Here is a 56924-nt window from a genome sequence, read left to right as displayed (position 1 = left end):
GTTCAGCATTCTCGATTTCGGCTGCGGTCCCGGCCGGGATCTACAGACCTTCACGCGCATGGGGCACATCGCTGTCGGGCTTGATGGCTCGGAGAAATTTGCGCAGATGGCCCGGGAGGACAGTGGTTGCGAGGTGTGGCAGCAGGATTTTCTGAAGCTGGATTTGCCAGCGGAACGCTTCGACGGGATCTTTGCCAACGCGGTGCTGTTTCACATCCCGCGCCAGGAATTGCCTCGGGTGTTGAAGGAGCTGTACGCCGGGTTGAAACCGGGCGGAGTGTTGTTCAGCTCCAATCCGCGCGGGGAGAATCAGGAAGGCTGGAACGGGCCGCGTTATGGCGCGTATCACGATTTGCAGGCGTGGCAGGCGTTGCTGACCGAGGCCGGGTTTGTGGAGCTGGAGCATTACTACCGGCCGGCGGGGTTGCCGCGCGAGCAACAGCCTTGGTTGGCCAGCGTTTGGCGCCGCGCCGACTGATCGTTCCCACGCTCTGCGTGGGAATGCAGCCCGTGACGCTCTGCGTCACCGCCGTAGGGACGCGGAGCGTCCCGGGCTGCATTCCCAAGCGGAGCGTGGGAACGATCATTAGGCGGACTCTTTTTTCGGCTCGCGGATTTTGTACCAGGCCACATACAGCGCCGGCAAAAACAGCAGCGTCAGCAAGGTCGCGATGATGATCCCGCCAATCATCGCGTAAGCCATCGGCCCCCAGAACACTTCCCTCGCAATCGGGATCATCCCCAGGCTCGCCGCCGCTGCCGTCAGCAGAATCGGCCGGCGACGATGTTCCGTCGCCTGCGCCACCGCGTCCCACGGTTCAAGGCCTTCCTTCTCCAACGACTCAATTTGCGTCACCAGAATCACCGAGTTGCGGATGATGATGCCGATCAGCGCCAGGATGCCGAGGATCGCCACGAAGCCCATCGGCGTGCCGGTGGGGATCAGCGCCAGCACCACGCCGATCAGCCCGAGCGGCGCGACGCTGGCCACCAGGAACAGCTTCTGCACGCTGTGCAGCTGGATCATCAGGAACGTCGCCATCAAAAACAGCATCAGCGGCACAACCTTGGCAATCGGCCCCTGGGCCTTGCCGCTTTCCTCGACGGTGCCGCCGGTGGCGACTTTGTAGCCCACCGGCAAACCGGCGGCGAAGTGGTCGATGGTCGGTTGCAGTTGTTTCACCAAATCGGTCGGCTGGATCTCGTCGCGCACCGCAGCCTTGATGGTGATCGTCGGTTTTCGATCCCGGCGCCAGACCAGCGGCTGCTCCAGCTCATACCGCACCGTGGCAAACGCCAGCAGCGGAATCGACGTACCGCTCGGCGTGACGATTTGCAGGTTTTGCAGGGTTTCCGGCGTACCGCGTTCGGCGTCTTCAGCACGACCAACCACGTTGATCAGGTAGATGTCATCGTCCACCTGAGTGATCGGCGACCCCACCACAATGCTGTTCATCAGGTTGGCCACGTCTTCCGAGGACAGCCCCAGTTGCCGCGCCTTGTCCTGGGCGATGTCGATGCGCAGGACCTTGCCCGGCTCGTTCCAGTCGTAAATGATCTCGCCGATGTGCGAGTTTTTATCCAGTTCGGTGGCCAGTTCGATCGCGTGTTTGCGCACCTGATCGATGTCCTTGCCGCTGACCCGGTACTGGATCGGCCGCCCCACCGGCGGGCCCATTTCCAGGGCCTGGACGTAGCTGCCGATGCCGACAAAGTCCTTGCGCAGCCGCTCGCGCAAGCGCTGGCTGAGCGCGGTGCGCGATTCCAGGCCTTTGCTGACGATGATCAATTGCGCGTAATACGGGTTCTGTAATTGCTGGTCGAGGGGCAGGTAGAAACGGATCGCGCCTTCGCCGATGTAGGTGCTCCAGCGCACGATGTCCGGGTCGTCCTTGAACGTCGCTTCGAGCTTGTCCACCGCCTTGCGCGTCTCGTCGATCGAGGCGTTTTGCGGCAGGTTGAGGTCGACGAGGATTTCCGGCCGGTCCGAGGACGGGAAGAACTGGTTCTGCACGAACTGCATGGAAAACACCGAGGCCACGAACAGCGCGACAGTGATGCCGATGGCCCACCAGCGGTTGCGCATGGCCCAGAACATACCGCCATTGAACGCCCGACCGATGCGACCCGGCTCGGCGGAATGCGGTTTCACATTGGTGCTGAGAATGTGCACGGCGATCACCGGGGCGAACAGCACCGCGACCACCCATGACACCAGCATCGCCACAGCGATCACCGCGAACAGGGTGAAGGTGTACTCACCGGCAGAACTCGCGTTCAAGCCAATCGGCACAAAACCGGCCACTGTCACCAACGTACCGGTGAGCATCGGGAATGCAGTCGAGGTGTAGGCGAACGTCGCCGCCTGCTCCTTGGTCTCGCCCATTTCCAGGCGCGTGACCATCATTTCCACGGTGATCATCGCGTCGTCCACCAGCAGGCCGAGGGCGATGATCAGCGCGCCGAGGGAAATCCGCTGCATGGTGATGCCGCTGTACTCCATGAAGACGAAGACCATCGCCAGCACCAGCGGTATCGAGCACGCCACCACCAGCCCGGCGCGCACGCCAAGGCTGATGAAGCTGACGATCAGCACGATCACCACCGCTTCGAACAACGCACTGGTGAAGCCGCCAACGGCTTTTTCCACCACCGCGGCCTGATCGGACACGTTGTGCACGCCGACGCCCACCGGCAAATCGGCGGTCAGGTCAGTCATGCGCTGGTGCAGGGCCTTGCCGAATTCCTGGATGTTGCCGCCCTTCTTCATCGCGATCGCCAGGCCAATGGCCGAGTGACCGTTGAAACGGAATTGCGGGGTGGCCGGGTCGACATAGCCACGGCTGATTTCAGCGATGTCGGCCAGACGATAGAAGCGGTCGTTGAGCCGCAGGTTGACGTTGGCCAGGTCTTTCTCGGACTCAAACTGGCCCGAGGTGCGCACGGAAATCCGCTCGGGACCTGCCTCGATCACACCCGCCGGGGTCACGGCGTTCTGCGATTGCAGGCTCTGCACCACCTGGCGCTGATCGATGCCGAGCGCGGCGAGTTTGCGCGTGGAGAAGTTCAGGTACAGGACTTCATCCTGCTCGCCGATCATCTCGACCTTGCCCAGCCCCGGCACATCGCGAATCGCCGCCCGCACTTGTTCCACATAGTCGCGCAACTGACGCATCGACAAGCCGTCAGCGGTAAAGGCGTACACCGAGCCGAACACATCGCCGAATTCGTCGTTGAACCCCGGCCCTTGCAGGCCCTTGGGGAAGTCGCCGCGAATGTCGTTGATCTTCTTGCGCACCTGGTACCAGATTTCCGGGATGTCCTTGGCGCTGGTGGTGTCGCGCAGGTACACGAACACGGTTGATTCACCGGGTCGGGTGTAGCTTTTCACGTAGTCGAGGGAGTCGAGTTCCTCGAGTTTTTTCTCGATGCGATCCGTGACCTGCTTGAGGGTTTCTTCCTGGGTCGCGCCGGGCCAGCGGGTCTGGATGACCATGGTTTTGATGGTGAACGAGGGGTCTTCCTCGCGGCCCAGGTTCATGTAGGAGAACACGCCCATCAGCAGCGCGACGAACATCAAATACCAGACAAACGACTGATGTTTGAGGGCCCATTCGGATAAGTTGAAACTCCCTTTCATTGCGGGCTGCCCTCATCGACTTTGACTTTCTGCCCGGGTTTCAGGCTGTTTACACCGGCAGTGACCACGCGCTCGCCGGACTTCACGCCGTCGGCCAGCACCACCGTTGAATCGGTGCGGCTGATCAGGCTCACATCCCGAGGGGAAACGGTTTGAGTCTGCGGGTCGACCACCCAGATCCGGGTTTTGCCATCGACCTCTTGCAGGGCGTTGAGCGGCAATTCAAGACGCGGTTTGATCGCGGAACTGAGGGTCACGCTGATCGCGGTGCCGAGGCGAAAGCCCGGTGGCGTGTCGGTCAGGGTCAGGCGTGCGCGACGGGTGCGGGTCGCGCTTTGGGCCTGGGGCTCGATTTCACGGATCGTCGCGGTGCTGGTGATGCTCGGGTCCAGTTGCGCGGCCACCTGAAACACCACGTCCGCCGGCAACTGATCGACCAGGGTATCGGGCAGGTCGATCACCGCTTCCTTGATGTCCGGTTGCGCCAGGGTCACGACTTGCTGGCCGGCGGTGACGACTTGCCCGGCTTCGGCATTCCACGCGGTGACGATGGCTTTGTGATCGGTGCGCAATTGCACGTAGTTGAGTTGGTCCTTGGCCTGATCCACCGAAGCCTTGGCCTGATCGAGGGACGCCTGGGTGGTTTTCAGGTCGGTCTGGGCGATGTCGAGTTGCGCCTGGGCGCCGACCCCACGATCAAACAATTCCTGCTGCCGGCGAGCGCTGGCCTGGGCGTTGATGAGCTGCGCCTGGATCCGCGCCAGATCGCCCTGGGCCGAGCGCAATTGGTTCTGCTGATCGGTGGGGTCGAGGGTCGCGAGCAAGGCGCCCTTCTCGACTTCGGCGCCGACATCGACGTTACGGCTGGCAATCCGACCCGGCACCCGAAAGCCGATATTGCTTTCGTAACGCGCCTGGATGCTGCCGGCGAAACGGCCGAGGTCTTCCTGACTCAACGCTTTGACTTCGATGGACAGCACCGGGCGCACCGGCTCCGGCGGCGGTTCTTTTTTCGAGCAGGCGACCAGTAGCAAACCGGTGGTCAACAGCATCAGGCGCTTCATTGTTCAGCTCCCGGCGCCAGATCCTTGTAGGTGTTCTCGGCGATTTCCACTTTCATTCCCGGGTGCAATAACTGGCCGCCAGCGATGATGACTTTTTCACCACCGTCCAGGCCGTCGCTGATGATGACGTTGCCCGTCAGGTAACGGCCGACGGTGACGTTGTGCAGTTGCGCCTTGCCGTCGGCGTCCACCAGCCACACGGCGGGTTCGTTGAGGTTTTTCGTTAGCGCTGACCAGGGCAATTCCACGGCGGATTTGCCCGGTGCCTTAGCCGTGGCGCTGACCACCGAGCCGAGTTGCATGCCTTCGGGCAGGCCGTTGAGGGTGACTTTGACCTGCACGGTGCCGGTCTGCGCGGACACCGCTGGCGTAATTTCCCGGACGGTGCCGGTGGTTTTGATCGCCGGGTTGTCGAGCAGGCTGACTACCACGGATTTGTCCGAGGGCGGCTCGGCCAGCAGTGATTCGTAGACGTTGAACACGGCGTCGCGTTCGCCGTCCCGGGCCAGGCTGAAGATCGGCACGGTGGCCTGCACGACCTGGCCGACTTCGGCCTGGCGCGCGGTAATCACCCCCGGCGCTTCGGAGATCAGCGAGGTGTAGCTCAGTTGTTCCCGGGCGTTGGCCAATTGCGCCTGGGCGGCGGTCAGGGCGCTTTGACTACTGCGTAGTGCAGCCTGGGCCGCATCGTATTCGCTTTGGCTGGTGTAGCCCTTGGGCAGGAGTTTTTGCTGGCGCACGAACGCGGCGGCGGTCTGCTTGACCCGGGCCTGTTCGGCGGTGACCTGGGCCTGGGCGGAATCGACGTTGGTCTGCAGGTCCTTCGGGTCAAGTTTGGCCAGTACCTGCTTGGCCGAAACCCGGTCACCTACATCGACCATGCGCTGGATGATCTTGCCGCCGACGCGGAACGACAACTCGGTCTGCACCCGGGCCTGGACGTCGCCGGTAAGGGTCACGGAAGCGGCGTAATCCGCAGGCTTGACCGCTTGCACGAAGACGCGCGGCAGGTCTTTCTCGACCGGTTTTTTATCGCCGCAGGCGGTCAGCAGGGCGAACACGCCCAGCCCCACTATTATTCTCAATCCGGTACCCGCCATGCAGACTCCTTTTCCTTGTACGAACGTGCAAGTGACGATACGACTGTGAGCTTAGAACAGGGTTCAACGGGCGTGCAGGTTTGCGCAAACCCTGGGGCCCAGTGAATAACCTGTGGCGAGGGGGCTTGCCCCCGTTCGACTGCGCAGCAGTCGCAATAGCTGCAGATGCGGTGTATCTGAGAAAACAGCGGGGCCGCTTCGCAGCCCAACGGGGGCAAGCCCCCTCGCCACAGGCAAGCCCCCTCGCCACAAAAGCTCGCTCCCACAGGGGATCTCCATGTGGCCGACAATAAGGCAAACTGGCCGCCTACACAGCAGGAAGCTCCCCATGCTCAAAACCCTCGCGGTGGCCAATTACCGCTCGATCAATAAATTGGTGATCCCGCTGGGTCGGTTGAACCTGATCACCGGCCCCAACGGCAGCGGCAAGTCCAACCTCTATCGCGCCTTGCGCCTGCTGGCGGAGACGGCCCAGGGCGGCGTGGTCAATGCGCTGGCCCGTGAGGGCGGGCTGGATTCGACGTTCTGGGCCGGGCCGGAGAACATCAGCCGGCGCATGCGTAACGGCGAAGTGCCGATCGAAGCCACCGTGCGCCAGGGCGTCAAACGCCTGCGCCTGGGGTTTGCCGGCGAAGACTTCAGCTATTCGATTGCCCTGGGTTTGCCGGCGCCGACCGAGTCTTACTTTGCCCTCGACCCGGAAATCAAAAAAGAATGCATCTGGGCCGGCGCCCTCTACCGCCCGGCGAGCCTGCTGGTGGATCGCGAAGGCCCGATGATCCGCGCCCGCGAGGGCCGCAACTGGGATGTGCTGGCCCAGCACACGCCGAATTTCGACAGCCTGTTCGATCAGGTCGGCAGTTTTCGCACCTCCCCGGAAGTCATGCACCTGCGCGAGTTCATCCGCCGTTGGCGCTTCTACGATCACTTTCGCAGCGACGCCGACGCCCCGGTGCGTCAACCGCAGTTGGGTACGCGCACGCCGGTGCTGCACCACGACGGTCGCGACCTTGCGGCAGCGTTGCAGACCATCCGCGAAATCGGTGATCCCGAAGCGTTGCAAGCCGCCATCAGCGATGCGTTCCCCGGCGCGCGCCTGAACATCGCACCGTTGCAGGGTGGACGCTTCGCCATCGAGTTTTATCAGGAAGGGTTGTTGCGGCCGTTGTCGGCGGCGGAGTTGTCGGATGGCACGCTGCGTTATCTGCTGCTGGTCGCCGCCTTGCTGACGCCTCGACCGCCAACGCTGATGGTGCTGAACGAGCCGGAAACCAGCCTGCACCCGGACCTGTTGCCGGCGTTGGCGCGGTTGATCATCCGTGCGTCCGAGCAATGTCAGGTGTGGGTGGTGTCCCATGCCCGGCGCTTGATCTCGGCGTTGCAGGAAGACCTGGAGTGCAATTGCATTGTGCTGGAGAAGACCCTGGGCCAGACCGGGATCGTAGGGCAACGGGTGCTGGATGAGCCGGCGTGGAATTGGCCGGACTAAGACCCACAGATCGTTCCCACGCTTTGTGGCGAGGGAGCTTGCTCCCGCTCGGCTGCGCAGCAGCCGTAAAACCATCGATGCGTTAACTCAGACAAATCGCATACTCAGGTCTTGGGGGTGCGGCGCACCCCAGCGGGAGCAAGCTCCCTCGCCACAGGTGGGAACGATCAGGTCAGCGAATCACCCCTGCCACTTCCCACCTTCAACAATCACGCTCTCAGGCTTGGTGTCATCGCTCAGTTCTTTACGCACGTACTGGTCGTACAGCTTGAGCAGATATTTCTCTTCACCCAACTTCGCCAACTCGGTGTTCACCCAGTCCCGCAGTTCGAGGTTGCCCTTCTTCACCGCCGGTGCAATCGGTGCTTCGGCGCCCAGGGTCTGGGCCAGCACGCGGTAGCCAGGATTCTGCTTGGCCCAGCTGAACAGCACCAGGTTGTCTTGTGCATAAGCATCGCCACGCCCATTGGCCAGGGCTTGCAGGGACTCGGAGTTTTTCTCGAACTTGAGCAGTTTCCAGTCCGGGTGATTCTTGGTCAGCCAGATATCGGCGGTGGTGCCGGTGGTCACGATGGTGGTGCGGGTCGCGAGGTCATCGAGGTTTTTCACCGAGCTGCCCTGCGGGACAAGGGCCTGCACCGCGACCTTGAGGTTCGGGTTGGTGAATTCCACCGCTTCCTTGCGCTCCGGGGTGACGGTCATGTTGGCCAGGATCAGGTCAACCTTGTCGCTTTGCAGGAACGGAATCCGGCTCGCCGGTTCAACGGCGACGAATTCGACTTTGTTCTCATCGCCCAACAGATCCTTGGCGAATTGACGGCCGATGTCGGTATCAAAACCGACGTAGCGCCCGGCCTCATCGACAAAACCGAACGGTGGCTTATCGGTGAAGACGCCGACGATCAGCTTGTCCCGGGCCTTGATTTTGTCCAGGTAGCCGGCCGGCGCGGCGCTTTCGCTGGCGACTTTCGGCTTCGGCGGTTCTTCGGTTTTGTTGCAACCGGCCAGCAGTGCGAGGCCGAGCAGCGGCAGTAAAAAGAGTGAAGACTTGGCAGTTTTCATAGCGGTTCCAGTTCCTTTGTTTGAGTCTTTTTGGGCAGGGCTTCGACGTAGGAGAATTTCTCCAGGAACTGCTGCGCTCGTGCGGTTTGCGGGTTCGTAAAGAAAAGCTCGGGAGGGTTTTGTTCGAGGATGCGCCCGGCATCCATGAACACAATGCGGTCAGCCACGGCGCGGGCAAAGGCCATTTCGTGGGTGACGATGAGCAAGGTCATGCCTTCGCGGGCCAGGCACTGAATCACTTCCAGCACTTCCTTGACCATCTCCGGGTCGAGGGCGGCGGTGACTTCATCGAACAGCATCACTTTAGGGTTCATGCACAGCGAGCGGACGATGGCGATGCGTTGCTGCTGGCCGCCGGAGAGCTGACGCGGGAAGGCGTCGCGCTTGTCCAGCAGACCGACGCGTTCGAGCAGCGCTTCTGCCTGGGCGCGGGCGTCGCGGCGATCGCGTTTCTGTACTTTGACCGGGCCGAGCAGCACGTTGTCGAGCACGTTCATGTGCGGGAACAGGTGATAACTCTGGAACACCATGCCGATCTGCTGACGCACGTCGCGCCAGTCGGTGCCCTTGTCCAGCAACTCGCGGCCGTTGAAATTCAAGCTGCCGCTGTGGGCGACTTCGAGGCCGTTGAGGCAGCGCAGCAAGGTGCTTTTGCCGCAGCCGCTGGGGCCGAGGATCACGATGACTTCGCCTGGTTTTACTTGCAGGTCGATCTCTTTGAGCACCTGCTGCTCGCCGAAAAACTTGTTAAAACCCTTGAACTCGATCAATGCGCTCATGCTTGCGTCCAGCGCCGCTCCAGCACGCGCGAGGCGGCCGAGAGCGGGTAGCAGATGAAAAAGAAAAACAGGAACAGTGCGCCGTAGATCAGCACCGATTCGTAGGTACGTTCGATGATCTGCTGGCCGACCTTGATCACGTCCACCACACCGATCAGCACCGCCAGGGAACTGGTCTTGATGATTCGGGTGTAGACGTTGATGGTCGGCGGCGTCATGCGTTTCAGCGCCTGGGGCAGCAGCACGTAGCCGTAGAGTTGCGGGCCATCCAGGCCAATCGACAACCCCGCTTCGCGCTGGCCGCGAGGCAACGACAACAACGCGCCGCGCACCACTTCGCCCACCTCGCTGGCGCCCCACAGCGACAGCACCAGCACCGCGCACCAGAAGCTCGGAATGCTCAGGCCAAAGAAAATCGGCAGGCCGAAAAACATCAGGTACAGCCAGACCAGCACCGGGATCGCGCGGAACAGTTCCAGATAGACCCGCAGGAACGCGTTCAGCCATTTCGAATTCAGCGTGCGCAGCACGCCGTAAAGCACGCCGCCGACGGTGCTGATGGCGATGCTCAGAAAGGAAATCGATAAGGTTTGCGCGGCGCCCTTGCCCAGTTGCGGCAACGACACCCACAGCAATTCAAGACCCGAACTGGCCATGCTGGAGCCTCCTTTCCAGACGGCTGAGCAGCAGCGACAGCGGCAAGAACAGCAGCACGCAAATCAGCGTCAGCACGGCGAGCATTTCGTAGGTTTTGTAGTAGAGCGCGATGTAGCTCTTGGTGGTGTAGAGAATCTCCGGCACCGCCACCGCCGAAACCACGGTGGTTTCCTTGAGCAGGAAAATGAAATTGGCGAACAGCGACGGCAGGCTGAGGATCCCGGCTTGCGGCAGGATCACGTAGCGCAGCAATTGCCCGTGGGACAGGCCGATGGAGCGGCCCGATTCCAGTTGCGCGTGCGGCACCGCATCCACACCCGCGCGCAGCACTTCCGTGAGGTACGCGCCGCCAAGGAAGGTCATGGTGATGATCGCCGCGGTAAATCCGGAAACGCGGATGCCCAGCGTTGGCAGGGCGAAGTAGACGAAGAACAGCTGAATCAACAACGGGGTGTTGCGCGCCAGTTCCACATACAACCCGACCAGGCGCTGCAAGTAAGGCGTGCGAAACACCAGGATCGTCGCGTTGATCAGCGCCACCAGCAGCGAGGTGCCGATGGCAATGAAGCCGACCTGCAGCGTCACGCCCACGGCTTTGAGAAACGCCGGCAGGGTGCTGAGGATAAAAGCGTAATCGAAGTTCATTGAACATCCTGGACGTCGCTCGGTAAGCGACGGTGGTGCAGTCCATGAACGGTGGATAACCGTCCGGCAGGCACCGACTTTAAAGGTATAAAAAGAGGAATTTAAATACCGTTAAAGCATATTGATATCACACAAAAAACTATCTCGTGGATTTGCGGCAACAACAGATGACGGCTATTTTCCTTTTCGCTGTAGGAAGGATCTTTTTTTCAAAAAGCCCCTCCAAGGACGCACAGCTTTTGGCCAGACTCCGGCCAAACCCATCACAAGGAAGAGAAGAATATGGCTGACGTAAAAGCACCGCAGCGGCTGGACCCGCAGGACATCGTGAAGTTGTTGGTGGCGTTGCGCCGGGCGTTGAAGGCGCAGGCGGCCTGAAGAGCGCTTTGATCGTTCCCACGCTCCGCGTGGGAATGCAGCCCGTGACGCTCCGCGTCACTGGACGCGGAGCGTCCCTAGAGGCATTCCCACGCAGAGCGTGGGAACGATCACGCCGACGCTAGCATCAGCCGTCGGAGTTCGAAACCTTGAAGGGGTTTAAAGCGGCGTCAAATCAGAACGCTGGCAATACCGCGCCGTTGTACTTCTTGGCGATGAACGCTTTCACTTCCGGGCTGGTCAGGGCTTTGGCCAGTTTCTGGATGGCGTCGCTGTCCTTGTTGTCCGGACGAGCCACCAGGAAGTTCACGTACGGCGAATCGGCACCTTCAATCACCAGTGCGTCTTTAGCCGGGTTCAGGCCTGCTTCCAGCGCGTAGTTGGTGTTGATCATGTCCAGGTCGACCTGGTCCAGCACACGCGGGAGCATGGCCGATTCCAGTTCCTTGAACTTGAAGTTGTGCGGGTTCTTGGCGATGTCTTTCGGGGTAGCCAGGGCGTTTTTCGGGTCTTTCAACTCGATCAGGCCAGCCTTCTGCAACAGGATCAGGGCGCGGCCGCTGTTGCTGCCTTCGTTAGGGATGGCGATGGTGGCGCCGTCCTTGAGCTCAGCCAGGGTTTTGACTTTCTTCGAGTAGCCGCCGAACGGTTCGACGTGCACGCCGATCACGGTGACAAGGTTAGTGCCTTTGCCTTCGTTGAAGCTTTTCAGGTACGGCAGGGTCTGGAAGTAGTTGGCGTCCAGACGCTTCTGATCGACCTGGACGTTCGGCTGAACGTAGTCGGTGAAGACTTTGATTTCCAGATCCACGCCTTCTTTGGCGAGGGTCGGTTTGATCAGTTCCAGAATCTCGGCGTGTGGGACCGGGGTCGCCGCAACCACCAGTTTCTCGCCAGCCTGGGCCAGGCTTGCAGTCAGGGCAGCCGCCAATGCGGTGAACAACAGAACCTTTTTCATGCAGTGTCCTTATCGGAAATCACGGTCGCTTATGGCGACGGCTATTAGTACGAGTGCCAGTGAAGTGCTATCGCTGGCGTGAAGCGGACAATACCGGGATTTTTTATTCCCGAACAATATCTTTTATTCACTTTGATATTCCATTTTGTTCATACAGCTCTAGCTCGCACATTACCTGTAGGAGCGAGGCTTGCCCGCGAAGGCGTCCTTCATGACACACCGCGTCGTCTGGGTTCGCGAGCAAGCTTTGCTCCTACAGCGATAGCGTTCTTCCTGATACACCGTGTCGTCTGGTTCGCGAGCAAGCTTTGCTCCTACAGCGATAGCGTTCTTCCTGATACACCGTGTCGTCTGGTTCGCGAGCAAGCTTTGCTCCTACAGCGATAGCGTTCTTTCTGACACACCGTGTCGTCTGGTTCGCGAGCAAGCTTTGCTCCTACAGCGATAGCGTTCTTTCTGACACACCGTGTCGTCTGGTTCGCGAGCAAGCTTTGCTCCTACAGGAGTGCGGCGTTTTTTAGCAGTTGTTTCAAGGCTGTTTGTTCCGCCACAGATCCATTGCCGAGAATCTGTTTGATCTGACTCTCAATCTGCACCAATGAAATAGGCACCTCCGGCAAATTCAAATGCTCCGGCAAGATCTCATCCCCGGTGCTCACCAGCAGCGCGAAGTGAATGACGTTCTCCAGCTCCCGGGTGTTGCCCGGCCAGCTGTGAGCCTCCAGCACCTGTTGCGCGGCTTCGCTGATCAGCGGCACGGGCAGGTCCAGGCGTTGGCTGTAGATGCCGAGGAAATATTCCGCCAAGGACAGAATGTCGCCCACTCGCTCGCGCAACGCCGGCAATTCGAGCTGGCCTTCGCTGAGGTAGTGATAAAGCCGTTCGTGAAATTTTCCCGCTGCCACGGCTTGGGCCAGGTCGATGCTGGTGGCGGCGACCAGGCGCACGTCCACCGGGCTCGGCTGGGGCGCGCCGACGCGGGTGACTTCGTGGTTTTCCAGGGCCGACAGCAACTTGATCTGGATCGGCAACGGCAAGTCGCCGATCTCGTCCAGGTACAGCGTCCCGCCATTGGCCGAACCAAACCAGCCGGCGCGACTGCTGGCCGAGCCGGTGTAGCTGCCGGCGGCGTAGCCGAACAATTCGGCGTCGGCGTAAGTGGGACTGATCGCGCCGCAATTGACCGAGACGAACAACCCGCCGCGATCACTGGCGCGATGAATGTGGCGCGCGAGCAATTCCTTGCCGCTGCCGGTTTCGCCGCGAATCAATACGGAAATGGCGCGTGGGGCCAATTGCTCCAATTCCTGGCGCAACTGCCGCGAGCGTGGATCGACGAACACCAGCGCTTTGGCGCGAATGCTCAGGGGGCTTTTTTCGGCGTCGGGGAAGGTCAGCAGCGGCTGACCGAAGGCTTCAAAACTCATGGCAGACTCCCGCCCAAAACCGCCGGGAGACGGGGGCGTTGAAAAAATAGAAATCAGGCGCGGCGCAGGGCGTGATGCTCCATGCGGTTTTGCAGGCGATAGAGATAGGCAAAACCCTGCTCCCAACGCTGGTGACCGGACTTGACGTTGATGTGCCCGGCACCCGAGAGAATTCCCGCCTCGGCGCCCCAATTGCGGGCCAGCTCCATTGCACGGGGTGCACTGACGGCGCTGTCGTTGTCGGAGCTGACGACCTGGCTCGGGAACGGCAACAGGGTGGTCGGAATCGGTGCGAAATTACGCAACGCTGGCGAGCACGCCGGGCGTTCGACGTCCGCCGGCGCGACCAGCAAGGCGCCGCGCACTTGCCGCAAAAACTGCACCGGCGCGGTGGCAGCCCAATGGGCGACGGTGATGCAACCCAGGCTGTGGGCGATCAGGATCACCGGCGTGCTGTCGGCGGCAATCGCCTCGGCCAGCGCCGCGACCCAGTCTTCACGGCGTGGCGTCAGCCAATCGGCCTGCTCCACCCGTGCGCTGTTCGGCAGACTGTTCTGCCAATGGCTTTGCCAATGATCTTCCGGCGATCCTTGCCAGCCCGGCACAATCAGGTAGCGAATTGATTCGTTGCGCATGGGGGAGCTCTCCTGCTGCGTGTCTGTTCCTGATCGAGTATAGGGACGAGAGTTATATTCGTTAAGGAATAAGAAGCTATTTATTAAGACCTATAAAGAATATGAAGCCGGATACTGATCGTTCCCACGCTCTGCGTGGGAATGCATCCTGTGACGCTCCGCGTCACGACATTGGAAGGGACGCGGAGCGTCCCGGGCGGCATTCCTTTGCTGCGCGTGGGAACGATCGTTAGAGCGTGGGAACGATCTTTACGCCAAAAAAAAGGGCCGCACCCTGCCAAGGAGACGGCCCCGGAAAACTTGAAATCTGTTAACGCGCGGTAATCACCGACAACTTGGTAATCCCCGCCCGCTCGATCGACGCCATGGCCCGCGCCACTTCGCCGTAGTTCACCCCGTCATCGGCCTGCAACTGCACGCGCACTTCCGGGTCCTTGGCCTTCGCCGATTTCAGGTTGAATTCCAGCAAGTCCGGCTGGATTTCATCCTTGTTGATAAACAGCTTGCCGGCGCCGTCGATGCTGACCACCAGCGGGTCTTTCTGCTCCACCGGGGCCACAGCCTCGGTCTTGGGCAGGTTGATCGGGATCGCATTGGTCAGCAACGGCGCGGTGACGATAAACACCACCAGCAGCACCAGCATCACGTCCACCAGCGGTGTCACGTTGATCTCGCTCAGCACCTCATCGCTGTCTTGCGTGGAGAAGGCCATATCAGGACGCCTCCTTCACTTTCTGCGCGCCACCCTGGGCCACGACTTTGTGCGAGGTCGGATGAATCAACAGGCGGAACGAACTCTTCTGCGCCAGGCTGTAGAAGTCGTGGGCGAAGTCATCCAGGTCCGCCGCCGTCAGTTTCAGGCGACGCAAAAAGTAGTTGTAAACCAGCACCGCCGGCACCGCAACGGCGATCCCTACACCGGTGGCGACCAGCGCCGCACCAATCGGCCCGGCCACGGTTTCCAGGCTCGCCGAACCCGCCGCGCTGATACCTTTCAACGCTTCCATGATTCCCCACACCGTGCCGAACAAACCAATGAACGGCGAGGTGCTGCCAATACTCGCGACCACCGCCAGCCCGGTTTCCAGCGAACGACGTTCGCGGACGATCTGCTGACGCAAGGCGCGCTCCAGACGATCCTGATGATTGATCGCCTGGCTCAAATCATTGGCCTGCGGCGCTTCACCCACCTGGATCGCCGCATAACCGGCCTGGGCCACACGGGCCGCAGCACCCGGTTGGGTTTCGCTTAACTCGGCCGCCGAATCAAGACTCGACGCCGCCCAGAACTGTTTATGAAACTTGCGATCCTGGGCTTTCAGGCGACCGAACTGCACGCCCTTGAGCAACGCCAAACCCCAGGTGGCAACGGAAAAAACCACCAGCAGCCAGATCACCGCGCCTTCGATGGATTCAAGTGGAGAGGCCAGTAACGTCATGATGTATTCCCTCGTGTAAATTTTTTGCGCGAAATTGGTTTCGGTTTAATGAATCTTGAAATCGATGGGCACGCTGACCCAGCCATCCTGGGCGACATCACCTTGCTTGGCCGGCACGAAGCTCCAACGCTTCACCGCGTTGAGCGCGGCCTCGTCGAGCTGATCACGACCACTGCTTTTCTGAATCTGGATTTCGCCGGGCTTGCCGTTGGCCAGCACATGCACTCGCAACAACACCGTGCCTTCCCAACCGCGGCGCTGGGCCAGGGACGGGTATTCCGGCGCCGGGTTCTTCAGGTACGCGGCATTGGCCGAGGCCGGGGTCACTGGCGCGGGCGCCGGTGGTGCGGGCGGTGCCGGAGCGGCAACAGGCGCTGTCGGTTGTGGCGGCGCCGGTGGCTGTTCAACGGCTTTAGGTGCCGGTTTCGGTACAGGTTTGGCGACCGGTTTTGGTTTAGGAATCGGCTTCGGTGGCGGCGGCTTCACGGCCAACTCGTCTTCCACCGGCGGCGGAGGCTCGACCACCTGTTGAACCGGTGGAGGTGGTGGCGGTGGTGGCGGTGGCGTCTCGACCACGGGCGGCGCCGGGCGCGAGAACTCGATAGTCATCGGCGGAATTTCCGGCGGTACGATCGGCAGTTCCTTGATCGGCTGCTGGTTGACCCAATAGATCACCGCGCCATGCACCAGCAACGCCAGCACACCGAGCAGGATCGCTTCGCGCCGGCTCAGGATGCCCTTGGGCGCCCGCTGCAAACGCAACTGGCCCAACGGCACGCGATGCACCCGGCCGAGGTCGACCAACTCGCCACTCGGCGCCTGGCGCCAGAGCAGCTCATGTGCGCCGGCGGCGGTCTGGACATTGCCCATTGATTAACTCCCTGCGGTCTCTTTGCGAATAACCCGATGACACCCCGCACTGAATCCCCCGCGAGGTGTATCGATGGGCCAATCATTGGGCCTGACGCTTATCTCTTAAAGTAATCTTTGAAGTTATGGATAGACCCAGATCGTATATGTGAAACGGTCAATTTCGCCAAAGCCACGTCCTGTAAGGCTTGTAGCGGGACTCGAAAAAGACAATGCATTTCAAGCATTGAAAGTATTCGTGGAAGGTATGAACAAAAAAGTTTTGCAGACGAATAAGCGCAAAAAAAAGGCCAATACATATCAATGCATCAGCCTTATTGCCGAATTAGATTTGTTCACCAACACAAAAAATCTCTATATAGATCTTCACTCGGTTACCACGTCATGGCCTTCTGTGTACGGGTCCCTTGGTAAAGATAAATCGCTCCACACCCCCCTGGAGCGATCTTTCGGAAGCCGTGCCCCCTCAAATTCAGAAAAGCCCGGACTGCCATCTTTATAGGGAGCAATGAGCTCCCAATCATCCACGCCCGTGCTGAACCAGACAAATGTTCGCTGTCTGTCATTATAAAAATGAAAATTCCCGTTTATTTCTTCAGTGACACCCGTCGACTTAAGCCCCATGCGCCCAGAAAATTTTCCGGACGCCTCATCATGCTTTTCTATTGATAAAGAATAATCACCCGAACTATCGTAAGTACTACTTAAAGGATTAGACATGGGGCAACCTCTACGCATTAAAGTTAATAAAAATCCTCCATAAAAAATTAATTAACAAACGACTTTCCAGCAACTGTCATAAATGACAGCTACTTATATTCGTTTGCTATAACTTCGAAGTTAGAAGTCATAACGACCCGTCACACCCAGCGTCCGAGGCGTACCGAGCAACCCTTCATAACCACCATTGCCGCCCGTCCACAGCGTTGTGTAATAGGTTTTGTCGAAGGCGTTTTTCAGCCACAGCGACACATCCCACTGCCCCTGGTTGAAGTCGCCGCGCAGGCCTGTGGATAAGTTGACCACCGCGTAACTCGGGATCTGCCCGTAGTCGGAATCCTCCACCGTGCCCACCGCTTTGGAACGGAACGCGTAGCTGGCGGTGACGTATTCTTCGAAGCCGTTGCTCAGGTTCCATTTGTATTCGCCGTTGGCGTTGCCGATCCATTTCGAGGCGCCGACCACCTGGTGGCCGCTGAGGTCGCAAGAGGCCGGCGCGCCTGGACGCTGGCTGACTTCCGGCGGGCACGGGGCATCTTTGTAGGAGAGGTAGCTGACGTCGTTGAAGGAACCGTTGAGGTTCAGGGTCAGGCCGCGCAACGGGATGATCGTGCTTTCGACTTCCACACCGCGCGAACGCACCGAGCCGGCGTTGGTCAGGTATTGCACGCGGTTGACGTCGTCGTAGGCGTTGGTCTGGTAGGCGTTGACCTGGGTCCAGAACACATTGGCGTTGAGTTGCAAACGACGGTCCCACAGGGTGCTTTTGAAACCGAGTTCGGCGTTGTTCGCGCGCTCGGTGCCGATCAGCAGCGAGTCGGCGCCGGCGGTGGGTGCGGAGCCGACCGCGAGGTTCACGCCACCGGATTTTTCGCCGTGGGACAAGGTCGCATAACCGAGCAAATCATCGGTAAAGCGGTAGCTCAGGTTCAGCAGGCCGGAGGGGCTGGAGCTGTACTGATTCAGATCGCCGGAATCGTAGGCGCCAGTGCGACCACGTCTGGCCGTCGCCGCCGCACCGGTCACCGCCGCGCCACCCACCGGTGCATCGCGAGTGACCCAGGCGTTTTTCTCTTCGTAGGTGCCACGTACCCCGGCGGTGAAGTCCAGCCGTGGGGTGAGGTGCCAGGTGCCTTGGGCAAACAACGCAAAGCTGTTGGTTTCGATATGACCGTTGCCGACGCTGTCGACGTTGGCCAGTGCACCCCGTGGCGTGCCGTTCCAGATGTCGGCTTGCGGGCCGTAGTAGGCGAAGGATTTGTTGTCCAGGTCCGAGCCGAAGTAGTAGGCGCCGAGCACGTAGTCGAAGAATTCGCCCTTGGGCGACGCCAAACGAAACTCCTGGGAGTACTGCTTATCTTCCACCGAGACCCCGGCGTTGTAGCTCGCCGGTACGTTCAAGCCGTCGTCATTGCGCGGGGTGAAATTCCACCAGCGATAGGCGCTGACCGAGGTCAAGGTGAAGTCGCTCGGCAAGGTCCAGTTAGCCTCCACCGACGTACCGCCCTGATGCACCGTGACGTGTTGATCGTTATCCAGATTGACCTTGCGATGGGAGCCGTTGACCAGCGTCGCCCCCGCCGCAGCGGCCCGTGATTCGTAGAGATTGACGCCATTGATGGTCGGCCCGGTGCTGTACAGCACGCGGGTGCCGGCGCTGGAATCCTCTTCGTTGTAATCGCCGATCCAGCGCAGGTTGAACGACTCGTTGGGCTTGAACAGTAACTGGCCACGGAAGCCTTCGCGAGAACCACCGTTCAAGTCGTGGCCGTTGAATTCGTTCTTGATGTCGCCGTCGCTGCGGGTGCGATACGCGGAAAAGCGCCCGGCGAGTTCGTCGTTCAGCAGCCCGGAAATCGTGCCCTTGGTCTGGAAGTAACCGTCCTCGCCCACCGAAGTTTCGATGCTGCGTTCCGGGGTAAACGAGGGCGCGCGGGTGCTGATGTTGATCACCCCGGCGGTGGTGTTCTTGCCGAACAACGTGCCTTGCGGACCGCGCAGCACTTCGAGTTGTTCGATGTCCATCAGGTCGAACACCGCCATGCCCGGCCGCCCGAGGTAGACGTTGTCGATGTAGAGCCCGACGCTGCCTTCAAGTCCATCGCTGGCCGGGTTGTTACCGAGGCCACGAATCGACACGCTGGACTGACGCGCATGCATGTAGGCGACGTTGACGCTGGGCACCAGTTGCTGCAAATCCTGAATGCGATAGACCCGCTGGGTTTCCAGGGCCTGGCCGCTGACGACGCTCATCGGTGTTGGCACGTCTTGCGAGCTTTCTTCGCGGCGACGGGTGGTGACGGTCACGGTTTCCAGCTGCGAACTGTCGGCAGTGGGTTTGCTGGCAGGTGCCGCTTCGGGCGTTGTGCTGTCGGCCGCATAGGCCTGGGCACTGCCCGCCAGCAACAGGGCCAGGGGCAGGCGTTTGAGCCGTCGGGGCGATAAGGGCGAGGCAAGGTTCAACGGACTCATGGGGCGGCTCCTGGTCAAAAAACACGCAGTGACATTCAGCAGTGCATATTCTTTTAAGTTATTTATTTATGTTTTTACAAAGATTTACTGCATAAGAGATTGCCTTTATAAGGAGTCCACCCGATGCATATCCAATGCATTCGCCCGATATTTTTTATGTGAAAAATGCATATCGATTTGCGCCAACTCCGCCACTTCATCGCCCTCGCCGACCAGCGCAGTTTTGTCGCGGGCGCCTTGGCGGTGAACCTCTCGCAATCGGCGTTCAGCCGCAGCATCCAGGCCCTGGAACACAGCGTCGGTTGTCAGTTGGTGGATCGCGGCCGCAAGGACCTGGCGCCGACCAAACAGGGCCAGGTATTGCTCGAACATGCACGGCGCCTGGTCAGCGGCGCGCAGCAGATGGCCAACGAGATCAGCCAGTTCAATGGCCTGGAGGCCGGGGAGTTGCGCTTCGGTTGCGGCCCTGCACCGGCGGCGGGGTTGATCCCCCGAGCCATCGGCAGTTTTATCGGGCGCTATCCGAAAGCGCGGGTGCAGTTTCAGGTGGACGATTGGCAGAGCCTGAGCAAGCGATTGCTGAGTGAGGAGTTCGAATTCTTTGTCGCGGACACCCGCTATTTCGAAGCCGACCCGGACTACCTGACTCAACGCCTGCGCCCGCGCAAATGGCATTTCTGCTGCCGCGCCGGGCATCCTTTGGCGGCGCGTGAAAGCGTCAGCGCGGCGGAATTGATGAGCTACCCGATGGCCGTGACCATCCGCCCGCCAAACCTGCGCAAAGTCATCGTCGACTTGAGTGGCCGCCCGGATTTCACGCCGAATGTGGAATGTGAAAACAGCTCCAGCTTGCTGAGCGTGGTGATGCGTTCGGATGCCATCGGGATTGTCGGTGCTTATTCAGATGCGCTGCATTTGGCCAGAGGTGAATTGGTGTGTTTGAAGATCGATGGGCTGGCGGATGATCTGGAGGAGTTGTACACGCGGTACGGGATTGTCAGCCGCGCCGGGTATCGCTTGTCGCCGTTGGCCGAGGCGATGATTGCGCAGATCAAGGCGATTGATGCGGTGGATGAGGAGGTGTGTTCGCTGGAGAATCTCGCTGTCTGATCGGGCCTCTTCGCGGGCAAGCCTCGCTCCTACAGGATTGGGGTCGCGCCAATATCGGGATCAACCCGCCCCTGTAGGAGCGAGGCTTGCCCGCGAAGGCGTCTGTCCGGCCAACGATGCACCCGCTGCATAAAACCCATTCCTCAAATGCACTTGCCTCTACCCCGTCCAACCAGCGAAAACCCTCGCCTGTCTTCCGATCGGTGAACCCCATGCCCAACACCCAAAACCCCGTGCGCAACGTGCTGTACATCATGTGCGATCAACTGCGCCGCGATTACCTGTCGTGCTACGGCCACCCGCATTTACACACGCCGAATATCGATCGCCTGGCCGCCGCTGGCGTGCGTTTCAGCCGCGCCTACACCCAAGGCACAATCTGCGGGCCGTCGCGGATGTCGGCCTACACCGGGCGCTATGTCAGCAGCCATCAAGTGGCGTGGAACGCCGTGCCGTTGCCCCTGGAAGAACTGACCATCGGTGACTATCTGCGCCCGCATGGCATCCGTACCGCGCTGGTGGGCAAGACCCACGCCACGCCTAATCTGGATGCCTTGCAACGGCTGGCGATCGATCCTTCCAGCGAGCAGGCCGACGTGTTGAACGAGGTGGGTTTCGAAGCCTTTTTCCGCCACGACGGCATCTTCCCCGACGACCCACTGTTCGACGACAAACGCGAGTCCGCGCCCTACACCCATTACCTGCGTGACCACGGTTTCGACGGTCGTAATCCGTGGCACGACTGGGCCAACGCCGCCGAAGGCGCCAAGGGCGAAATCCTCAGCGGCTGGAAAATGCGCAACGCCCATCTCCCCGCACGCGTCCCCGAGCAGCATTCAGAAACCGTCTACACCACCGACCGCGCCATCGACTTCATCGCCGAGCAAGGCGAGCAGCCGTGGTGCCTGCACCTGTCGTACATCAAACCGCACTGGCCCTACATCGCCCCGGCGCCGTATCACGCGCTGTATGGCGCCACGCAGGTGATTGAACCGGTGCGCGCAGCGCTTGGCGAGGAGAGCGATCACCCGGTGTACAACGCGTTTCGCCAACACGAAGAGAGCCTGAATTTCTCCCGGGATGAGGTGCGGTTGAACGTGGTGCCAACCTACATGGGGCTGATCAAACAGGTCGATGATCAGCTCGGGCGATTGTTTGATGTTCTGCAGAGCAACGGGCGCTGGGACGACACGCTGATCGTGTTCACCAGCGATCACGGCGACTTCCTCGGCGATCATTACCTGGGGGAAAAAGAGTTTTTGCTGGACCCGGCCGTGGGGATTCCGTTGATCGTGCGCGACCCGCGAGCGGCGGCGGATGGCACCCGGGGATCGGTGGACGATCGGCTGGTGGAAACCATTGATGCGCTGCCGACCTTTCTTGAGGCACTGGGTTTGCCGAGCGCGGATCACCGGCTCGAAGGACGCTCGCTAATCCCGTTGCTGCATGGCGTGAAAACCGACTGGCGCCGCTATGCGATCAGCGAATACGACTACGCCTTCCAGGCCCCGGCGCGGGAGCGTCTGGCGCAACCCATCGACCGTTGCCGCATGACCATGGTGCGCAGCGAGCGCTGGAAATACCTGGCGTATGACGGGTTTCGGCCGCAGCTGTTTGATTTGCTGAATGACCCGCAGGAGTTGCGCGATCTGGGCGCGGACCCGGCGTTTGCCGCCGTTCGCGAAGAGCATGCGGGGTATCTGTTTGAGTGGGTGCGCGGGTTGAAACGGCGCACCACCATCAGTCATCAGGAGATTGATCTGCGCGGGCAGCGGTTTCGGTATGGCGAGCCGCAGATCGAGAAGTTGGTGCAGATCGGCGTGTGGTAACCCATATTGTGGCGAGGGAGCTTGCTCCCGCTGGACTGCGCAGCAGTCCCTTTTTTTGGGGCCGCTTCGCGGCCCAGCGGGAGCAAGCTCCCTCGCCACAGAGTAGGTGCTCGGCCTCAAATCCCTTTGATGGTCTGACTCCGCTGCCCCGCCACGCCCACCGGCACTTCACCCTTCAACGTCACCCGCCGCACGATCCGGTCCTGCGTCCCATAGTCATCCACCGCGTAATGCTGGGTCGAACGGTTATCCCAGATCGCCACATCACCCGCCTTCCAGCGCCAGCGCACGGTGTTTTCCAGGCGCGTGACATGGCTTTGCAACAGGCCAAACAAATGTGCCGAATCCGCTTGGGAGTAGCCCTTGATGCGCTTCACAAAGTGCCCCAGCAGCAAGCTCTTCTCGCCGCTGATCGGGTGCACGCGCACTACCGGATGCTCGGTTTCGTAGACGGTGGAGGTGAAGATCTTGCGGTAGCGCTCCAGCTTCTCCGCCGACACGTCGGGCTTGGCCCCGGCGTAGTCGTATTCGTTGCTGTGCACGGCGGTGAGTTTGTCCGCCAGTTCTCGCAGCTCCGGCGCCAGTTCGTTGTAGGCGGTGGCGGTATTGGCCCAGAAGGTGTCGCCACCGAACGCCGGGGCCACTACCGAGCGCAGGATCGAGGCTTTCGGGTAGGCGTCGACGAAGGTTACGTCGGTGTGCCAGGAGTTGGCGCGCTGGCCTTCCGCGCCGTCCAGTTCCAGCAGGTAACGGGTGCCGTCGCGCACCGGTACGGTCGGGTGCGCCACCGGTTCGCCGAGCAAGTGGGCGAAGGCTTCCTGGCTCTGATCGTCGAGTTGGGTCTGCTCGCGGAAGAACACGACTTTGTACTGCACCAGCGCTTGCTGGATCGCTTCGACGGTGCCGGCGTCCAGCTCACCGGAAAGTTGCACGCCGCGGATCTCGGCGCCGATCCGACCGGCCACCGGATGGATTTCAAGCGCGTGAACAGCGGGTTTTACAGCTAAAGCGGCATTGCTCATGGGTAGACCCTCGATCGGACTGCTAACGGTTGAACGGCAACTAAACATTGCTCTATCTATATTCAATTTAGGTCTAATAGATATTCACATGCTTCGTTGACGGAATAAGAGCTTGCATTTAAAACCTCAAACAACCCTCGTCGCAAATGCCTTCGAGCTATTTTTAGGATGCCGGAAAAGCATATGGATCTTCGCCAGTTGCGCTACTTCATCGCCCTTAACGAGCACCGTAGTTTTGTCCGCGCGGCCGACGCCATGGGCATTACTCAACCGGCGTTCAGCCGCAGTATCCAAGGGCTGGAGCAAGAATTCGGTTGCGTGCTGGTGGACCGAGGCAACAAGGATCTGCGCCCCACGCCCGAGGGTCAGGTGGTGCTGCAACATGCCCTGACCCTGGTGCAAGGCGCGGCGTTGCTCAACGCCGAAGTGACGCAGATGACCAAGCTCGACGCCGGCGAACTGCGCTTCGGCTGCGGCCCGGCACCGGCGGTGAAACTGGTGCCGGATGCGGTGGCGCAATTCATCAACGCCCACCCGAAAGTGCGCACCTGTTTTCAGGTGGATAACTGGGAAAAACTCAGCCGCGCATTGACCCGGGATGAGATCGAATTCTTCATCGCCGACATCCGTCATTTCGAGGCCGACCCGAACTTCCAGACCCAGGCCCTGACACCCAAGCGCGGGGTGTTTTTCTGCCGGCCGGGGCATCCACTGCTGGTCAAGGACAGCCTGTCCACCAATGACATGTTCGACTATCCGCTGGCGACCACATTGATCCCGCCGGGCATCCGCAAACTGCTGGCGAACCTCAGTGGGCGGATGGATTTTTCACCGACCATCGAGACCGAGCACTTTCCGGCGCTGGTGAAGATTGTGTTGCAGTCGAATGCGATTGGCATTGGCACCGAAGAGGCGTTTGTCGAGGACATTGCCCAGGGTTCGCTGGTGCTGCTGCACTGGCGCAATTTGCCGCAGAACGTCGAGAGCATGAATGCGCGATGCGGGATTGTCAGCCGCACCGGGTTCCGGTTGTCGCCGGCGGCGCGGGCGATGATCGAGACGTTGGTGGCGGTGGATAAACAGCAGATCGCTGTCGCGGTTTGAATGCATTTGTGGCGAGGGAGCTTGCTCCCGCTGGACCGCGAAGCGGTCCCAAACCAGCCAACGCGATGACCCGCAAAGCAAAGCGATCACCGGAATACGACTGCTACGCAGCCGAACGGGAGCAAGCTCCCTCGCCACAGGTGTTCATATCAAAGCTCGGCAGCCGCCAACTCCGGCACCACCCAATCCGTCACCTTGAACGGCTTGCGAATCAGCTTCTGCTGCGAAGCCAGATCCACCGCATCCTGCAATTTCCCGAGGAATACCGGGTCCAGGGTCGAGGGGAATACTTCGCTCAATTTCTGATCCTGCAAATCCTGCTGAAGAATCAGCGGTGGATAACTCGCCAGCCCTGACACCAACTGGATGTACGCGTCCTTGTTGCTGTCCTGGGTCAGCCACTCCACTGCTTGCTGCTGCGCTTTCAACAGTTTTGCGACGACGTCGGGATGCTCGTCGACAAACTTTCCGGTGCCCACCAGCACACTCTGAATACTGCCGGCGCCGCCCAAATCTTTGGTGTTCAACGGCAACTCGGCCAAGCCCTTGGCCCGCAGCGCGGTCAACCCGGAGCTGCCCCACGACGCATCGATCTGCTTGGCCGCCAACGCCGCCACCGCACCGTTGAAGTCCAGGTTGATCACCTTCACGTCCTTCTCGCTCAAACCCTGGCTGGCCAGCGCCGCATCGAACGACAACTGCGTGGCGGTGCCACGGAAGATCGCCACGCGTTTGCCCTTGAGGTCTTGCAGGGTCTTGATCCCCGAACCGGGCACCACGCCCAGATACTGTTTCACCCCGCGCGCGGAGGCGCTGAGCAGCCGCGTGTCCAAACCGTTGGACTTGCCGATGATCGCCGCCAAATCGCCGAGGTAAGCCAGGTCCACCTGACCGTTGGCGAACGCTTCGTTGATCACCGGACCGGCGCCCTTGAAGAAGCTCCACTGAATCTTGATGCCCTGATCGGCGAAGGCTTTTTCGTAGATCTGCTGGTCGCGCAATACATCCGCTATGCCGCCGCCACTGTGTTGCGTACCGGCGCTGAGGTCGGGCACGGCGATCCTGATTTCCTTGAGTTCATCGGCGTGGGCGGTAAACGCCAGCAACCCCGCCAGGGCCGGGATGGCGAACAGACTGATGACACGTTTGAAGGGACGATTCATGGGTGCGGCTCCTGGTGGCGACGGCGTTGAGGAGCAGAACGTAGGCTGAATCGGGCCCAGCACTTAAATACTATAAATTCACATTTTTATAGCTTTTAGATCTATGCCAGGCAACGCGGGTGTCTTGGGCGGGTATGCATAAACAGCATCGAAAATATTCTTCGAATGCATTGGATGCGTGTGGGCTGGAGGCCTTAAATGGCTTGGCTTATCTCTCAATAGCATTGATTCAATTTTTTATAGATCGATTTCGCATACACCGAAGACCTGTAGGAGCGAGGCTTGCCCGCGAAAGCGTTAGTACATCCAACATTTATGGTGACTGACACTGCGCCTTCGCGGGCAAGCCTCGCTCCTACAAAGGTCAAAAACGGAGGTCATCCATGGCCCGTGTTTCCCTTCTCAGCCTGCCGCTGGCCGCCCCGCCGCTCAACGGTCGACGACTTTGGCCCAGCCTGAGCCAACGCCTGTTGCCCTGGTTGTTGCCCATCAGTCTGTTCGCCCTCTGGTGGCTGGCCAGCCGTAATCACTGGATGAGCGAGCAGATCCTGCCGGCGCCCTCGCTGGTGTGGAGCAGCGCGGTCGAACTGTCCCAGGGCGAGTTGTGGAGCCATCTGTGGATCAGCCTGCAACGCCTGTTCTGGGGCTTGCTCGCCGGAGTCAGCGCCGGCGCCATCCTCGGCGCGGCGCTGGGTTTCAGTCGGCGCCTGGAGCGTCTGGTATTCCCGACGTTCGCCGGGTTGGCGCAAGTGCCGACCCTGGCCTGGATTCCATTGTTCATGGTGTTTTTCGGCATCGGCGAAGTGCTGAAACTGGTGGTGCTGGTCAAAGCCATCGTGGTGCCGGTGACCCTGCACACCCTGGTTGGCGTGCGGGATGCCCAACCCAAATTGCGCGAAGCCGCCGCCGTGCTGCGCCTGCCCACTCGCTTGTTGATCCGTCGCCTCATCCTGCCCGCCGCCCTCCCTGCCTTCATGGCCGGCGTACGGTTGGCATTGGCCGCCGGTTGGACCTCGTTGCTGGCCGTCGAACTGCTGGCCTCCAGCGAAGGCATCGGCTACCTGATGGTCTGGGCGCGGCAGTTGTTCATGCTCGACATCGTGTTCGTGGTGATCGTGGTGATCGGTTTTATCGGTGTGGCGATGGATCGCGGCATCGGTCTGCTGGATAAAAAACTCGTGCACTGGCCGCATCCCGCCACTGCCGAAATTCGTCGCGGCCCGCGCTATGCCGGGTGGCAGCGGGTACAGCCGTGGCTGTTGCCGCTGGCGCTGCTGGCGTTGTGGCAAGTGACCACGGATCAGCAGTGGATCGACGCGAATATTCTGGTCAGCCCATTGGCCGTGTTGGCAACCACCTGGCACGGTTTGCTCGACGGCACGTTGCTCGGCGGTATGGCCCTGAGCCTGGGCCGCACCCTCGGAGGTCTGCTGTTGGGCGGCGGCCTCGGGTTTGCGCTAGGCTTGTTGCTGGGCCTGTCGCGCACCAGTGAACGGGTGCTCGGCCCGACCCTCGCGGCGATCCGCCAGATCGCGATTTTCGCCTGGGTGCCACTGCTCACCGCGTGGTTTGGCCTGGGGGAATTGGCCAAGTGGGTGTTCGTCGCCCTCGCCGCGTTTTTCCCGCTGTTCATCGCCACCCAACGCAGCGTCGCCAACCTCTCGCCGCAGCTCAATGAAGCGGCGCAGGTGCTGCGCCTCAATCTCGGCCAGCGCCTGCGCCGTCTGGTCTTGCCCGGTGCTGCGCCAGGGATTTTCGCCGGCCTGCGCCTGAGCCTGATCTACGCCTGGCTCGGCACCATCGGCGCCGAATATTTCATGCCGTCCAACGGCGGCATCGGCAGCCAGATGATCGGCGCGCAACAACTGCTGCGCATGGACCTGATCATGGCCGGCATGCTCCTGGTGGGCCTGACCGGCGCCCTGCTCAACCTTATCGGCCAACGCCTGGAAATCCGCGCGACCCGCTGGAGACACGCATGAACGCACCGATTGTCAGCTTCAACCACGTGGGCAAATCCTTCGATGTCGATGGCTTTGAACTGGAGGCGATTCGCGAATTCAATCTGGAGATTGCCGAGGGCGAATTCGTCGCCATTGTCGGCTCCAGCGGCTGCGGCAAATCGACGTTGCTGCGACTGCTGGTAGGCCTCGACACGCAGTTTCGCGGACAGATCACCGTGGACGGCAAAGCGGTCAGCGGCATCGGTGGCGAGCGCGGGATCGTGTTTCAGGAACATCGATTGTTCCCGTGGCTGACAGTGGCCGACAACATCGGCCTGGGCCTGGTCAACGAACCCTTGAGCGCCGAGCAAAAGCAAAAACGCGTCGACGATTTCATCGAGCTGGTGGGCCTCAAAGACTTCACCCGCGCCTACCCGCATCAACTCTCCGGCGGCATGGCGCAACGAGTCGCCATCGCGCGCGGCCTGGTGGCCAGCCCACGGATTCTGCTGCTGGACGAACCCTTCGGCGCCCTCGATGCTCTGACCCGACAGCAGATGCAGGACGAGCTTCTGGCGATTCGCAGTCGCGCAAAAATCACCACGATCCTCGTGACTCATGACGTCGAGGAAGCGATCTTCCTCGCCGACCGCGTGGTGGTGATGGAGCCGCGCCCCGGACGCATCAAGCAAGTGGTCGACATCGCCCTGCCCCATCCGCGCCAGCGCAGCAGTTTTGACTTCCACCAATTGCGCGAAGAGCTGCTGCACGAGCTCACCAGCGACGACCACTACCAACCCACCGTGCCGGTGCAGATCCGTGACCTGCCGCTGTCCTTCATTGCCTGCTGAACAGGAGATTTTTGATGCCGCAACGTCCCAACTTTCTGGTGATCCTGGCCGATGACCTGGGCTTTTCCGATATCGGCGCGTTCGGTGGTGAAATCGCCACGCCCAACCTCGATGCCCTGGCCAACAACGGCCTGCGCCTGACCGATTTCCACACCGCACCCACCTGTTCGCCGACCCGTTCGATGCTGCTGACTGGCACCGACCACCACATCGCCGGCATCGGCACCATGGCCGAAGCGCTGACTCCGGAGTTGATCGGCAAACCGGGTTACGAGGGTCACCTCAACGAGCGCGTGGTGGCGTTGCCTGAGTTGCTGCGCGAGGCCGGTTACCAGACGTTGATGAGCGGCAAATGGCACCTGGGCCTGACCGCTGAACTGGCGCCGCACGCACGGGGTTTCGAGCGTTCGTTCTCGCTGCTGCCCGGCGCCGCCAACCATTACGGGTTCGAGCCGACCTACGATGAACACACGCCTGGCCTGCTGAAATCCACCCCGGCGCTGTACATCGAAGACGACACCTTTGTCGAAGAACTGCCGAAGGATTTCTATTCCTCCGATGCCTTTGGCGACAAGCTTTTGCAGTACCTCAAGGAACGTGATCAGACCCGGCCGTTCTTCGCGTATTTGCCGTTTTCCGCGCCGCACTGGCCGTTGCAGGCTCCGGCCGATGTGGTTGAAAAATACCGTGGTCGTTATGACGCGGGTCCCGAAGTGCTGCGGTTGGAGCGACTGGAAAAACTCAAGGCCTTAGGCCTGATCGACGCCGATGTCGAACCTCATCCGCTGATCCAGCTCACCGCCCAATGGGATGCCTTGAGCGACGAACAACGCCAGGTGTCCGCCCGGGCCATGGAGGTTTACGCGGCGATGGTCGAGCGCATGGACTGGAACATCGGTCGCGTGGTCGATTACCTGCGCAAACAGGGGCAACTGGACAACACCTTCATCCTGTTCATGTCCGATAACGGCGCTGAAGGCGCGCTGCTGGAAGCCTTTCCGAAATTCGGTCCGGAGCTGCTGACCTATCTGAACCAGCACTACGACAACAGCCTGGAGAACATTGGCCGTGCCAACTCCTACGTCTGGTACGGACCGAGTTGGGCCCAGGTCGCGACCGCACCGTCACGGCTGTTCAAGGCCTTCACCACTGAAGGCGGGATTCGTGTGCCGGCGCTGGTGCACTACCCGCAACTGCCGCTCAAGGGACAGATCAGCCATGGGTTTGGCACGGTGATGGACATCACGCCGACGATTCTCGACCTGGCCGGCGTGCGCCATCCCGGCAAGCGTTGGCGTGGCAAGGACGTGGCGCCACTGCGAGGAAAATCGTGGCTGGGGTTTCTGTCCGGTGAAACGGCGCAAGTGCATGACGAACACACGGTGACCGGGTGGGAGTTGTTTGGACGCAGGGCGATTCGGCAGGGGCAGTGGAAAGCGGTGTACATCCCCGGGCCGGTGGGGCCGGCGACCTGGCAGCTTTATGATCTGGGGAGTGATCCGGGGGAGATTCATGATTTGGCGCTGTTGCAGCCGGACAAACTGGCTGCGCTGATTGAGCATTGGCAGCGGTATGTGGATGAAACCGGGGTGATCTTGAGTGAGTCGCCGTTTCAGCCCGACTAACCACCGATCGTTCCCACGCGCAGCAAAGGAATGCAGCCAGGGACGCTCCGCGTCCGGTGAGGCATTCCCACGCAGAGCGTGGGAACGATCATCACACCCGCACACCTTCTACCGGTTGCCCCTGAACTTCCTCCTTGCGCACAAACCGATTCGCCCGCCCAAACGTCCCGAAATCATTGAACCTCACCCCCATCTCGCGCATGACCTTATGCGCCACCGGCACGGTCATCTGGCGGATGTAGAACGGCTCCTTCACCACAAAATGATGAATCCCGTGGCTGCTGCCGAAGTTGAAGCAGAACGCCTGCATCGGCCACATCCACCACGGGTTCAGCACCTGGGTTTGCTGGATCACATTGCCCAGTTCCACATCACCGTAGTAATGCATGTTCGAGCTGACAAAGTGCAGGCAGAAAGTGCGCAACACGTTCGGCCCAATGATCACCACCGCTGCGATATCGATCACCTGCATCACCGACAACGTGGTCGCCGACCATTCAATCGACGTGCCCATCAGGGACGCGATGCCATTGGCGGCATGGAAGCCGAGAAACACATACCACGCGCCCCAATGCACCAGCGCCAGCGGCGCATAGACCTTCAACGTGCGCTTGATGATGCTGAACTTGTGCGCCCAGGTCTTGGCCCGCAGCATGCGGATAAACGCCGACATCACGTTATCGCCCACCATCAGCAACCGCGCGATGCCCCAGGGCTCGCCGTTGGTGATCGCCCGTTCTTCCATGTCGGTTTCGGTGCCGGAGACCTTGTGGTGGTTGAGGTGCAAATGCCGGCGAATCCACGGGTTGATCGTGCTCGGCCGCGCCAGCCAGACCAGGCCCATCATCAGGTTGTGCGGCACGCGTTGTTTGCGGAAGTACATGCTGTGGATCAGGTCGTGTTCCAGTTCGTGGGTCAACGAGGCGAAAAACGCATTGAGCAGCAGGCACACCCACCCGGCCATGTGCCCGGTGATGTAGAGCGCCGCCGAACCGATCATCCCGGCCAGGGCGAAGGCCAGGATACCGGCGCCCAAGGCGTCTTGATGGGTGAGAATCGGGTAGCGTTTTCGCAGTTCAACGCCTCTGGCCAGCACCACTTCGCGAATATGGGCTGATCGTTGGGCTGCATTCAGTCGCTGGGGACTTGCAGAAGTACCGTCCATGCTTCCATCCTCTGGTTATTGATGGTCACATCCTGCCTTGTGATGCCCCACAAGACGGTAGCCGTGAACGCCAACCTGTTGACCGGAAGCGCCAATCAGCATGACTGAACCGACCTCCCTCGCCAGCTGGACCCGCGCCCTGCGCAAGCAACTCGATGCGTTGGGCCTCGACAGCACCGCCCTGTGCCACCAGGCGGGGCTTGACCCGCAGTTGATGGACGACCCTAACGCCCGTTATCCGTTGTCCAGCACCACGCGCCTGTGGGAAATCGCCGTGCAAGTCAGCGGCGACCCGGCGATTGGCTTGCGGGTGTCGCGTTTCGTCAGCCCGACCACCTTCCATGCGCTCGGTTATGCGCTGGTGGCCAGCGGCAGTCTGCGGGAGGTGTTCGAGCGCATCGTGCGTTATCACCAAGTGGTCAGCGATGCCCTGGAACTGGAACTGACCCGCAGCGATGACCGCTACCGCTTTCGCCTGAAAGTCCCGCCCGGCAACCCGGCACCCGCCTTCGAAGCCATCGACGCCTTTGCTGCGATCTACGTGCGCACCTGCCGCAATCGCCTGGGCCGCGACTACGCCCCGCTGGCGGTGTACCTTCGCCGCCCGGAACCGGCGGACCCGCACCAATGGCACAAAGTGTTCCGCTCGCCGGTGTACTTTGCCGCCGCCGAAGATCGACTGGAATTCGCCCTGGTGGACTTCGAAAGTCACCTCGACGACGCCAACCCGGAACTGGCCGAACACAACGAAACCGTGCTCAAACGCACCCTCGCCCAGCTCAAACCCCTGACCTGGGAACGCAAGGTACGCGACGCCATCGAAGAACAACTGCCCGAAGGCGAACCCAGCGCCGAGCACATCGCCAAGACCCTGCACCTGAGCCTGCGCAGCCTGCAACGGCACCTGGCGGACGAGGGTTGCCGGTTCGACACGTTGCTCAACGAAAGCCGCGAGAACCTGGCGCTGCTGCACCTGCGTGATCCGCAGTGTTCGTTGAGTGAGATCAGTTATCTGCTGGGGTTTGCAGATACAAGCAGCTTCAGCCGCGCGTTCAAACGCTGGACGGGGATGACGCCGGGGCAGTTTCGGGATGGGTTGCGCTGACGGATTTTGGAAATGGGTTGCCAGGACAGGCCTCTTCGCGGGCAAGCCTCGCTCCTACAGGGGTAATGCGATCCAATGTAGGAGCGAGGCTTGCCCGCGAAGGCGATTTCCCAGACGCCACAGAAATCTTTCAGCGCCCCCGATCCCGCCGCAACAACTTGCGCACCCGCGCCACCAGTTCACTCACGGCGAACGGCTTGAGCAAGTAGTCATCCTCATGCAATTCCAACCCGCGCAGGCGATCTTCGATGCCGTCCTTGGTGGTGAGGAACAGCACCGGGGTTTCGCCGAGTTTGCGGATTTGTTGCTGTAGCTGCCAGCCGTTGAGGCCCGGGAGCATGACGTCGAGGATGATCAGGTCGTATTCGCCGGACTCGATGAAGCGCCGGCCGTCCATGCCGTTGAGCGCCACATCCACCGAATAGCTCGCTTCGTTCAGGCCGTTGGCCAGGAGTTTGGCGGTTTCGGGTTCGTCTTCCACTAAAAGGACACGCATGGCACACCTCGATTAATCAGGGGTACAGGCTAGGCGTGTTCGGGTCGATTGCCCACCACAAACTTCGAAGACTGCACAACCTGTAGGAGCAAAGCTTGCTCGCGAAGAGGCCCGGCCAGTCGACGAATGTTTGTTGACTGGCCGGGCCTCTTCGCGAGCAAGCTTTGCTCCTACGGGGGTTGTGTGTTGGAGGTTAGATTGTGGCTAATGCTCGGAGCCGCGCGGCATCGAGGATTTCGATCTCGCCGTAGCCCAGGCCAATAATCCCCTGCCCCTGCAATTCCTTGAGCATCTGGTTGGTGGTCTGGCGCGACAAGGACAGCATCGACGCCAATTGCTCCTGGGGCAGTTGCAACACCCGGCGCGGCGGATCGATTTCGCCGTAGCCTTCGGCGATCATCAGCAGGCGATGGGCCAGGCGCGCCGGGGCGGGCATCAGGCTCAGTTGTTCGAGGTTGATGAAGGTCAGGCGCAGTTTGTGGCTCATCAGCAGCGCCAGTTGCCGCCAGTACAGCGGTTGTTCGTCGAGCAACTTGAGCAGCGCGGTTTGCGGGATGTGCAGCAGGGTGCACTGCCCGGCGCCGAACGCATCGTGGGTGCGGGGCTGGCCATCGAACAGGCAGATTTCGCCAAACCAGTGCGGCGGTTCGACCAGGCTCAACAACGCTTCTTTGCCCTGCTCACTCACCGCGCCGATGCGCACCGAACCTTCAAGCACCGCGTATAACCCGCACGGCGGATCGCCACGCTTGAACAGCCGCTGCCCAGGCGCCAACCGCCTCAGCCGGGCCGCAGCCAGCAGACTATCCTGTAAAGGAACAGGTAAATGGCTGAACCACTGCCCGCTCATCAGGCGCGAACGCCAAACCTGCATGTCCATGAAGACTCCTGGAAATTGTCGCCTGGCTGACAGAGCGAACGCTGAACCCGGGGCATGATCCCTCACCCTACAGGAGGAATAACAATGAAAAGCCTCGTTGACCATCTCAGTCAATACGCCGCCTACCACCGTGACCCGCGCAATATCGTCAGCCACTTTATCGGTATTCCGCTGATTGTGGTGGCGGTGGCGGTGTTGCTGTCGCGGCCGCAGTGGCTGGGCGGCTGGGTGTCGCCGGCGGTGCTGGTGGCGCTGGCGTCGGCGTGGTTTTACTTGCGCCTGGAGCTGCGCCTCGGGGTGTTGATGACGGTGTTGCTCGGCCTGTGCGTCTGGACAGGGCAGGTGCTCGCGCAGCAAAGCACGATGCTCTGGCTGAGCAGCGGCGTGGCAATGTTTGTGATTGGCTGGGCGATCCAGTTTGTCGGGCATCATTACGAAGGGCGCAAACCGGCGTTTGTCGATGATGTGACGGGGCTGATCGTCGGGCCGTTGTTTGTGGTGGCGGAGTTGGCGTTTTTGTTGGGGTTGCGGCGCGACCTCAAGGAGCAGATTGAGGCGCGGGTCGGGGGTGTGAGAATCAATCCGAAGCGTGCTGCTGCGTAGTTCGCATTCGCGGGCAAGCCTCGCTCCTACAGGATTTTCGTCGGTCGTGATGACAACGTTGACCCTGTAGGAGCGAGGCTTGCCCGCGAAGCTTTTGCCTTAGATGTTGGCGACTTTCTGCCAAACCTTGGGCTTGAAGAACAACGTCTCACCCTTGGCCAACCCGACCAGGCTGTCGTGATCCTTCACCACTTCCGCCTCGATCAATTCGCTCTGCCCTTCCACTTTCAACGTCACCCGCGTGGTCGCGCCCAGCGGCCGGATATCCCGCACTTCAGCCGCGTGGTGGTCCTCCAGCTCATGCCGCGACAGCGACACTTCGTGGGGACGGAACAGCACGTGCTTGTCGTCACCCAGGTGCAAACGGTTCGAATCGCCGAGGAAGTGATAAACGAAATCACTGGCCGGGTTTTCGTAGACGTCGCCCGGTGAGCCGATCTGTTCGATCACACCCTTGTTCATCACCACAATGCGATCCGCGACCTCCATCGCTTCTTCCTGGTCGTGGGTCACGAACACGGAGGTCAGGTTGATGTCTTCGTGCAGCCGCGCCAGCCAGCGCCGCAGTTCCTTCCGGACCTTGGCATCGAGAGCGCCGAAGGGTTCATCGAGCAGCAGGACTTTCGGTTCCACCGCCAGGGCGCGGGCCAAGGCAATCCGCTGGCGCTGACCACCGGACAATTGCTCCGGGTAGCGATCCGACAACCAATCCAGTTGCACCATGTTCAGCAGTTCGTGGACTTTGACCGCGATCTGGCTTTCGCTCGGGCGCTGGTTTTTCGGTTTCATGCGCAGGCCGAACGCGACGTTGTCGAACACCGTCATGTGGCGGAACAAGGCGTAATGCTGAAACACGAAACCGACGTTGCGATCACGCACGTCGTGGCCGGAGACATCTTCACCGTGGAACACGATGTTGCCCTGGTCCGGGGTTTCCAGGCCGGCGATGATCCGCAGCAGCGTGGTCTTGCCGCAGCCCGATGGACCGAGCAGGGCCACGAGTTCGCCGCTGTGGATGTCCAGGCTGATGTCGTTCAGGGCCTTGAACGCGTTGAAATTCTTGCTGACGTTACGCACTTCGATCGACATGAATTATTCCTCCGCGGCGCTGGCGCGCAGGCGGTTAATACGGTTTTCGCTCCACTGCTTCAGCAGCAGGATGAAGAGCGCCATGATCAGCAACAGGCTCGCCACGGCGAACGCGGCCACGTGGTTGTATTCGTTGTAGAGGATCTCGACGTGCAGCGGCAAGGTGTTGGTCACCCCGCGAATGTGCCCGGAAACCACCGACACCGCACCGAACTCACCCATCGCCCGCGCGGTACACAGCACCACGCCGTAGATCAGGCCCCATTTGATATTGGGAACGGTGACGTGCCAGAACATCTGCCAGCCATTAGCGCCGAGCAGCCGCGCGGCTTCTTCTTCCTGGGTGCCTTGTTCCTGCATCAGCGGGATCAGTTCCCGGGCCACGAACGGCACGGTGACGAAAATCGTCGCCAGCACGATGCCCGGCAAGGCGAAGACGATCTGGATGTCGTGATCCTGCAACCACGGCCCGAACAGGCCCTGGGCGCCGAACATCAGCACATAGACCAGACCGGCGATCACCGGCGACACCGAAAACGGCAGGTCGATCAGCGTGACGAGCATGCTCTTGCCACGGAATGAGTACTTGCTCACGCACCACGCCGCACTGACGCCGAACACCACGTTCAGCGGCACCGAAATCAGCACCGCGATGACCGTGAGTTTCAGCGCCGACAAGGCGTCCGGTTCAAAGATCGCGGTGAAGAACGCGCCCAGGCCGTTTTTCAAGCCTTGGGACACCACGATAAACAGCGGCAACAACAGAAACAGGGTGAAGACCAGCCAGCACAAGCCGATCAGGATGCGTCGCGACGTAGCACTGCCACGGCGGGCGGCGTTGGCCGAAGAGGCGGCTGCAATAGACGATTGGGACATGGTTCGCGCCTCCTTATGGGGTTTCGATGCGCCGCTGCAGCAAGTTGATCAGCAGCAACAGGACGAAGGAAACCACCAGCATCAACACGCCAATGGAGGTAGCACCGGTGTAATCGTATTGGTCGAGCTTGACCATGATCAGCAGCGGCAGGATCTCGGTTTTCATCGGCATGTTGCCGGCGATGAAAATCACCGAGCCGTACTCACCGACGCCACGGGCAAACGCCAGGGCAAAACCGGTCAGCCAGGCGGGCAACAGCGCGGGCACCAGGATGTAGCGGAACACCTGCAACGGCTTGGCGCCCAGGCACGCGGCGGCTTCTTCCACTTCACGCGGGATGTCGGCCAACACCGGCTGCACCGTGCGCACCACAAACGGCAGCGTGACGAAGGTCAGCGCCAGAGTGATGCCGAGGGGGGTGTAGGCGATCTTGAAGCCCAGGTCCGCAGCGAACTGCCCGACCAGGCCGGTCGGCGTATACAGCGCGGTCAGCGCGATACCGGCCACGGCGGTGGGCAGGGCGAACGGCAGGTCGATCATCGCGTCGATGATCTTGCGCCCCGGGAAGGTGTAGCGCACCAGCACCCAGGCCAGCAACGTGCCGATGATGCCGTTGATGATCGCGGCATACAGCGCCGTGCCGAAGCTCAGCTTCAACGCCGCCAGCACCCGAGGTGCGGTGACGATGGCGTAGAACTGATCCCAGGTAAGTTGGGAGGCATGGATGAACATCGCCGCCAGTGGAATAAGCACAATCAGGCTGAGGTACACCAAGGTGTAGCCCAGCGTCAGCCCGAAGCCGGGTATGACGGGGGAGATACGACGCGACATAAAAGTCCTTGGTTGAGAACGCGCAAAGCCCCGACGGTTAAATCGGGGCTCGTTTTATGGCTGCTGCAGGTTACTGCGCCTGGTAAATCTGGTCGAACACGCCACCGTCATTGAAGAATTTCGGTTGGGCAGTTTTCCAGCCGCCGAAGTCTTTGTCGATGGTCACAAGGTCCAGTTTCGGGAACTGCTTGGCGTACTTCGCCGCTACATCTTTATCCCGTGGACGGTAGAAGTTTTTCGCGGCGATTTCCTGGCCGGCCGGGCTGTACAGGTGCTTAAGGTAGGCTTCGGCGATCTGCTCGTTGCCCTTTTTCTCGGCGTTCTTGTCGACCACGGCCACGGGCGGCTCGGCGAGGATCGACAGCGAAGGTACGACGATCTCGAACTTGTCGGCGCCGCCGTCTTCTTTCAGCGCCAGGAACGCTTCGTTTTCCCAGGCCAGCAACACGTCGCCCTGACCGTTGTTGACGAAGGTGATGGTCGAACCGCGCGCGCCGGTGTCCAGCACGGGCACGTGTTTGAACAGGGTCTGGATATATTCCTTGGCCTTGGCCTCGTCACCGCCGTTGGCTTTCAGGCCATAGGCCCACGCCGCGAGGAAGTTCCAGCGGGCGCCGCCGGAGGTTTTCGGGTTCGGGGTGATGACCGACACATCGTTCTTGACCAGGTCGCCCCAGTCCTTGATGCCTTTAGGGTTGCCCTTGCGCACCAGGAACACGATGGTCGAGGTGTAAGGCGTGCTCGCATCCGGCAGGCGTGTTTGCCAGTCGGCTGGCAGGGTTTTGCCGAGTTTGGCGATTTCGTCGATGTCGCCGGCCAGGGCCAGGGTCACCACGTCAGCACGCAGACCGTCGATCACCGCACGGCCCTGTTTGCCCGAGCCGCCGTGGGACTGCTGGATCTTCACGTTGTCGCCCGCGTGGTCTTTCTTCCAGAAGTTGATGAATTCGGCGTTGTAGTCCTGATACAGCTCGCGGGTCGGGTCGTACGACACGTTGAGCAGCTCGTAATCCTTGGCAACCGCGGAACCCGCAAAAAGGGCGCTGGCCAGCGCGGCCAAAGCAAAATGACGAATCGACGACATGGTGAAAGCTCCTGGAATTCTGGTGGTGTTGGCTTTTCTTATGGTTTGAAACCGGGTTGCCTGTTTAAAGATCGCCGCCTTCGGCAGCTCCCACATCAATCCCCCGCAGGCGCTGCCGAAGGCTGCGATCTTTTGATCTTTTCAGCTCGGCTTGTTGGTCGGGTTCTGCAAGCGGAATTTCTCTTTGCGCTCGATCTGGACCACCTGAGCGTTGTGCACGGTGATTTCCACTGCGCCAAAACGCAGATCGCGCAGGGCGCTCTGGATCTCACGCAAAATGGTTGCTTCGTCCTGGCCGTCAACGCTACGTAGGGATGCGCTCATGGTGCTGCTCCTTCGACTGAGAGGTTGCCTGGCAGTGGCGACACTGCTTGCGGCGTGAGGGCAATAGTAGATAGGCGCTGATATTCTTAAAAAGACTATTTAAGAATGTTTATATAACTAGAAAGTATTATTTGATGGGACAAGGGGTTGCGGGGGTTTTCACATTTTCGAAAGCCCCACAAAACCCCTGTGGGGAGGGGGCTTGCCCCCGTTCGGCTGCGAAGCAGTCGTAAATTCTGCTAGCGCGGTGTATCAGACATTTTGGGGCGGCTTCGCCACCCGACGGGGGCAAGCCCCCTAGCCACACAAGCTCCCTCGCCACAAAAGCAGGTCGTGAGCCTCAGCCAATCACCGGCGCCCGAGCCCAATCCAGCAACTCAGCCGGCACCGGACGGCCAAACCAATAACCCTGCCCCAGATCGCAATCGTGTTCGAGCAGGAACCCCGCCTGCTCTACCTGCTCGATCCCTTCGGCGTGCACCTGCATCCCCATACTTTTGGCCAACGCAATAATCACCCGCACAATCGCGCCATCGTCCTCATCCCACGGCAACCCGGCGACAAAGCCCTGATCGATCTTGAGTTTCTGCACCGGCAAGCGCTTGAGCCGCAGCAGCGACGAATACCCGGTGCCGAAATCATCGATAGCCAGGCGCACGCCCAACTCACGCAAGCGGTGCATCTGCTCCAGCGCCACTTCCGGATCGTCCATCACCGCGCTTTCGGTAACTTCCAGTTCCAGGTACGCCGGATCCAGCCCGGTTTCGTGCAGCACGTGCGCCACCTGCTGATACAACTCGCGGCGGGCAAACAGGCGCGAAGACACATTCACCGCGACAAACGACAACACCACTCCGGCCTGCTGCCATTGGCACATCTGCTGACACGCCTGCTGCATGACCCACGCGTCGATCTCGGCAATCAACCCGGTGCGTTCGGCGACGGGGATGAATTCTGCCGGAGATATCAATCCGCGCTGCGGGTGCTCCCAGCGCACCAGCGCTTCGACGCCGATCAGGCGACTGGTTTTGAGGTCATGCACCGGCTGGTAGTAAACCCGTAGTTCCTGCAGCTCCAGCGCGCGACGCAGTTCGAAGGCGATCTCGACCCGCTGTTGGGCATGGGCGGTCAATTCTTCGGTGTACAGCGCGTAACCATCGCGCCCGGTGCTCTTGGCCTTGAACAGCGCCGAATCGGCGTTGCGCAGCAATTGCTCGGCGCTCAAGGCGTCGCTGGGGAACAGGCTGATGCCGATGCTGGCGTTGATGAACAACTGATGCCCGTCGATCTCGAACGGCTGCTTCAGGCCATCGATGATCCGCTGCGCCAGTGCCGCCGCCTGCACCAGTTGCGGGCAGTTTTCGGCAAGCACCGCAAATTCGTCGCCACCCAGGCGCGCCAGGGTAACGCCCGGTGCGAACAGCCCCTGGAAACGTCCGGCCACCGCTTTAAGCAACTGGTCGCCGACGTTGTGCCCGAGGCTGTCGTTGATCATCTTGAAGTGATCGAGGTCGATCATCAGCAAGGCGCAGCCGCGCTTGTGCAGTTGCGCCGAGGTCAGCGCTTGCTCGACGCGATCGGTGAACAGCAGACGGTTGGGCAGGTCGGTCAGCGGGTCGTGGTGGGCCAGGTGCATCAGTTCGTGTTCGGAGTTCTTGATCGCGCTGATGTCGGAAAACACCGCCACGTAATGACTGACCCGACCCAGATCGTCATGAATGAGGCGGATGGTCTGCCATTGCGGGTAGATCTCGCCGCTTTTGCGCCGGTTCCAGATTTCCCCGCTCCACTCGCCGACGCTGCCGAGCATCGCGAACATCGCCTGATAGAACGCCGGCGGGTGGTGACCGGACTTGAACAGGCTCGGCTGCTGCCCCAGGACTTCTTCGCTCTGATAACCGGTGATTTCCATAAACGCCCGGTTCACATGCACGATCAGGCCTTGGCTGTCGGTGACCAGCACCCCTTCCCGGGTGCAATCGAATACGGCGGCGGCCTGGCGCAAGCGTTCGCGGTCGTCATTTTGCTCACGCAATTTGGCGCCGATGCCCAGGCAACGGAACAACTTGGCCCGGGCGAGGAAGATTAATCCGGCGCTCAGCAGCACCCAGGCATAACCGTTGATCAGTTGCCATCGCAGCAGTTCATGGGAGCTATCGAAGAAACTGTTCAATAAATAACCACTGAACTGGAGCCAGACTACTGAAATCACCAGGTAAAGCAGCGCTGCACGCAATGCATCGCGGTATGTGGCTGACATTCGGCCGTCCATGTCCCTACAAAAGGGTTGGAATTATAGGTCAAAGAAACATCCGGCCACTCTTATCTGAAAGGGCGACTGGTTTTATCTGTGGGCTTAGTGATAATGCATCGGCTGTTTATTTATTAATCGAGGGCCCTATAGCCTATGTGGTACGAAGGTTTTCTCGGCTTGTCGCCCTGGTCACTGGTGGCAGTCACCCTGCTGATGACCCATGTGACCATTGTGGGTGTCACGGTCTATCTGCATCGCTATTCAGCCCATCGCTCTTTGGAGCTCAATGCCGGCCTGAAACATTTCTTCCGCTTCTGGCTGTGGTTGACCACGGCGCAGAACACCCGCGAGTGGACCGCCATCCACCGCAAGCATCACGCCAAATGCGAAACCGTCGATGACCCGCACAGCCCGGTCATCAAGGGCCTTTCCACCGTTCTGCGCAAGGGCGCCGAGTTGTACCGCGAAGAAGCGGAAAACCCGGAAACCCTGCGCATCTACGGCAAGAACTGCCCCGAAGACTGGATCGAACGCAACCTCTACAGCCGTTTCCCGCTGTTGGGCGTGGCGATCATGGGCGTCATCGACCTGCTGCTGTTCGGCACCATCGGCATCACCATCTGGGCCATCCAGATGATGTGGATCCCGGTCTGGGCCGCCGGCGTGGTCAATGGCCTGGGCCATGCCATCGGCTACCGCAACTTCGAATGCCGCGATGCGGCGACCAATCTGGTGCCCTGGGGCATCCTGATCGGCGGCGAAGAACTGCATAACAACCATCACACCTACCCTAACTCGGCAAAACTGTCGGTGAAGAAGTGGGAATTCGACCTCGGCTGGGCCTGGATCCAAGTCTTCAGTTTCTTCCGCCTGGCCAAGGTCCAGCGTGTTGCGCCGATCGCCCACCGGGTCGAAGGCAAAGGCAGCCTGGACATGGACACCGCCATGGCCATCCTCAACAACCGCTTCCAGATCATGGCCCAGTACCGCAAATTGGTCATCGCGCCGCTGGTCAAGCAGGAGCTGGAAAAGGTCGATCACTCGGTCCGTCACCAATTCCACCGCGCCAAGCGTTTGCTCTCCCGGGAAACCAGCCTGCTGGACGACAAGCACCATGTCCGCATCCAGAACATGCTCGAGCACAGCCAGGCGCTGAAGGTAATTTACGAGAAACGCCTGGCCTTGCAGCAGATCTGGGTCAAGACCAGCTCAAATGGTCACGACATGCTCGCGGCCATCAAGGATTGGGTACACGAAGCCGAAGCCAGCGGGATTCAATCCCTGCGTGACTTCGCCGACCAGCTCAAAACCTACTCCCTGCGTCCTGCTGCCGCTGTCTGACCTGCAATCACAGGCTTGCCTCAGGATTGGGGCAAACCTGTGGCAAGGGCGCTGCCTGTGGCGAGGGGGCTTGTCGGATCGCCGCACCGCCCCGTTCGGCTGCGCAGCAGTCGCTTCCCCGGGCAATACGTTTCAACTGAAATGACAAATCGCCACTACCGCCCGGCGGGAGCCACCACCCTCGCCACCACAAGCGGGAACTAAGCTCCAAATCCCCTATCTCAAAGACACTTCGCCATCCAGGCGGGCCGAGACCTGTTATCAATTATTTCCCACCAAAGCGTGACAGCGCCTGCTGTGGCACAAGAAATAATCGATAAGGGGCCCACGTAGTGGCCGCTTTCGACACTCGAGCGGCGCACGCCCTTTGAGATCTGTGCCGATGGTCACCAAAAACCTACAAGACTCATCCCACCCGCAGTGGCCCGAGGCCGCGCAAACCCTGATGGCATTGATGCATGCCCAAGGTGAAGTCGCGCGCCTGAGCGAACGTGAACAACTCTTCAGCTCGCTGCTGGTCAGCGTCAATGCCGTGCTTTGGGCCTTCAACTGGGAAACCCGTCAGGTGCTGTACGTCAGCCCCGCCTATGAACGGATTTTCGGCCGATCCGCCGGCCTGTTGCTGGCCGACTACAACCAGTGGCGCGACAGCATCTACCCCGACGATCTGGAGTACGCGGAGCGCAGCCTGGCCGAAGTACTGGACAAAGGTGCCGTCGAAGACCGCGAATACCGCATCATCGCGGCCGACGGCCAAGTGCGCTGGCTTAGCGACAAATGCTTCATCAACCGCCAGGCCGAACCGGGGCAACCGGTGATCATCGTCGGCATTGCCGAGGACATCACCGAAAAGAAGCAGATGGAAGCCGAGCTGCAACGCCTGGCGACCACCGACGTATTGACCCAGAGCAGCAACCGCCGGCACTTCTTCGAATGCGCCCATCGCGAATTCGAACAGGCGCGGCTGCAAGGCGCGCCGATGGCCTTCCTGCTGCTGGACATCGATGACTTCAAAGTGGTCAACGACACCTACGGCCACCAGGGCGGCGACATCGTATTGCAGCGCATCGCCGAGAGCGGTCGCGCGGCCCTGCGTCGGGGTGATCTGTTCGGGCGAATTGGCGGGGAAGAGTTTGCCGCGGTGTTCCCCGGCTGTGCGCCGGACATGGCCATGCAAGTGGCCGAGCGCCTGCAACGGGAGATTCAGCGGTTGAGCTTCAGCCATGATGACCAGACCTTCGGCATCACCGTCAGCCAGGGCCTCACCAGCCTTACCGACGATGACGAAAGCCTCGACAGCCTGTTCGCCCGCGCCGATGCGGCGATGTACGAAGCCAAGCGCCAGGGCAAGAACCGCATCATCTCCGCCTGACAACGCACCTCTGTGGCGAGGGAGCTTGCTCCCGCTGGACTGCGCAGCAGTCCCCTTCAGCATTTGGGATAAAGGGGGCCGCTTCGCGCCCCAGCGGGAGCAAGCTCCCTCGCCACAGGGACCGTTATTTTTTGCGTAGGCGCATCAATTCCGGCAATCCAATCTTCAGCAAGCGCGCCGTGCGGCTTTTGGACAGTTCCTCAATGCCCTCATGCTCGGTCAGGCGCGCCAGTTGTGCAGCCATGTTCATCACCAGCGCTTCGCGGGAGTAAACCCCGCCACCGAGCTGGTAGACCGCTGCAATCAGTTCTCGCAACTCCAGCGGCAGACGCCAGCGCGTGCGCAGCGCCGAACCATAACCGGCACCAAATTCGGCCAGCGCATCGCCCACCTCTTCCCATTCATCCAGCTCACCGCCGGCCTGCTTCCACTCCTGCAAACAGCGCAGCAGCGCCAAGTCGCCGAGACGATGCAACATCCCAGCGCAATAGCAGCGCTCCTGATCCAGGTCCAGCAAGCGCGCCAAAGTCCGGCCATATTCGGCGGTGCGCAACGACAGTTCCCAATAACGTTCGGCGTAGTCCGCCAATTGCGGATCGCTCAGCCGCGCGCAACGCTTGAGGGCCAGGCCCAAAATCAGGTTCATGCTTTGCGCGGTGCCGAGGCGATGCAACGCCTGGGACAGGGTTTGCACCGCCACGCCGTGATGCTGGGCCGCACTGTTGGCAGCGGCGATCAGCACGGCCGTGATTTGCGGGTCATTGCGGATCTCGCCTTCCAGCAGCGTCAGGTCGAGGCCATTGGGGTTGAGGCTGCGTTTCACCGCCAACTGCACGTCGGTCATCAACGCCGCACCGTCTGTCGACTCACGTCGCCGCTCCAGGTACACCGACAAGGTCATCCCCGGCGACAGCGTTGGCGCCTCGCAGGACACCTCTTCACCGGCGTTCAGCAGTAAATCTTGCAGACGATGGGTCAGGCCTTCCATGTCCAGGGGTTTGGTCAGGTACGCGGTGGGCGCCAGGGGCAGGGCCTCGCGCACGCTCGCGCTGTCGTTGCGGCTGCTCATCAGAATGAACGGCAACGGCGGATTACGTTTGCGCTGACGGACACTGCGCAAAACGGTCAGGCCATCGATGCCCGGCAACTCCCAGTCAACGATCACCAGGTCGTAGGGCACTTCTGCCAGCAGCTCCATCGCCTGCTGGCCGTCGGCACACAGGTCCAGCCGTGCGTCGCAGCGCACATTCAACAACACCTGTTTGAGCAGGTCGCGGGACCAGGGATCGGCCTCGGCAATCAGTACTCGCGGAACAGCGGGCAACACCACAGCGGTCATTCGTCTACTCCAATGGCAATGCCTGAACCTTAGTCAATGCTGGCCATTCGATACAGCACGATGTGTTCTGCGGACACGAAAAAACCCGCCGAGGCGGGTTTTTTTGTCGATCAGGTCACACTCGGTCGATTACAGCTCGGAGAAGCACTCTTCGATGATGGCCAGACCTTTGTCCAGTTGCTCGTCCGGCGAAGTCAGCGGTACCAGGACGCGCAGAACGTTGCCGTAGGTGCCGCAGGACAGCAGGATCAGACCCTTGTCGCGCGCCTTGGCCACAACCGCTGCCACTGCCGGAGCGTTCGGCTTGTGGCTGTCGCCATCAACAAACAGCTCGACCGCGATCATCGCGCCCAGGGCACGGACTTCACCGATCACCGGGTACTTGGCTTGAATGGCTTTCAGGCCAGTAACCAGACGCTCGCCAACAGCCTTGCAGCGATCCAGCAGGTGTTCTTCTTCGAACACTTCCATCACGGCCAGGGCCGCGGCGCAAGCGATCGGGCTACCGGCGTAAGTACCGCCCAGGCCGCCTGGCGCAATGGCGTCCATGTATTCGGCTTTGCCGCACACACCGGCCAGCGGGAAGCCGCCAGCGATGGATTTGGCGAAGGTGGTCAGGTCGGCAGCAACGCCCATCTGTTCCATGGCGAAGAAAGTGCCGGTACGGCCAGCGCCGGTTTGCACTTCGTCAGCGATCAACAGAATGCCGTGCTGGTCGCACAGGGCGCGCAGACGCTTCATGAATTCTTTAGGCGCGACGTAGAAACCACCTTCGCCCTGAACTGGCTCGATGATGATCGCCGCGATATCACGCGGCTCGGCGTCGTTCTTGAAGATGCGTTCGATGCTGGCGATCGAGTCGTCGACGCTCACACCGTGCAGTTCGTTCGGGTACAGCGCGCGGAAGATGCCGCCTGGCATCAGGCCCATGCCGGCCGAGTAAGGCACGACTTTACCGGTCAGGCCCAGGGTCATCATGGTGCGACCGTGGTAAGCGCCGGTGAACGCGATCACGCCGGCACGGCCAGTGGCGGCACGGGCGATTTTCACGGCGTTCTCTACCGCTTCGGAACCAGTGGTCACCAGCAGGGTTTTCTTGGCGAAATCACCTGGCACCTTGGCGTTGATTTTTTCGCACAGCTCAACGTACGGCTCGTAGGCCAGTACCTGGAAGCAGGTGTGAGTCAGCTTGTTCAACTGCGCGGTCACGGCGGCGATGATTTTCGGGTGCAGGTGACCGGTGTTCAGCACGGCGATACCGCCGGCGAAGTCGATGAACTCGCGACCTTCAACGTCGGTCACGGTGGCGTTCTTCGCGGACTCGGCGAAGATCGGGTGAATCTGGCCAACACCGCGTGGTACAGCGGCTTCGCGGCGTTTCATCAGGGAAGCGTTAGTCTTGCTCATAAAGTCCTCATTCACCGCTCATCGGGCGGCGTAGTTCAAGGAAAATGCGGCGGGGAGGCAACTACGGCAGCATGCGATGATCGACTGCCACAGCGTTCCCGGCCACAGAGAAAATTCCATTTGAAGCGCAGAAAGGGACAGCGCTCTCGTGCCCTTTCCGCTTATTGCATTCCCGTCTGCCGAGCTTAGATGCCCAGGCAGAGGTATTTGATTTCCAGGTAATCTTCGATGCCGTACTTGGAGCCTTCACGGCCCAGGCCCGACGCCTTGATGCCGCCGAACGGCGCGACTTCGTTGGAGATCAACCCGGTGTTGACGCCGACCATGCCGTATTCCAGGGCTTCAGCCACACGGAACACACGGCCCAGGTCACGGGCATAGAAGTACGAAGCCAGGCCGAACTCGGTGTCGTTGGACATCGCGATCACTTCGGCTTCGTCTTTGAAGCGGAACAGCGGCGCCAGTGGACCGAAGGTTTCTTCCTTGGCCACTGCAGCGTTTTTCGGCACGTTGGTCAGGATGGTCGGCTCAAAGAAGTTGCCTTCCATGACCTTGCCACCCGCCAGAACGGTCGCGCCTTTGCTGATCGCGTCAGCAATGTGCTCTTGAACCTTGGCCACGGCTTTTTCGTCGATCAGCGGGCCAGTGGTGGTGCCTTCTTCCAGACCGTTGCCGATCTTGAGCTTGGCCACCGCCACTTTCAGCTTCTCGGCGAACGCGTCGTAGACCGAATCCTGAATGTACAGACGGTTGGCGCAGACGCAGGTCTGGCCGTTGTTGCGGTACTTGGAAATGATCGCGCCTTCGACGGCCTTATCCAGGTCCGCGTCGTCGAACACGATGAACGGCGCGTTGCCGCCCAATTCCAGGGACACTTTCTTGATGTCCTTGGCGCATTCAGCCATCAACTGACGACCGATTTCGGTCGAGCCGGTGAAGGACAGTTTGCGCACGATCGGGTTGCTGGTCAGCTCGCTGCCGATGTCGCCAGCGCTGCCGGACACCACGCTGAACACACCGTTCGGAATACCGGCACGCTGGGCCAGTTCAGCCAAAGCGAATGCGGAGAACGGGGTTTGCGAAGCAGGCTTGAGCACCATGGTGCAACCGGCGGCCAGTGCTGGGCCAGCCTTACGGGTGATCATCGCGGCCGGGAAGTTCCACGGAGTGATTGCAGCGGTCACGCCGATCGGCTGCTTGATCACGATCAGGCGCTTGTCTGGCTGGTGGCCCGGAATCACATCACCGTAGACGCGCTTGGCTTCTTCGGCGAACCACTCAATAAAGGAAGCGGCGTAAACGATTTCGCCCTTGGCTTCGGCCAATGGCTTGCCTTGCTCGAGGGTCATCAGGCGAGCCAGGTCGTCCTGGTTCTCGATAATCAGCTCGAACCAACGACGCAGCTTGTTCGCACGGTCCTTGGCGGTCAGTGCACGCCAGGCCGGCAGCGCTTTGTCAGCGGCTTCGATGGCACGGCGGGTTTCGGCAGCGCCCATCTTCGGCACAGTGCCCAGAATTTCGCCCGTTGCCGGGTTATTGACCTTGATCGTCTGACCGTTGTCCGCATCGACCCAAGCGCCATCGATAAAGGCTTGCTGGCGGAACAACTGGGTGTCTTTAAGCTGCATGTCGGCTTTCCTTAACAGCACCGCGACCAGCGCGGAGCGAATTATGATTGTAGAAAGGCGCCTCAAAGGCTGCCGTCAGGGAAATCATTCACCGGGCTGAAGCACATAAATAGCGCACTGATCGAAACTCGTGCGGTTCAGCACCCAGACAAGAGCGTTTGAAATCTCGAACGAATCCTAGGATCAATGCTGGGAAAGGACAATAGGCCGTTCGAAAAAAAGAACGAAAACGCCGCATTTGCGGATTTTTTCTGATCAACGTAGCAAACGGCTGTTACAGCTTGGAAAAACACAGGCGATTCAGCAGCATGGACGCCCGCAACGCTTATGAGTATCATGGCGCCCGCTTGCACCAGTAGCTCAGCTGGATAGAGTACTGCCCTCCGAAGGCAGTGGTCGTGGGTTCGAATCCCGCCTGGTGCACCATATAGCAGTCTAGACCTGTCTCAGACAGTCTACGAAACGCCCCAAGAAGCCCGCCCTGTGCGGGCTTTCTTGTTTCTGGCTATCCCTCCCTGTCTACCTCTATAACTTCACGCCGTGTATGCCCACGTGTATGCTTTGAGATTCCTTGAACTGGAGGCATACACGCAGTGAAGCGTACTGAAATCAAACGCCGCCCTTTGGCCGACACTACTCTCGCTGGGCTGGAGCCAGAGAGTGCAACGTACCGTGAACAGGACGGCAACGGCCTGTATTTTCGGGTCAAAGCCAATGGGCAGAAGTCTTGGGAGTTGCGCTACAAAAAGTCAGACGGGAAATGGTCTTGGCTGGGACTAGGCGGCTATCCAGAAATCAGTGGCTCACTAGCCAGACAGAAGGCGGCCCAACTGAGGGATGACGCATCGACTGGCAAAAATCCGTTAGTCAGCAAACAGGCTCGCAAGATTGCTGACCGCGTGGCAGCCAACAACACATTCGAAGCATTAGGCCGCGAATGGTTTGAGGCGAGGCGCTCAAGCTGGGAGGCCGGTACCTCACGTCGAGTTATCGGTGCCTTGGAGCTGCACGTGTTTCCCGTTTTCGGCAAACGCATATACACGGAAATCCTGCCCCTCGAATGGATGGAGTTTCTGCGTGGCATGGAACAGAAAGGGATCATTGAGCAAATGGGCAGGGTTCGCGCCTTTTGCAAAGAGATCTACGACCTAGCACGTGTGACGGGCCGAGCCATCCACAACCCCCTTGAAGGCCTCAATAAATTCCTACAGACGCGTAGTGCTGAAAACTATGCGCACGTATCAATAGAAGAGCTGCCTGCATTGCTTCGTGCAATCAACTCTTACCCTCATGCAAAGGATGTTCGTCTAGGGCTTCGTTTGCTTGCATTACTGGCGGCTCGTCCGAGCGAGATTCGAGAAGCACGCTGGTCAGAAATCGACGTCAACAAAAAGCTATGGACGATTCCAGCCGGGCGAATGAAGCGACGTCGCGAGCATGTAGTGCCTCTATCTCGCCAGGCGATTGAAGCGATAACGGAGCTGCGCACGCTGACAGGCGCATACCCTCTTCTCTTCCCTGGGAGAAAAGATCGAACCATACCCCGGAGCAATACTGTCTTTCTGATGGCGCTACGCAGACTGGGATATGCAGGCCGACAGACAGGCCATGGCTTCCGCCATATCGCGAGCACAATCCTGAATGAGCAGGGTTTCGATGAAAACCACATTGAGGCTCAGCTCTCCCATGTAAAGGAGGGAATCGCAGGGGTGTACAACAAGGCTGTGTACCTGCCTCAGCGCAAAGTCATGATGCAGTGGTATGCCGATCATCTTGATGAGCTGGAGCAAGGCAACGTTGTTCAAGGACAATTCGGCAAGGATGTTTGATGATGTGTTTCCATACCCCATTGAAAACCGGTGTAACTGGTGTAACTCGTGTAACAGAAACATCTAACCGATTGAAAATATTGAATAATTTCCATGTAACATCTTGTGCTAACTTTGCGTACACCCGGTGTAAACAGACGCATTGGTGTAACAGCCAAATCGCCCCATCCATCCTGATGGCGGCGCTGCCCATCATGACTACAGCCCTTATGGCACGCGGGTTTGTTGCCTGCATTCTGGGGTATGGGGCGACTAAATGAGTGGGGACTTCTATCTGGGGCGCGGGCTCCTGATTGATCCTGAAAAGGTCGTTCTGGGTCTGGAAAACTTTACACTTTATAGGGATTTTTTTGAGCGTATAGAGGATGCACTAAGGCTCATCGAACGTGGCCAAGTACTCTGGGGAGAACATAAAAAGAATGGCGAATGGTTATTCGAGGCAGTTGACGCGGCATCCTCTGTGCGACGTCTTGCTGACAACATTCGATGGTGTTTTGATCGTTCAGGGAATGACTTAGCTGGTTGTATACGCCAGATTGCCGGGCTAGATGAAAAATTCACCAATTGTCAGTGTGTGGCCGCACTAGCTATTGCTCGTGCCTGCCTGACCATTGAAGTGTTGGCTCGATACCTGAGTGATTTTGAGATTGAGCTGGATCGCGCAGCCCCTTATAGCTGGGCTGTACTTGCCAGGGATGAGCCTGGAGTGGCTACCGAACGTCTAGAGGAAATACGCCAGCAATTCGTCCTGAATGAGATGGCGGTTCGTGAGCGCGTGGCCGATTCGTTCGGGGAAGCAAAATACTATATAACCCTGGCAGCCGTGTACGCTTCCCCCCGGCTGAGCAGGGCCGAAAAGATCAGGATTAGCACCTGCGCCAGCAAGGCTGGGCTCAGCTCTGCGGCAGTCCGGCAAGAAGCTGTGGCAGACAGAGATCAAAGTATTTGTGCACACGGGCGTCGCCTTCTCGCCGATGGTCGAGCGCGTCGTGAGATTGCGGGCGTCATCTTAGGTACAGACTCCGCTCTAAAGACCCATGGTGGCAGTGACAAGCTGTCCCGCACGCAGATAAAAAACATCCTAATAAAGAACGGTGTTCTGCCTCCCAGCAAAGAGAAAATGAAAATGAACGAGCGTTAACTTTCATTCCTTCATTTAGCTTTTTCCCTGTCCATACCAATACAGGGAAACTGCTGTGAGAACTCACCCCCATTCAAGCGTCATTCATCGAGCTTCGGACTCGGACGCCCAGTTAAGCGCTGCAACACCTGCCAGTTTCGAATCCTCCACAAGGCTAATCCGCGTCACAGAGGTGGTCGCCCTGGTAGGCCTTGCACGCGCCACCATCTACAAATTGATGAGCCAGCCCGAGAGCGGCTTCCCGCAGGCAGTAAAACTCACAGACAGCACTTCCCGTGGAGCTCCAGTTGCCTGGGTTTTGTCTGAAGTACAGAGCTGGGTCAAAAGTCGTATTGAAGCCCGCGACCAGGTGGCCGCATGAAGCGCAATTGCTGCCCTTTCAAAGGGCCGTTCCTCGACTCTTACAGCATCGGATTCCGCCTCTATCAACCTGGTGCAATCAACTGGCGTCATCGCACCATCGCGGGCGTGAGCTGGAACGGCGAAGAGCAGGAAGCGTTCTTTTTCAGCCCTGACGGCCTCGTTCTCCCACTGAAAGCCAATCCTTGGGAGTTGCCTGAACTGATCAGCAAAAATGCGGTGCGCAGAGAGTTTTCGAGTGTTCACGGCATCGGTTACTTCGCGATGAACCCAAGCCGCCTAGCCTCACTGAAATCACGCGGCATGACCGACTGGGTTACCTACTGGCTCGTCGATCAATCAGCGGGATTCGCCAACGATCCAGCGGTATGGCAACGCATCATGGATGAGGATCTAGCCGTCGAAAAGACAACAAGCGAACGCACTCACCACGACATGCGCTTGACCTCCGATCTGGTGGGTTATGTCGAAGAATGTGTCGCACAACGCCGCGAGCAGATGACCATTACGCACCGTCGTCGCAGTGCAGAGGACAGCAAGATCCTGGCTTGGCTCAAAGGCGAAACACCACCGCCGCTGTTCGCCTTCGCGCAGGAGGCAGCATGAGCCAAAAGATCGCTGATAACGCTTTGATGCATCCGTTTTCGGTGCTGCGCCGGATTGGCTTTTCCCCCCGCCTAATGCAGCGCCTCGAGCGCTACCGCAGCCAACAGGACAAACAAGGTCGCGTGGTCAGTGTACTCAGCTGGGCCGACGGCACCTGGTGCGCCCTCTCCCTCCACTGCGAAAAAACCGGCGCGGTGATAGTCGACGAAGGCCAGCAAACCCAAGCCTACGAAGACGCCCGCTCGATGCTAAGCGGCGGTTTTCTACCCCTTCTATCCCTGCGCTGGGAAGCCCATGCCTGAAATGAAAACGCCTCCGGGGACGATCCGAAGGCGTTGAGGTAAATCTACATGCACGAACAATTTATGCCGCACCTGAAAAAACCGCAAGTCCTCAACACAGTTGCACTTTCGAAAAACGGACGTTACTCTCTGGCCGTCGCTGCAAATTCAGCGACCGGGCTTGGTAACCCGATCAAGTTGGCGCACGAGCGTCCCCATTTGAAAGCAGGCGCTTTTTTTGTGCCCGCATTTCTGTTTTGCGGTGGCTGTGCGTGGGAGACCCTCGGGTCTGCCGGGTGCCAACTTTCCCGGTTTACCAACCTGCGCACAGCTGCCACCCCTTCGCTTGGTAACGAACGTGGCAGCTCCAAACTAAAGTTGGAGTTCCATCTCATGCACGCCCTCAATCCGTTCAAAAATCGCGCCGCTGCACACCGTGCAATGGCTCTCGCCGCTTTACACGCGAATTCCAGCCTCGCTACACGCCTCTCCCGCTACAACAGCCACATGGCCACAGCCCGCGCGCTCGAAACCGCAGGTGGTGCCCAATGAACAACGCCCTGAGGTTTGCCCTACCTGAAGACCTGCTTTGCGTTAACCCTGCCGCAAGCGCCGGTGTGCCTATCGACGCCATCACCTGCGCTATTGCTCGCGCCGACTCGGTGCTGACGCTGCTTGAAGAACACTTCGAAAACGACTCCTCGCGACTTGCTAATCACGTCATAGCGGCCGTCCTCTGGGACGTGCGAGGCACCCTTGGTTTGATCAAGACGCTGACCTTGCACGGCGACTCCACCTCGATGCCTGCTGCGCAGAAAGGCGGTGCGCTATGACCACTTCCACCACCCGTGGTCACGCCACCTTTACTCGTGTGAATGCCACCGACTTGAAGTTGTTCCGGGTCAATGCCGGTGTTCCGGTCGAGGATGCGCTGGAGATGGTTTCCCTGCTCCAGCATCACGCCAACCAGCTCAACTTCGACGCCGCCATGAGCGATCAAGGTGACCGCTTCAGTTGGCCTGCTCTGTACCTCGGCGAGATGGCAAAAGCCCTGATCGACGACATCAACGACGCGCTGTTTTTGTCGAGGGCTGACGCATGAGCCAACGCCTGAGCAACTCCGCAAAACGTCCAAGCTTCGCCGACGTGAAAGCCGCTGCACTGAAAGACATTGACCGTGTCCTGACGCACTGGCTGCCCAACGGCAAGCGCGTGGACGGCGGCAAGGAATACACCGCTCCCAATCCGACCCGCAGCGATAAGCGCGCGGGTTCGCTCAAGATCAGTCTGAGCAAGGGCACCTGGTCCGACTTCGCCACTGGCGACAAGGGCGGCGACCTGATCGACCTGGTGCGCTATCTGGACGGCGGCACCGACATCGAAGCCTGTAACAAACTGGCAGATCTGCTCAACGTTTCGCCCGGCACCGCCCAGGTGAAGCCAGCGCCCGCCAAGACAAAAGCACCTGAGTGGAGTGCCATTCAGCCGATCCCGGCCGAGGCCATGAGCAAGTGCCCGGCCAAGCACCGGCAGCATGGCGCGCCGTCCAAGGTGTGGATCTACCGTGATGCGCAGGGCCAACCACTCATGGTGCTCTACCGCTTCGACCTCGCCACCGATGAAGACGGCAAGCCGAAGAAAGTCTTTGCACCCCTGACATGGTGTCAGCGCGCCGATGGCCAGACGACACAATGGCGCTGGCAGGGGCTGCCCGATCCACGACCAATGCTGCGCCTTGATGAACTGGCTCAACGCGTTGACGCACCGGTTGTTCTCTGCGAAGGCGAGAAAGCTGCAGATGCCGCCGCCGAACTGCTACCGGGCTACGTGGCCACCTGCTGGCCGAACGGCTCCAACTCCTGGCACAAAGCCGACCTGACACCGCTCAGAGGCCGCGACGTGTTGTTGTGGCCAGACAATGACGTCAGCGGCACAGCCTGCATGGAAACCGTCGCCGACAAACTGCGCGAGATCGGCGCCGCCTCGGTGCAGGTCATCGCGCTGGAGGTGTTCAAGCGCAAGCCCACGCTGAAGAACGGCGCCGCTACCTTCGCCAAAGGTGGTCAATGGGACGACGGCGACGATGCAGCCGATGCGCTTGCCAAAGACTGGACAGCGCTCCACTTCACCAAGCTGGTAAGCAGCGGTGAACTGTTTGGTGTGGTTGCCGAAAAGCCTGAGCCTGAGCAAGCAGAAAGCAAGCCGGAACCGAAGACAAAAGCAGCAGCCAAGCGTCCGTCCAAGCCAAAAAATGACCTGATGCCCGGAGGCTTTCGCCTCACGTCCGAAGGCGTGTTTTATTCCGGTGACGACGGCGAGGCGCGGCCGGTGTGTTCCCCACTGGAAATCCTTGCCCGCACTCGCGACGACAAAGGCCAGAACTGGGGCCTGCTGGTCGAGTTCGACGATCCCGACGGTGCCAAGAAACGCTGGAACATCCCGGCGCGCACAATGACCGGTGACTTCGGCAAAGATGTGCTCGGTCCGCTGGTGGACATGGGGTTGCGCCTCGCCGGTAGCCGCTCCGGACGCAATGCCCGCAATGACCTGCAGAGTTATCTCGGCGGCTTCGACAGCGCGCAACGGGCACGACTGGTCACTCGCTTGGGCTGGCATGACAGCGCCTTTCTCCTGCCCGAGCAGCAGGTCGGCACGCACAGCGAACACCTGCACTTCTACGAGGCCGGTTCTCAGCTTCCGCCGATCAGCGAAGCGGGCACGCTCGAGCAATGGCAAGAGCAGATCGGCGCACTGTGCGTCGGTAATCATCGCTTGGCTTTCGTCGTCGGCGTGGCCTTTGCGGGGCCGCTGCTGCACATGCTCGGTCATGAGTCGGGCGGGTTCCACCTGTACGGCGACAGCTCGGGCGGCAAGACTACGCACCTGCAAGTTGCCGCCTCGATCTACGGCGGGCCGCGTCTGGTGCGCTCGTGGCGCTCCACCGACAACGCGCTCGAATCCATCGCCGCCGCGCATTCAGACGGTCTTCTGGTGCTCGATGAGATTGGTATGTGCGATCCACGCATCATTGGCGAGACCGTGTACATGCTGGGCAACGGCACCGGCAAGGCACGCGCCAATGATCGAGGCCAAGCAGGCCGACAGGTACAAGAGTGGCGCCTGCTGTTTCTTTCCACCGGCGAGAAGACGCTGGCCCAGCACATGGCCGAAGCGAATAAGGAGCTGAAAGCGGGTATGGAGGTGCGCATGCTCGCGGTCCCGGCCGATGCAAGTAAAGGCCTCGGCATGTTCGACACGCTCAACGGTTTTGAGGATGCGGCGGCGCTGGCCGACGCCCTCAAGGCACGCGTAGCGAAGTTCTACGGCACACCGCTCACCGCGTTTCTAACAGCGCTGTGCGAACCGGGCAAACGTCACGGTTGGTCCGCCATCCTGCGCCGCACGCTGGAAGGCTTTATCGCCCAGTCTCTACCGGCCTCGGCCAGCGGACAAGCGCACCGTGCCGCCGCTCGCTTCGGTCTCGCCGCCGCCGCAGGCGAGCTGGCCACCGCGATGGGCATCACCGGCTGGCCGGATGGCACGGCCACCACCGCTGCCCGCGTGTGCTTGAACGCCTGGCTGAACGAGCGTGGCGGTGCCGGTAACTTCGAAGGCGATGCGATCTTGGCGCGTCTGCGCCAGGTCATCGAGCGCTTCGGCGAAAGCCGTTTCACCCGCTGGGAATCGGCGGCAGCAAAAATCGACGAACACGGCCCGCGCACCATCGACCGACTTGGCTTTCGCAAGACGCTGGAGCACGGCCTGGGTGATGCGCTGCACACCACCAACACCTATTACGTGCTGCCCGAGGCATGGCGCTCGGAGATCTTCCGGGGCATGAACATCAATGCCGTGAACAAGGAACTGCTACAGCGCGGCGTGCTGGAGCCGGGCGGTGATGGCAAGGCGTCGAGTCTGATCCGGTTACCCGGCCTCGGCACGCAACGCTGCTACGTCGTGAAGACGATTCCGGGGTTGGCTGAGAGCGAGGCTCGGGCTGCCTGAGGGCATCTCTGCTGATAGAGGTAGCGCCGGCTTATTCCCGGCCTCGCCAGCCACTCATTCAACCCAACCCCAAATTGAAGGAACAAGACAGATGGAAGATTTACAAGCCTCTATCGAACAACAAGAACTGCTGGCCAGCGACGTGGGCTGCAACGAGACCACCGTAATTGCAGTTCCAAATTCGGGGAGCACTCGCGCAACCGCCAACTGTGAAAAGAAGCAACGGTTGATCGAAGACATCAACGAACTGACCGTCCGCCGCGATAAATACCTGAGCGAGGCGGAGGTGCAGTACGAAAAGATAGCGCCATTGGAAGCCTTGCTTGAGGGCGACGAAGTATTTGAACAGGACCGTCTGATTGAGATTCGCAGCGAGTACAACACGCTTAAAATTCCGTATGACTCCCGAAAACTCCAAGCTTCGCTGATAGATATACAGATCAATCGACGCGAGCAACTGCTTAATCACGAAACTCTAATGGCCGGTTACGCCGAATCGATGGCGAACTGGAAAGCCGACGAGCAAGAACTCAACGAAAAACGCGACAGCCTCAGTACTCGTTTGGAACAGATCCAGCAGCAAGCAGAACAAGATATGACCAAGGCCCGCCAAGCCGAAACCGATGCCGCTACCGCCTATGCGCAGGCGGTGGCATGGGGCGATATAGAGGGCGAAAAGAACGCCAATGCAGATGCGCAAAAAGCCGGGAAGAACCTTACGACTGCAACCGAGCACAATCGGCGCCAACATTTGATCATCGCGGCGCTAGAACAGGAACTGGTTATCGTCGAACAACAGTAAACGCTCCATGAACCCCACACTCAAAGTCACCACCTGATCCCAGACGCGGTGCCCCATATTTCTATACCTGTGGCACATAAATAGCTCACCTACCATTTTGCTGGCATAAAAATGCCACTGTTT

General features: G+C 60.1%; 50 protein-coding genes, 1 tRNA gene and 1 pseudogene (1 of these 52 running past the window's edge). 23 read left to right on the top strand and 29 right to left on the bottom strand.

Annotated elements, in window-relative coordinates; genetic code table 11:
- On the top strand, positions 1-478 hold the 3' portion of the coding sequence (locus FQ192_RS13265) for a bifunctional 2-polyprenyl-6-hydroxyphenol methylase/3-demethylubiquinol 3-O-methyltransferase UbiG (protein ID WP_149659016.1). The gene continues 152 nt to the left of window position 1, outside the view; 478 of the gene's 630 nt are visible here — the last part of the coding sequence; its start codon lies off the left edge, out of view; its stop codon occupies positions 476-478.
- 108 nt (positions 479-586) lie between these two features.
- On the opposite strand, the gene FQ192_RS13255 is transcribed toward FQ192_RS13265, so the two are convergent.
- The 3 genes from FQ192_RS13255 to FQ192_RS13245 are packed head-to-tail and all read right to left on the bottom strand — an operon-like array spanning position 587 to position 5804.
- Positions 587-3640: an efflux RND transporter permease subunit gene (locus tag FQ192_RS13255; RefSeq protein ID WP_149659014.1), complete on the bottom strand. Its 3054-nt coding sequence runs from the start codon at positions 3638-3640 to the stop codon at positions 587-589.
- A complete protein-coding gene (locus FQ192_RS13250) occupies positions 3637-4704 on the bottom strand; it encodes an efflux RND transporter periplasmic adaptor subunit (RefSeq protein WP_149659013.1) in 1068 nt (355 codons plus the stop codon). Before FQ192_RS13250 ends, FQ192_RS13255 begins: the two co-directional genes overlap by 4 nt.
- On the bottom strand, positions 4701-5804 hold the full coding sequence (locus tag FQ192_RS13245) for an efflux RND transporter periplasmic adaptor subunit (RefSeq protein ID WP_149659012.1): 1104 nt from the start codon (positions 5802-5804) through the stop codon (positions 4701-4703). Before FQ192_RS13245 ends, FQ192_RS13250 begins: the two co-directional genes overlap by 4 nt.
- A gap of 328 nt (positions 5805-6132) precedes the next feature.
- Here FQ192_RS13245 and FQ192_RS13235 point away from each other — a divergent pair, with 328 nt between their 5' ends.
- A complete protein-coding gene (locus FQ192_RS13235) occupies positions 6133-7293 on the top strand; it encodes an AAA family ATPase (RefSeq protein ID WP_149659010.1) in 1161 nt (386 codons plus the stop codon).
- Between the two features lie 180 nt (positions 7294-7473).
- Here the strand turns inward: FQ192_RS13235 and FQ192_RS13230 are convergent, their stop codons facing one another.
- The 12 genes from FQ192_RS13230 to FQ192_RS13175 form a co-directional block, all read right to left on the bottom strand.
- On the bottom strand, positions 7474-8355 hold the full coding sequence (locus FQ192_RS13230) for a transporter substrate-binding domain-containing protein (RefSeq protein WP_149659009.1): 882 nt from the start codon (positions 8353-8355) through the stop codon (positions 7474-7476).
- The gene (locus FQ192_RS13225) at positions 8352-9134 is read right to left on the bottom strand and encodes an amino acid ABC transporter ATP-binding protein (protein ID WP_149659008.1); all 783 of its coding nucleotides are present in this window, start codon (positions 9132-9134) and stop codon (positions 8352-8354) included. The genes FQ192_RS13230 and FQ192_RS13225 overlap by 4 nt, the downstream gene beginning before the upstream one ends.
- The gene (locus FQ192_RS13220; protein WP_149659007.1) at positions 9131-9790 is read right to left on the bottom strand and encodes an amino acid ABC transporter permease; all 660 of its coding nucleotides are present in this window, start codon (positions 9788-9790) and stop codon (positions 9131-9133) included. The genes FQ192_RS13225 and FQ192_RS13220 overlap by 4 nt, the downstream gene beginning before the upstream one ends.
- Positions 9771-10436: an amino acid ABC transporter permease gene (locus tag FQ192_RS13215; protein WP_149659006.1), complete on the bottom strand. Its 666-nt coding sequence runs from the start codon at positions 10434-10436 to the stop codon at positions 9771-9773. The genes FQ192_RS13220 and FQ192_RS13215 overlap by 20 nt, the downstream gene beginning before the upstream one ends.
- 553 nt (positions 10437-10989) lie before the next feature.
- Positions 10990-11772 carry a MetQ/NlpA family ABC transporter substrate-binding protein gene (locus tag FQ192_RS13210; protein WP_149659005.1) on the bottom strand — a complete coding sequence of 261 codons (783 nt, stop codon included), beginning with the start codon at positions 11770-11772 and terminating at the stop codon, positions 10990-10992.
- A 497-nt stretch (positions 11773-12269) separates the two neighbouring features.
- Positions 12270-13199 (bottom strand): sigma 54-interacting transcriptional regulator, encoded by a 930-nt coding sequence (locus tag FQ192_RS13205; RefSeq protein ID WP_149659004.1) that lies wholly within the window; start codon positions 13197-13199, stop codon positions 12270-12272.
- A gap of 53 nt (positions 13200-13252) precedes the next feature.
- A complete protein-coding gene (locus FQ192_RS13200; protein WP_133840072.1) occupies positions 13253-13834 on the bottom strand; it encodes an alpha/beta hydrolase in 582 nt (193 codons plus the stop codon).
- A 310-nt stretch (positions 13835-14144) separates the two neighbouring features.
- Positions 14145-14546: a biopolymer transporter ExbD gene (locus FQ192_RS13195; protein WP_003220570.1), complete on the bottom strand. Its 402-nt coding sequence runs from the start codon at positions 14544-14546 to the stop codon at positions 14145-14147.
- Between the two features lies 1 nt (position 14547).
- A complete protein-coding gene (locus FQ192_RS13190) occupies positions 14548-15273 on the bottom strand; it encodes a MotA/TolQ/ExbB proton channel family protein (protein ID WP_149659003.1) in 726 nt (241 codons plus the stop codon).
- Positions 15274-15318: 45 nt separating this feature from the next.
- Positions 15319-16143 carry an energy transducer TonB gene (locus tag FQ192_RS13185; protein WP_149659002.1) on the bottom strand — a complete coding sequence of 275 codons (825 nt, stop codon included), beginning with the start codon at positions 16141-16143 and terminating at the stop codon, positions 15319-15321.
- Positions 16144-16509: 366 nt separating this feature from the next.
- Positions 16510-16863 carry a hypothetical protein gene (locus FQ192_RS13180; RefSeq protein ID WP_149659001.1) on the bottom strand — a complete coding sequence of 118 codons (354 nt, stop codon included), beginning with the start codon at positions 16861-16863 and terminating at the stop codon, positions 16510-16512.
- A gap of 120 nt (positions 16864-16983) precedes the next feature.
- The gene (locus tag FQ192_RS13175; protein WP_149659000.1) at positions 16984-19335 is read right to left on the bottom strand and encodes a TonB-dependent receptor; all 2352 of its coding nucleotides are present in this window, start codon (positions 19333-19335) and stop codon (positions 16984-16986) included.
- Between the two features lie 165 nt (positions 19336-19500).
- On the opposite strand from FQ192_RS13175, the gene FQ192_RS13170 reads away from it, so the two are divergent.
- Positions 19501-20445: a LysR family transcriptional regulator gene (locus tag FQ192_RS13170; RefSeq protein WP_149658999.1), complete on the top strand. Its 945-nt coding sequence runs from the start codon at positions 19501-19503 to the stop codon at positions 20443-20445.
- A gap of 212 nt (positions 20446-20657) precedes the next feature.
- Complete coding sequence (locus FQ192_RS13165; protein WP_149658998.1) at positions 20658-22274, top strand: alkaline phosphatase family protein; 1617 nt, start codon at positions 20658-20660, stop codon at positions 22272-22274.
- A gap of 116 nt (positions 22275-22390) precedes the next feature.
- Here FQ192_RS13165 and FQ192_RS13155 read toward each other — a convergent pair whose 3' ends face one another.
- On the bottom strand, positions 22391-23296 hold the full coding sequence (locus FQ192_RS13155; protein WP_149658997.1) for a TauD/TfdA family dioxygenase: 906 nt from the start codon (positions 23294-23296) through the stop codon (positions 22391-22393).
- A 183-nt stretch (positions 23297-23479) separates the two neighbouring features.
- Between FQ192_RS13155 and FQ192_RS13150 the strand changes: the two genes are divergently transcribed.
- The gene (locus tag FQ192_RS13150) at positions 23480-24400 is read left to right on the top strand and encodes a LysR family transcriptional regulator (protein ID WP_149658996.1); all 921 of its coding nucleotides are present in this window, start codon (positions 23480-23482) and stop codon (positions 24398-24400) included.
- A gap of 149 nt (positions 24401-24549) precedes the next feature.
- On the opposite strand, the gene FQ192_RS13145 is transcribed toward FQ192_RS13150, so the two are convergent.
- The gene (locus FQ192_RS13145; protein WP_149658995.1) at positions 24550-25563 is read right to left on the bottom strand and encodes an ABC transporter substrate-binding protein; all 1014 of its coding nucleotides are present in this window, start codon (positions 25561-25563) and stop codon (positions 24550-24552) included.
- Between the two features lie 383 nt (positions 25564-25946).
- Here FQ192_RS13145 and FQ192_RS13140 point away from each other — a divergent pair, with 383 nt between their 5' ends.
- Genes FQ192_RS13140 through FQ192_RS13130 form a run of 3 tightly spaced genes read left to right on the top strand, consistent with a single transcriptional unit; the run spans position 25947 to position 29982 of the window.
- On the top strand, positions 25947-27545 hold the full coding sequence (locus FQ192_RS13140; protein ID WP_149658994.1) for an ABC transporter permease: 1599 nt from the start codon (positions 25947-25949) through the stop codon (positions 27543-27545).
- Positions 27542-28357, top strand: coding sequence for an ABC transporter ATP-binding protein (locus FQ192_RS13135; protein WP_149658993.1), 816 nt, complete (start codon positions 27542-27544; stop codon positions 28355-28357). The genes FQ192_RS13140 and FQ192_RS13135 overlap by 4 nt, the downstream gene beginning before the upstream one ends.
- A gap of 14 nt (positions 28358-28371) precedes the next feature.
- Entirely contained in the window at positions 28372-29982 is a 1611-nt protein-coding gene (locus FQ192_RS13130) for an arylsulfatase (protein ID WP_149658992.1), read from the top strand.
- 91 nt (positions 29983-30073) lie between these two features.
- Here FQ192_RS13130 and FQ192_RS13125 read toward each other — a convergent pair whose 3' ends face one another.
- Positions 30074-31147, bottom strand: a complete 1074-nt coding sequence (locus FQ192_RS13125) for a fatty acid desaturase (RefSeq protein WP_149658991.1) — start codon at positions 31145-31147, stop codon at positions 30074-30076.
- 100 nt (positions 31148-31247) lie between these two features.
- On the opposite strand from FQ192_RS13125, the gene FQ192_RS13120 reads away from it, so the two are divergent.
- On the top strand, positions 31248-32252 hold the full coding sequence (locus FQ192_RS13120; protein WP_149658990.1) for an AraC family transcriptional regulator: 1005 nt from the start codon (positions 31248-31250) through the stop codon (positions 32250-32252).
- A 130-nt stretch (positions 32253-32382) separates the two neighbouring features.
- On the opposite strand, the gene FQ192_RS13115 is transcribed toward FQ192_RS13120, so the two are convergent.
- Both FQ192_RS13115 and FQ192_RS13110 read right to left on the bottom strand, forming a co-directional pair.
- Positions 32383-32748: a response regulator gene (locus FQ192_RS13115; protein ID WP_149658989.1), complete on the bottom strand. Its 366-nt coding sequence runs from the start codon at positions 32746-32748 to the stop codon at positions 32383-32385.
- A 193-nt stretch (positions 32749-32941) separates the two neighbouring features.
- Positions 32942-33628: a Crp/Fnr family transcriptional regulator gene (locus FQ192_RS13110; protein WP_149658988.1), complete on the bottom strand. Its 687-nt coding sequence runs from the start codon at positions 33626-33628 to the stop codon at positions 32942-32944.
- A gap of 84 nt (positions 33629-33712) precedes the next feature.
- On the opposite strand from FQ192_RS13110, the gene FQ192_RS13105 reads away from it, so the two are divergent.
- Positions 33713-34231 carry a DUF962 domain-containing protein gene (locus tag FQ192_RS13105; protein ID WP_149658987.1) on the top strand — a complete coding sequence of 173 codons (519 nt, stop codon included), beginning with the start codon at positions 33713-33715 and terminating at the stop codon, positions 34229-34231.
- A gap of 99 nt (positions 34232-34330) precedes the next feature.
- On the opposite strand, the gene FQ192_RS13100 is transcribed toward FQ192_RS13105, so the two are convergent.
- The 6 genes from FQ192_RS13100 to dibA form a co-directional block, all read right to left on the bottom strand.
- Complete coding sequence (locus FQ192_RS13100) at positions 34331-35320, bottom strand: sulfate/molybdate ABC transporter ATP-binding protein (RefSeq protein ID WP_149658986.1); 990 nt, start codon at positions 35318-35320, stop codon at positions 34331-34333.
- A gap of 3 nt (positions 35321-35323) precedes the next feature.
- Positions 35324-36196 (bottom strand): sulfate ABC transporter permease subunit CysW, encoded by an 873-nt coding sequence (cysW, locus tag FQ192_RS13095; protein ID WP_054050211.1) that lies wholly within the window; start codon positions 36194-36196, stop codon positions 35324-35326.
- Between the two features lie 13 nt (positions 36197-36209).
- The gene (gene cysT / locus FQ192_RS13090; RefSeq protein WP_149658985.1) at positions 36210-37028 is read right to left on the bottom strand and encodes a sulfate ABC transporter permease subunit CysT; all 819 of its coding nucleotides are present in this window, start codon (positions 37026-37028) and stop codon (positions 36210-36212) included.
- A gap of 70 nt (positions 37029-37098) precedes the next feature.
- Entirely contained in the window at positions 37099-38112 is a 1014-nt protein-coding gene (locus FQ192_RS13085) for a sulfate ABC transporter substrate-binding protein (RefSeq protein WP_149658984.1), read from the bottom strand.
- 141 nt (positions 38113-38253) lie between these two features.
- Positions 38254-38436 carry a sulfur starvation response protein OscA gene (oscA, locus tag FQ192_RS13080; RefSeq protein WP_054050217.1) on the bottom strand — a complete coding sequence of 61 codons (183 nt, stop codon included), beginning with the start codon at positions 38434-38436 and terminating at the stop codon, positions 38254-38256.
- Between the two features lie 340 nt (positions 38437-38776).
- Positions 38777-40696: a phosphodiesterase DibA gene (dibA, locus tag FQ192_RS13075; RefSeq protein WP_149658983.1), complete on the bottom strand. Its 1920-nt coding sequence runs from the start codon at positions 40694-40696 to the stop codon at positions 38777-38779.
- 147 nt (positions 40697-40843) lie between these two features.
- Between dibA and desA the strand changes: the two genes are divergently transcribed.
- Together desA and FQ192_RS13065 are read left to right on the top strand one after the other, a co-directional pair.
- Positions 40844-42031 (top strand): delta-9 fatty acid desaturase DesA, encoded by a 1188-nt coding sequence (gene desA / locus FQ192_RS13070; protein ID WP_133840048.1) that lies wholly within the window; start codon positions 40844-40846, stop codon positions 42029-42031.
- 382 nt (positions 42032-42413) lie between these two features.
- Positions 42414-43403, top strand: a complete 990-nt coding sequence (locus tag FQ192_RS13065; protein ID WP_149658982.1) for a sensor domain-containing diguanylate cyclase — start codon at positions 42414-42416, stop codon at positions 43401-43403.
- 124 nt (positions 43404-43527) lie between these two features.
- Here FQ192_RS13065 and FQ192_RS13055 read toward each other — a convergent pair whose 3' ends face one another.
- From FQ192_RS13055 to gabD, 3 genes are all read right to left on the bottom strand, one after another.
- The gene (locus FQ192_RS13055) at positions 43528-44742 is read right to left on the bottom strand and encodes an HDOD domain-containing protein (protein WP_149658981.1); all 1215 of its coding nucleotides are present in this window, start codon (positions 44740-44742) and stop codon (positions 43528-43530) included.
- A gap of 129 nt (positions 44743-44871) precedes the next feature.
- Entirely contained in the window at positions 44872-46149 is a 1278-nt protein-coding gene (gene gabT / locus FQ192_RS13050) for a 4-aminobutyrate--2-oxoglutarate transaminase (RefSeq protein WP_123515981.1), read from the bottom strand.
- Between the two features lie 185 nt (positions 46150-46334).
- Positions 46335-47777: an NADP-dependent succinate-semialdehyde dehydrogenase gene (gene gabD / locus FQ192_RS13045; protein ID WP_054050229.1), complete on the bottom strand. Its 1443-nt coding sequence runs from the start codon at positions 47775-47777 to the stop codon at positions 46335-46337.
- Positions 47778-48126: 349 nt separating this feature from the next.
- Here gabD and FQ192_RS13040 point away from each other — a divergent pair.
- From FQ192_RS13040 to FQ192_RS12990, 11 genes and pseudogenes are all read left to right on the top strand, one after another.
- Positions 48127-48203: transfer RNA gene (locus FQ192_RS13040), tRNA-Arg, on the top strand.
- A 167-nt stretch (positions 48204-48370) separates the two neighbouring features.
- On the top strand, positions 48371-49606 hold the full coding sequence (locus FQ192_RS13035; protein ID WP_149658980.1) for a tyrosine-type recombinase/integrase: 1236 nt from the start codon (positions 48371-48373) through the stop codon (positions 49604-49606).
- A 256-nt stretch (positions 49607-49862) separates the two neighbouring features.
- A complete protein-coding gene (locus FQ192_RS13030) occupies positions 49863-50747 on the top strand; it encodes a hypothetical protein (RefSeq protein WP_149658979.1) in 885 nt (294 codons plus the stop codon).
- An 82-nt stretch (positions 50748-50829) separates the two neighbouring features.
- Positions 50830-51108, top strand: a complete 279-nt coding sequence (locus FQ192_RS13025; protein ID WP_149659270.1) for an AlpA family transcriptional regulator — start codon at positions 50830-50832, stop codon at positions 51106-51108.
- On the top strand, positions 51105-51713 hold the full coding sequence (locus FQ192_RS13020) for a hypothetical protein (protein WP_149658978.1): 609 nt from the start codon (positions 51105-51107) through the stop codon (positions 51711-51713). Before FQ192_RS13025 ends, FQ192_RS13020 begins: the two co-directional genes overlap by 4 nt.
- Positions 51710-52015, top strand: a complete 306-nt coding sequence (locus FQ192_RS13015) for a hypothetical protein (RefSeq protein ID WP_123584848.1) — start codon at positions 51710-51712, stop codon at positions 52013-52015. Before FQ192_RS13020 ends, FQ192_RS13015 begins: the two co-directional genes overlap by 4 nt.
- Before the next feature lie 48 nt (positions 52016-52063).
- On the top strand, positions 52064-52546 hold the full coding sequence (locus FQ192_RS13010) for a hypothetical protein (RefSeq protein WP_149658977.1): 483 nt from the start codon (positions 52064-52066) through the stop codon (positions 52544-52546).
- Positions 52543-52827 (top strand): hypothetical protein, encoded by a 285-nt coding sequence (locus tag FQ192_RS13005; RefSeq protein ID WP_149658976.1) that lies wholly within the window; start codon positions 52543-52545, stop codon positions 52825-52827. Before FQ192_RS13010 ends, FQ192_RS13005 begins: the two co-directional genes overlap by 4 nt.
- Entirely contained in the window at positions 52824-53096 is a 273-nt protein-coding gene (locus FQ192_RS13000) for a DUF3077 domain-containing protein (protein WP_092278412.1), read from the top strand. Before FQ192_RS13005 ends, FQ192_RS13000 begins: the two co-directional genes overlap by 4 nt.
- Positions 53093-55999 (top strand): DUF927 domain-containing protein, encoded by a 2907-nt coding sequence (locus tag FQ192_RS12995; RefSeq protein ID WP_149658975.1) that lies wholly within the window; start codon positions 53093-53095, stop codon positions 55997-55999. The genes FQ192_RS13000 and FQ192_RS12995 overlap by 4 nt, the downstream gene beginning before the upstream one ends.
- 229 nt (positions 56000-56228) lie before the next feature.
- Positions 56229-56795, top strand: a pseudogene (locus FQ192_RS12990) (chromosome segregation protein SMC); the annotation flags it as partial.
- Positions 56796-56924 lie beyond the last annotated feature (129 nt).

Source organism: Pseudomonas sp. ANT_J12 (assembly GCF_008370045.1).
In the GTDB taxonomy this organism is placed as follows: domain Bacteria; phylum Pseudomonadota; class Gammaproteobacteria; order Pseudomonadales; family Pseudomonadaceae; genus Aquipseudomonas.
The sequence above is the reverse complement of the archived record's forward strand: the minus strand, read 5'-3'. Positions and strand labels throughout refer to the sequence as shown.

Excerpts from the sequence above, each read along its gene's own strand:
- FQ192_RS13200 (WP_133840072.1), bottom strand. The coding sequence starts at position 13,834 with ATGCGCAACGAATCAATTCGCTACCTGATTGTGCCGGGCTGGCAAGGA.
- gabT (WP_123515981.1), bottom strand. The coding sequence starts at position 46,149 with ATGAGCAAGACTAACGCTTCCCTGATGAAACGCCGCGAAGCCGCTGTA.
- oscA (WP_054050217.1), bottom strand. The coding sequence starts at position 38,436 with ATGAGCGCATCCCTACGTAGCGTTGACGGCCAGGACGAAGCAACCATT.
- cysW (WP_054050211.1), bottom strand. The coding sequence starts at position 36,196 with ATGTCCCAATCGTCTATTGCAGCCGCCTCTTCGGCCAACGCCGCCCGC.
- FQ192_RS13125 (WP_149658991.1), bottom strand. The coding sequence starts at position 31,147 with ATGGACGGTACTTCTGCAAGTCCCCAGCGACTGAATGCAGCCCAACGA.
- FQ192_RS13110 (WP_149658988.1), bottom strand. The coding sequence starts at position 33,628 with ATGGACATGCAGGTTTGGCGTTCGCGCCTGATGAGCGGGCAGTGGTTC.
- FQ192_RS13195 (WP_003220570.1), bottom strand. The coding sequence starts at position 14,546 with ATGGCCTTCTCCACGCAAGACAGCGATGAGGTGCTGAGCGAGATCAAC.
- FQ192_RS13115 (WP_149658989.1), bottom strand. The coding sequence starts at position 32,748 with ATGCGTGTCCTTTTAGTGGAAGACGAACCCGAAACCGCCAAACTCCTG.
- FQ192_RS13135 (WP_149658993.1), top strand. The coding sequence starts at position 27,542 with ATGAACGCACCGATTGTCAGCTTCAACCACGTGGGCAAATCCTTCGAT.
- FQ192_RS13185 (WP_149659002.1), bottom strand. The coding sequence starts at position 16,143 with ATGGGCAATGTCCAGACCGCCGCCGGCGCACATGAGCTGCTCTGGCGC.
- FQ192_RS13255 (WP_149659014.1), bottom strand. The coding sequence starts at position 3,640 with ATGAAAGGGAGTTTCAACTTATCCGAATGGGCCCTCAAACATCAGTCG.
- FQ192_RS13235 (WP_149659010.1), top strand. The coding sequence starts at position 6,133 with ATGCTCAAAACCCTCGCGGTGGCCAATTACCGCTCGATCAATAAATTG.
- FQ192_RS13155 (WP_149658997.1), bottom strand. The coding sequence starts at position 23,296 with ATGAGCAATGCCGCTTTAGCTGTAAAACCCGCTGTTCACGCGCTTGAA.
- FQ192_RS13145 (WP_149658995.1), bottom strand. The coding sequence starts at position 25,563 with ATGAATCGTCCCTTCAAACGTGTCATCAGTCTGTTCGCCATCCCGGCC.
- gabD (WP_054050229.1), bottom strand. The coding sequence starts at position 47,777 with ATGCAGCTTAAAGACACCCAGTTGTTCCGCCAGCAAGCCTTTATCGAT.
- FQ192_RS13065 (WP_149658982.1), top strand. The coding sequence starts at position 42,414 with ATGGTCACCAAAAACCTACAAGACTCATCCCACCCGCAGTGGCCCGAG.
- FQ192_RS13215 (WP_149659006.1), bottom strand. The coding sequence starts at position 10,436 with ATGAACTTCGATTACGCTTTTATCCTCAGCACCCTGCCGGCGTTTCTC.
- FQ192_RS13015 (WP_123584848.1), top strand. The coding sequence starts at position 51,710 with ATGAGCCAAAAGATCGCTGATAACGCTTTGATGCATCCGTTTTCGGTG.
- FQ192_RS13085 (WP_149658984.1), bottom strand. The coding sequence starts at position 38,112 with ATGTCGTCGATTCGTCATTTTGCTTTGGCCGCGCTGGCCAGCGCCCTT.
- FQ192_RS13165 (WP_149658998.1), top strand. The coding sequence starts at position 20,658 with ATGCCCAACACCCAAAACCCCGTGCGCAACGTGCTGTACATCATGTGC.
- FQ192_RS13120 (WP_149658990.1), top strand. The coding sequence starts at position 31,248 with ATGACTGAACCGACCTCCCTCGCCAGCTGGACCCGCGCCCTGCGCAAG.
- desA (WP_133840048.1), top strand. The coding sequence starts at position 40,844 with ATGTGGTACGAAGGTTTTCTCGGCTTGTCGCCCTGGTCACTGGTGGCA.
- FQ192_RS13100 (WP_149658986.1), bottom strand. The coding sequence starts at position 35,320 with ATGTCGATCGAAGTGCGTAACGTCAGCAAGAATTTCAACGCGTTCAAG.
- FQ192_RS13245 (WP_149659012.1), bottom strand. The coding sequence starts at position 5,804 with ATGGCGGGTACCGGATTGAGAATAATAGTGGGGCTGGGCGTGTTCGCC.
- FQ192_RS13020 (WP_149658978.1), top strand. The coding sequence starts at position 51,105 with ATGAAGCGCAATTGCTGCCCTTTCAAAGGGCCGTTCCTCGACTCTTAC.
- FQ192_RS13140 (WP_149658994.1), top strand. The coding sequence starts at position 25,947 with ATGGCCCGTGTTTCCCTTCTCAGCCTGCCGCTGGCCGCCCCGCCGCTC.
- FQ192_RS13225 (WP_149659008.1), bottom strand. The coding sequence starts at position 9,134 with ATGAGCGCATTGATCGAGTTCAAGGGTTTTAACAAGTTTTTCGGCGAG.
- FQ192_RS13180 (WP_149659001.1), bottom strand. The coding sequence starts at position 16,863 with ATGTCTAATCCTTTAAGTAGTACTTACGATAGTTCGGGTGATTATTCT.
- FQ192_RS13150 (WP_149658996.1), top strand. The coding sequence starts at position 23,480 with ATGGATCTTCGCCAGTTGCGCTACTTCATCGCCCTTAACGAGCACCGT.
- FQ192_RS13170 (WP_149658999.1), top strand. The coding sequence starts at position 19,501 with ATGCATATCGATTTGCGCCAACTCCGCCACTTCATCGCCCTCGCCGAC.
- FQ192_RS13210 (WP_149659005.1), bottom strand. The coding sequence starts at position 11,772 with ATGAAAAAGGTTCTGTTGTTCACCGCATTGGCGGCTGCCCTGACTGCA.
- FQ192_RS13055 (WP_149658981.1), bottom strand. The coding sequence starts at position 44,742 with ATGACCGCTGTGGTGTTGCCCGCTGTTCCGCGAGTACTGATTGCCGAG.
- FQ192_RS13220 (WP_149659007.1), bottom strand. The coding sequence starts at position 9,790 with ATGGCCAGTTCGGGTCTTGAATTGCTGTGGGTGTCGTTGCCGCAACTG.
- FQ192_RS12995 (WP_149658975.1), top strand. The coding sequence starts at position 53,093 with ATGAGCCAACGCCTGAGCAACTCCGCAAAACGTCCAAGCTTCGCCGAC.
- FQ192_RS13130 (WP_149658992.1), top strand. The coding sequence starts at position 28,372 with ATGCCGCAACGTCCCAACTTTCTGGTGATCCTGGCCGATGACCTGGGC.
- FQ192_RS13000 (WP_092278412.1), top strand. The coding sequence starts at position 52,824 with ATGACCACTTCCACCACCCGTGGTCACGCCACCTTTACTCGTGTGAAT.
- FQ192_RS13030 (WP_149658979.1), top strand. The coding sequence starts at position 49,863 with ATGAGTGGGGACTTCTATCTGGGGCGCGGGCTCCTGATTGATCCTGAA.
- FQ192_RS13205 (WP_149659004.1), bottom strand. The coding sequence starts at position 13,199 with ATGAGTTTTGAAGCCTTCGGTCAGCCGCTGCTGACCTTCCCCGACGCC.
- FQ192_RS13250 (WP_149659013.1), bottom strand. The coding sequence starts at position 4,704 with ATGAAGCGCCTGATGCTGTTGACCACCGGTTTGCTACTGGTCGCCTGC.
- FQ192_RS13190 (WP_149659003.1), bottom strand. The coding sequence starts at position 15,273 with ATGACGTTACTGGCCTCTCCACTTGAATCCATCGAAGGCGCGGTGATC.
- FQ192_RS13175 (WP_149659000.1), bottom strand. The coding sequence starts at position 19,335 with ATGAGTCCGTTGAACCTTGCCTCGCCCTTATCGCCCCGACGGCTCAAA.
- FQ192_RS13230 (WP_149659009.1), bottom strand. The coding sequence starts at position 8,355 with ATGAAAACTGCCAAGTCTTCACTCTTTTTACTGCCGCTGCTCGGCCTC.
- dibA (WP_149658983.1), bottom strand. The coding sequence starts at position 40,696 with ATGTCAGCCACATACCGCGATGCATTGCGTGCAGCGCTGCTTTACCTG.
- FQ192_RS13010 (WP_149658977.1), top strand. The coding sequence starts at position 52,064 with ATGCACGAACAATTTATGCCGCACCTGAAAAAACCGCAAGTCCTCAAC.
- FQ192_RS13005 (WP_149658976.1), top strand. The coding sequence starts at position 52,543 with ATGAACAACGCCCTGAGGTTTGCCCTACCTGAAGACCTGCTTTGCGTT.
- FQ192_RS13105 (WP_149658987.1), top strand. The coding sequence starts at position 33,713 with ATGAAAAGCCTCGTTGACCATCTCAGTCAATACGCCGCCTACCACCGT.
- cysT (WP_149658985.1), bottom strand. The coding sequence starts at position 37,028 with ATGTCGCGTCGTATCTCCCCCGTCATACCCGGCTTCGGGCTGACGCTG.